Annotated in this window: 44 protein-coding genes (1 of these 44 running past the window's edge); 9 read left to right on the forward strand and 35 right to left on the reverse strand. The window is 40.0% G+C overall.

The window, feature by feature from the left end:
• The 18 genes from purD to F3G88_RS08610 all read right to left on the reverse strand — a co-directional run.
• A protein-coding gene (gene purD / locus F3G88_RS08525; RefSeq protein WP_149715894.1) for a phosphoribosylamine--glycine ligase crosses the window boundary here: on the reverse strand, positions 1-726 show its 5' portion. 522 nt of this gene lie to the left of the window's left edge; the window shows 726 of its 1248 coding nt (coding positions 1-726); its start codon is at positions 724-726; its stop codon lies beyond the left edge, outside the window.
• Between the two features lie 232 nt (positions 727-958).
• Entirely contained in the window at positions 959-1597 is a 639-nt protein-coding gene (locus tag F3G88_RS08530; protein WP_149715895.1) for a uroporphyrinogen-III synthase, read from the reverse strand.
• Positions 1590-2750, reverse strand: a complete 1161-nt coding sequence (locus F3G88_RS08535) for a multidrug effflux MFS transporter (RefSeq protein WP_149715896.1) — start codon at positions 2748-2750, stop codon at positions 1590-1592. The genes F3G88_RS08530 and F3G88_RS08535 overlap by 8 nt, the downstream gene beginning before the upstream one ends.
• Before the next feature lie 109 nt (positions 2751-2859).
• Entirely contained in the window at positions 2860-3504 is a 645-nt protein-coding gene (locus F3G88_RS08540) for a cupin domain-containing protein (RefSeq protein ID WP_012140225.1), read from the reverse strand.
• 73 nt (positions 3505-3577) lie between these two features.
• Positions 3578-5443, reverse strand: a complete 1866-nt coding sequence (gene mnmC, locus F3G88_RS08545; RefSeq protein ID WP_149715897.1) for a bifunctional tRNA (5-methylaminomethyl-2-thiouridine)(34)-methyltransferase MnmC2/FAD-dependent 5-carboxymethylaminomethyl-2-thiouridine(34) oxidoreductase MnmC1 — start codon at positions 5441-5443, stop codon at positions 3578-3580.
• Positions 5440-6885 carry an N-acetylmuramoyl-L-alanine amidase family protein gene (locus F3G88_RS08550; RefSeq protein ID WP_149715898.1) on the reverse strand — a complete coding sequence of 482 codons (1446 nt, stop codon included), beginning with the start codon at positions 6883-6885 and terminating at the stop codon, positions 5440-5442. Before F3G88_RS08550 ends, mnmC begins: the two co-directional genes overlap by 4 nt.
• Positions 6882-7973 carry a nitronate monooxygenase gene (locus F3G88_RS08555; RefSeq protein WP_149715899.1) on the reverse strand — a complete coding sequence of 364 codons (1092 nt, stop codon included), beginning with the start codon at positions 7971-7973 and terminating at the stop codon, positions 6882-6884. The genes F3G88_RS08550 and F3G88_RS08555 overlap by 4 nt, the downstream gene beginning before the upstream one ends.
• On the reverse strand, positions 7974-9182 hold the full coding sequence (gene tyrS, locus F3G88_RS08560; protein ID WP_149715900.1) for a tyrosine--tRNA ligase: 1209 nt from the start codon (positions 9180-9182) through the stop codon (positions 7974-7976). It abuts the gene before it with no gap.
• Positions 9183-9191: 9 nt separating this feature from the next.
• Positions 9192-11381, reverse strand: a complete 2190-nt coding sequence (locus tag F3G88_RS08565; protein WP_149715901.1) for a RelA/SpoT family protein — start codon at positions 11379-11381, stop codon at positions 9192-9194.
• Positions 11368-11583, reverse strand: a complete 216-nt coding sequence (locus F3G88_RS08570) for a DNA-directed RNA polymerase subunit omega (RefSeq protein WP_004317259.1) — start codon at positions 11581-11583, stop codon at positions 11368-11370. Before F3G88_RS08570 ends, F3G88_RS08565 begins: the two co-directional genes overlap by 14 nt.
• 18 nt (positions 11584-11601) lie before the next feature.
• The gene (pyrH, locus tag F3G88_RS08575) at positions 11602-12318 is read right to left on the reverse strand and encodes a UMP kinase (RefSeq protein WP_009294284.1); all 717 of its coding nucleotides are present in this window, start codon (positions 12316-12318) and stop codon (positions 11602-11604) included.
• A gap of 73 nt (positions 12319-12391) precedes the next feature.
• Entirely contained in the window at positions 12392-13609 is a 1218-nt protein-coding gene (locus F3G88_RS08580; RefSeq protein WP_107805175.1) for a murein hydrolase activator EnvC family protein, read from the reverse strand.
• Positions 13606-14421, reverse strand: coding sequence for a cell division protein FtsX (locus F3G88_RS08585; RefSeq protein ID WP_103570181.1), 816 nt, complete (start codon positions 14419-14421; stop codon positions 13606-13608). Before F3G88_RS08585 ends, F3G88_RS08580 begins: the two co-directional genes overlap by 4 nt.
• Entirely contained in the window at positions 14408-15079 is a 672-nt protein-coding gene (locus F3G88_RS08590; RefSeq protein WP_004317228.1) for a cell division ATP-binding protein FtsE, read from the reverse strand. The genes F3G88_RS08585 and F3G88_RS08590 overlap by 14 nt, the downstream gene beginning before the upstream one ends.
• Complete coding sequence (trmB, locus tag F3G88_RS08595; RefSeq protein WP_149715902.1) at positions 15063-16250, reverse strand: tRNA (guanosine(46)-N7)-methyltransferase TrmB; 1188 nt, start codon at positions 16248-16250, stop codon at positions 15063-15065. The genes F3G88_RS08590 and trmB overlap by 17 nt, the downstream gene beginning before the upstream one ends.
• The gene (locus F3G88_RS08600; RefSeq protein WP_223227429.1) at positions 16250-16579 is read right to left on the reverse strand and encodes a hypothetical protein; all 330 of its coding nucleotides are present in this window, start codon (positions 16577-16579) and stop codon (positions 16250-16252) included. The genes trmB and F3G88_RS08600 overlap by 1 nt, the downstream gene beginning before the upstream one ends.
• Before the next feature lie 202 nt (positions 16580-16781).
• Complete coding sequence (locus F3G88_RS08605; RefSeq protein ID WP_180995389.1) at positions 16782-17456, reverse strand: fibronectin type III domain-containing protein; 675 nt, start codon at positions 17454-17456, stop codon at positions 16782-16784.
• On the reverse strand, positions 17389-18360 hold the full coding sequence (locus F3G88_RS08610) for an RluA family pseudouridine synthase (protein ID WP_021088636.1): 972 nt from the start codon (positions 18358-18360) through the stop codon (positions 17389-17391). Before F3G88_RS08610 ends, F3G88_RS08605 begins: the two co-directional genes overlap by 68 nt.
• A gap of 52 nt (positions 18361-18412) precedes the next feature.
• Here F3G88_RS08610 and F3G88_RS08615 point away from each other — a divergent pair, with 52 nt between their 5' ends.
• Positions 18413-19519: an FtsW/RodA/SpoVE family cell cycle protein gene (locus F3G88_RS08615; RefSeq protein WP_021088649.1), complete on the forward strand. Its 1107-nt coding sequence runs from the start codon at positions 18413-18415 to the stop codon at positions 19517-19519.
• 1087 nt (positions 19520-20606) lie between these two features.
• On the opposite strand, the gene thiE is transcribed toward F3G88_RS08615, so the two are convergent.
• The 3 genes from thiE to F3G88_RS08630 are packed head-to-tail and all read right to left on the reverse strand — an operon-like array spanning position 20607 to position 23287.
• The gene (gene thiE, locus F3G88_RS08620) at positions 20607-21221 is read right to left on the reverse strand and encodes a thiamine phosphate synthase (protein WP_103572906.1); all 615 of its coding nucleotides are present in this window, start codon (positions 21219-21221) and stop codon (positions 20607-20609) included.
• Complete coding sequence (gene thiD, locus F3G88_RS08625) at positions 21214-21966, reverse strand: bifunctional hydroxymethylpyrimidine kinase/phosphomethylpyrimidine kinase (protein WP_411160868.1); 753 nt, start codon at positions 21964-21966, stop codon at positions 21214-21216. Before thiD ends, thiE begins: the two co-directional genes overlap by 8 nt.
• Complete coding sequence (locus F3G88_RS08630; protein ID WP_149715903.1) at positions 21959-23287, reverse strand: aminotransferase class V-fold PLP-dependent enzyme; 1329 nt, start codon at positions 23285-23287, stop codon at positions 21959-21961. The genes thiD and F3G88_RS08630 overlap by 8 nt, the downstream gene beginning before the upstream one ends.
• Before the next feature lie 110 nt (positions 23288-23397).
• On the opposite strand from F3G88_RS08630, the gene F3G88_RS08635 reads away from it, so the two are divergent.
• The 6 genes from F3G88_RS08635 (at position 23398) to F3G88_RS08660 (ending at position 27693) form a co-directional block, all read left to right on the forward strand.
• Entirely contained in the window at positions 23398-24231 is an 834-nt protein-coding gene (locus tag F3G88_RS08635; protein ID WP_149715904.1) for a DUF234 domain-containing protein, read from the forward strand.
• Positions 24228-25214 (forward strand): sensor histidine kinase, encoded by a 987-nt coding sequence (locus F3G88_RS08640; protein ID WP_149715905.1) that lies wholly within the window; start codon positions 24228-24230, stop codon positions 25212-25214. Before F3G88_RS08635 ends, F3G88_RS08640 begins: the two co-directional genes overlap by 4 nt.
• Complete coding sequence (locus F3G88_RS08645; RefSeq protein WP_149715906.1) at positions 25214-25870, forward strand: cysteine hydrolase family protein; 657 nt, start codon at positions 25214-25216, stop codon at positions 25868-25870. Before F3G88_RS08640 ends, F3G88_RS08645 begins: the two co-directional genes overlap by 1 nt.
• 219 nt (positions 25871-26089) lie before the next feature.
• Positions 26090-26518 (forward strand): TonB-system energizer ExbB, encoded by a 429-nt coding sequence (gene exbB, locus F3G88_RS08650; RefSeq protein ID WP_103573494.1) that lies wholly within the window; start codon positions 26090-26092, stop codon positions 26516-26518.
• The gene (gene exbD / locus F3G88_RS08655) at positions 26505-26888 is read left to right on the forward strand and encodes a TonB system transport protein ExbD (protein ID WP_103567691.1); all 384 of its coding nucleotides are present in this window, start codon (positions 26505-26507) and stop codon (positions 26886-26888) included. Before exbB ends, exbD begins: the two co-directional genes overlap by 14 nt.
• Positions 26889-26949: 61 nt before the next feature.
• A complete protein-coding gene (locus F3G88_RS08660; RefSeq protein WP_223228753.1) occupies positions 26950-27693 on the forward strand; it encodes an energy transducer TonB in 744 nt (247 codons plus the stop codon).
• A gap of 34 nt (positions 27694-27727) precedes the next feature.
• Here F3G88_RS08660 and F3G88_RS08665 read toward each other — a convergent pair whose 3' ends face one another.
• The 8 genes from F3G88_RS08665 to gap form a co-directional block, all read right to left on the reverse strand.
• Positions 27728-28405: a DUF4272 domain-containing protein gene (locus tag F3G88_RS08665; RefSeq protein WP_149715907.1), complete on the reverse strand. Its 678-nt coding sequence runs from the start codon at positions 28403-28405 to the stop codon at positions 27728-27730.
• 39 nt (positions 28406-28444) lie between these two features.
• Positions 28445-29791 (reverse strand): FAD-dependent oxidoreductase, encoded by a 1347-nt coding sequence (locus tag F3G88_RS08670; protein WP_149715908.1) that lies wholly within the window; start codon positions 29789-29791, stop codon positions 28445-28447.
• 130 nt (positions 29792-29921) lie between these two features.
• The gene (locus F3G88_RS08675) at positions 29922-30944 is read right to left on the reverse strand and encodes an NADH:flavin oxidoreductase/NADH oxidase (protein ID WP_149715909.1); all 1023 of its coding nucleotides are present in this window, start codon (positions 30942-30944) and stop codon (positions 29922-29924) included.
• Positions 30945-31538: 594 nt separating this feature from the next.
• Entirely contained in the window at positions 31539-32207 is a 669-nt protein-coding gene (locus tag F3G88_RS08680; RefSeq protein WP_149715910.1) for a DUF2625 family protein, read from the reverse strand.
• 78 nt (positions 32208-32285) lie between these two features.
• Complete coding sequence (gene fabI, locus F3G88_RS08685) at positions 32286-33104, reverse strand: enoyl-ACP reductase FabI (protein ID WP_149715950.1); 819 nt, start codon at positions 33102-33104, stop codon at positions 32286-32288.
• 218 nt (positions 33105-33322) lie between these two features.
• On the reverse strand, positions 33323-34006 hold the full coding sequence (locus F3G88_RS08690) for a triose-phosphate isomerase (RefSeq protein WP_149715911.1): 684 nt from the start codon (positions 34004-34006) through the stop codon (positions 33323-33325).
• 3 nt (positions 34007-34009) lie between these two features.
• Positions 34010-35209, reverse strand: coding sequence for a phosphoglycerate kinase (locus tag F3G88_RS08695; RefSeq protein WP_149715912.1), 1200 nt, complete (start codon positions 35207-35209; stop codon positions 34010-34012).
• A 16-nt stretch (positions 35210-35225) separates the two neighbouring features.
• On the reverse strand, positions 35226-36224 hold the full coding sequence (gene gap / locus F3G88_RS08700; RefSeq protein ID WP_149715913.1) for a type I glyceraldehyde-3-phosphate dehydrogenase: 999 nt from the start codon (positions 36222-36224) through the stop codon (positions 35226-35228).
• Between the two features lie 79 nt (positions 36225-36303).
• Between gap and nadD the strand changes: the two genes are divergently transcribed.
• Positions 36304-37185 carry a nicotinate (nicotinamide) nucleotide adenylyltransferase gene (gene nadD / locus F3G88_RS08705; protein ID WP_149715914.1) on the forward strand — a complete coding sequence of 294 codons (882 nt, stop codon included), beginning with the start codon at positions 36304-36306 and terminating at the stop codon, positions 37183-37185.
• Here the strand turns inward: nadD and F3G88_RS08710 are convergent.
• Positions 37169-38152: a YeiH family protein gene (locus F3G88_RS08710; RefSeq protein ID WP_103607869.1), complete on the reverse strand. Its 984-nt coding sequence runs from the start codon at positions 38150-38152 to the stop codon at positions 37169-37171. The genes nadD and F3G88_RS08710 overlap by 17 nt on opposite strands.
• 103 nt (positions 38153-38255) lie before the next feature.
• Between F3G88_RS08710 and F3G88_RS08715 the strand changes: the two genes are divergently transcribed.
• Complete coding sequence (locus F3G88_RS08715; RefSeq protein ID WP_149715915.1) at positions 38256-39191, forward strand: sugar transferase; 936 nt, start codon at positions 38256-38258, stop codon at positions 39189-39191.
• Here the strand turns inward: F3G88_RS08715 and F3G88_RS08720 are convergent, their stop codons facing one another.
• The 5 genes from F3G88_RS08720 to F3G88_RS08740 all read right to left on the reverse strand — a co-directional run.
• Positions 39192-40394 carry a glycosyltransferase family 4 protein gene (locus tag F3G88_RS08720; RefSeq protein WP_103573479.1) on the reverse strand — a complete coding sequence of 401 codons (1203 nt, stop codon included), beginning with the start codon at positions 40392-40394 and terminating at the stop codon, positions 39192-39194.
• Between the two features lie 8 nt (positions 40395-40402).
• Positions 40403-42229: a glucosamine 6-phosphate synthetase gene (locus F3G88_RS08725; RefSeq protein ID WP_103573478.1), complete on the reverse strand. Its 1827-nt coding sequence runs from the start codon at positions 42227-42229 to the stop codon at positions 40403-40405.
• A gap of 2 nt (positions 42230-42231) precedes the next feature.
• Positions 42232-43302 (reverse strand): non-hydrolyzing UDP-N-acetylglucosamine 2-epimerase, encoded by a 1071-nt coding sequence (gene wecB, locus F3G88_RS08730; protein ID WP_149715916.1) that lies wholly within the window; start codon positions 43300-43302, stop codon positions 42232-42234.
• Position 43303: 1 nt separating this feature from the next.
• Complete coding sequence (locus F3G88_RS08735) at positions 43304-44341, reverse strand: glycosyltransferase family 4 protein (RefSeq protein WP_149715917.1); 1038 nt, start codon at positions 44339-44341, stop codon at positions 43304-43306.
• Positions 44338-45145 (reverse strand): glycosyltransferase family protein (locus F3G88_RS08740; protein WP_223228754.1); only part of this gene is annotated, 808 nt, incomplete at its 5' end. The genes F3G88_RS08735 and F3G88_RS08740, both read right to left, overlap by 4 nt.

Genomic DNA, 45145 nt, shown 5'->3' on the forward strand with positions numbered 1-45145 from the left:
CCTTTTTATCAGCTCTTTTGAAGCAAGCGGGCTTGGAGCATACGCACCCATACCACCAGTATTTGGGCCCTCGTCATTATCAAGCAAGCGCTTGTGGTCTTGCGCCACTGGCAAGCTTACGAAATTTTCGCCGTCACAAATGGCAAAAAAACTAAGCTCAAAGCCGTCTAAGAACTCTTCAACCACCACAAATTTACCAGCATCACCAAAGCTAGCCCCACTTAGCATGTCGCTAACTGCCTCTTTGGCCTCCTCTTTAGAATTTGCGATGATCACGCCTTTTCCAGCGCAAAGTCCATCAGCCTTTACGACCATTGGCACGCTTAATGTATCAATAAATTTAAATGCTTTTTCTTTGTCGTTTGTATTTAAATATTTTGCAGTTTTTATATTATTTCTAGCCAAAAAGTCCTTCATATAGGCCTTGCTAGCCTCAAGTCTAGCAGCTGCTTTGCTTGGTCCAAAGATGAGCAAACCCTCTTTTTTAAAGATATCCACCACGCCTTCGCTAAGAGGCGCTTCAGGTCCCACGATAGTTAGTTCGATACTATTTTTTTTGGCAAAATTTGCTAGTTCATGAAAGTCTTTTATGTTTAAATTCTCGCCAAGGCGTGAGGTCGCACCATTTCCAGGCGCAAAGTATAAATTTATATCGTTTTTTTCACTTTTTAGCTTAAGAGCGATGGCGTATTCGCGGCCGCCACTTCCTATTATGAGAATGTTCATATTATCTCCGTAAATTTAAAAACCCAAGTGGGCGTCGCATAGAAGAGTGGCCCATAAACAAAGCCAATCTTGCAAATAGATGGATACCAAAAGGTTGCAACTTCTCGCTGTTTAAGGCTCAAACGAAGCCACATCGCAAGGCACCCATACCTTTTCGCTAACAAAAAAGTGTTGGACCCCGTAAAATGCTGACTCGCTTCACTCAGGCAATAAAATTATATAAATTCTTTGCTTAAAGTAACGTTTTGGCAAGTGCGATACAAGCGTTTATATCTTGGTTTTGGCTCACTATTGGCGTGGTAAATTTTAGCTCTTTTGCAGTGACCTTTCCGATGCTTATCGTCTGGTAGCTCTCGTCCCAGCCAAAATTACTAAGAAAATTTCTTACATTTATCGGAGATGCAAATATCAAAATGCTATTTTTTGATGGTTTTAGCTCCATTTTGCAAGGATTTAAGGCATTTTCATAGGCGATGACCGCCTTTATATTTACGCCGCCATCTTGCAAAATTTCTAAGAAATTTGAAGCGCTATCTTTGCCCTTTAGATAAAGAACCTTTTTGCCTTTTAAAAGTGGCAAAATTTCTCTTGCAAAGTCATCTCCGTGAGCGTTTTGTCCAGTGTAAATTTCACTAAAACCAAACTCTCTTGCCGCCGCTGCGCAACTATTTGCTATGGCAAAAACTGGTAAATTTATAGGCAAAATGCCATTAAATTTTAAAGCCTTAAAGGCATTTTTGGAGGTTGCCACAAGCGCGTCAAATTCGCTTAAATTTATCTCAAATTTCAAAAACTCGATCTTACTAACGCTTAAATTTACAACACTCTCATCAGCTGTTTTTGTGTTTGAGACAAGATAAATTTTACGCAACTCTTTTTAGTCCTAAAAATGAGATAAAAGCAAGCACGCTGCAAGCTAAAATGGCTATTGAAGTAGAGTAAAAAATGTCGCCAAGACCAACTAGTGGCGAGATGATGCCGCCTAAGAAAAATGGGCAAAAACCAAGCACCGCTGAGGCCGAGCCAGCGTACTCTCTGCCCTCATTCATCGCAAGTGATGAGGCCGTTGGTAAGATAAAGCCAGTAAAGAGCAAAAGCAAGAAAAATGCGATGATAACGCCGATCACTTCAAATTTAAAGCAAAGCACAAACGCTATAAAAATGCTAGCAAACAAGGTGCCAAAAAGCCCAGTTTTTAGCGCTTTTCGTTCATTTAGCAAGCTTGCAAGCCTAGCACCTATGACGATGGCTAGGCCATTTGCCGCAAAGCAAAAACTGTAGCTTACTGGGCTTAGCAGGTAAAACTCTTGTAAGATAAAAGAAGATGCCGCGATATAGGCAAACATCGCAGCCATCGTAAATGTCTGGATCGCAATAAATAGCATAAATTTCTTTTTTCTTAAAATTTTGCCAAAGACGCTGTAGGTCTGAAGCAAAGGCACTTTTAGGCGGCTAGCAGGGCTTAGGCTCTCTTTGAAGTAAAAATTTGCGATAAATAGCAAAATGCCGATGATCGTTAGCGCCATAAAGATGCCACGCCAGTCGGTAAATTTAAGTAGCAAGCTGCCGCCTATTGGTGAAAATATCGGAGCAAGACCATTTACAACCATCATAAGACTAAAAAATTTAGTCATCTCGTGACCCTTATAAAGGTCGCTCACAACGGCTCTTGAGATGACGAGACTGCCCGCACTTGCAAGGCCTTGGATGATGCGCATAAAGATAAAAAACTGGATATTTTGCGCAAAAAATATAAAAATCGTGCTTACCGTATAGACGATGAGCGAGATGGTAAGTGGCGTTTTTCGGCCAAATTTATCGCTGATTGGGCCAATTATTAGCTGACCGATCGCAAGGCCTGCCATTGAAGTAGTTATTGTTAGCTGCGTGGCAGAGATACTTGTACTAAACCACTCAGTTATGGCTGGAAGTGCTGGCAAGTAAAGGTCTGTGACAAATGGTCCAAAGGCTGAAAGCACGCCTAAAAATATCAGTAAAAATAGTTTGGAATTTTCTTTTCTCATCGCTCTTCTTTTTTTTAAAAACGATTATATTATGACTTTGCTTTTTGGGTTATTAAGGGTAAATTTAATGTGATTTATAAAAGAGAAAAGCCCTAAAATAGGGCTTATTTTACATTTTATCTTTTGTGACGATTAGAAGCATTTTGAATTTGTCTTTCACTTTTAGGCCGTGTGGGATCTTGCCTGGAAGCACGATGCTATCGCCCTTTACTAGATGAAAGCTCTCATCAGCTATCTTTAAATCAAGCTCGCCATCAAGCGCGATAAGTAGCGCATCGCCTGGTGCTGCATGGGTCGAGAGCTCTTGATCTTTGTCAAAACTAAGCAGCGACATCGAGCCATTTTCGTTTTTGACAAGCGTCTTGCTAACTATCTTACCACTCTCGTAGCTAACGGCATCTGCGAGGCTAAAAACACTCGCTTTGTCTAAATGATCTATCATAACATTCTCCTTAAAATCTATTAGTAAATATTTTGTTTTCTTTGTAAATTTGAGTTTTCGCCAAGTTTTTGCCTCGATAAGGCAGGCTTCGTCGCGCCCAAGCTTCATCTGCTTTTCGCCGTATTCAAGCTGTGCTTCGCCGTCAATGACGAAGGCAAGGCTGTCTATAAAAAGCATCTCATGATCAAGCTCTTCACCCTCGTCAAATGCGTATATATCAACGCTTGCGTTTTTGTTTTGAAAGAGCCTTTTGCTAACGACGCTTTTTTCAACTATCTTTGTGTCTTTGTCAAGATTATAAATTTGACTCATTTTTTATCCTTTTTTGTGAAGGATTATAATGCAAGTTTTGATAATAGTTCTTAACATATGTTAAGAAATTTGACTATTTTAGTCCTTTTTTTAGCTTTCTTATCAAAAATCTAGCAGGATGAAGCTCAAAAAATAGCGATCTTTCTATGCAAAGTGGGCGAGCAAACACAAGATCCATTATCAAATTTGCTCCAAGTATCGCCGTGCCAAGACCACGCGAGCCGTGAGCAAAATTTACAAAGAGATTTTTTTCGTAGCTTGCTTTTGGATTATTATCTTTATTTTTACTCCAAAATAGCCCCTTATAGTTTTGCTTGTAAAACTCCTCGTCATGCAAGGCGCCGATTATCGGAAACCTATCTCCGCTATAACTTCTATAACCCACACGTGAGCCGATGATGGTTGCTTCTCTAGTGTCAAAAAACTCGCTCACGTCGCTTAAATTTTTAGCATTATCCTCAGCTTTAGGCGTGTCGCAAATTTCATTTCTAGCGTAGGTTGCGCCGATGACTTGCACCCCTTTGACGGCTGGACAGATGTAGCCTTTTGCACTTAGCGGCATTGTATTTTTTAGAACTGGCTTTAGGTGCGTGACTTGACCTCTGACGCTACTTATTTGCATGTCGTAGCCTTTAAAAATTTCACTGCTCTTGCTGCCGGTGCAAAAGATCAAAATATCAGCCTCCAAGCTTTTTTTATTTTTAAATTTAACACTTATCTTGCCATTTTGCAGGTGCGTCCTGCTCTCGTACTCGTGGTTAAATAAAATTTCAAAGTTACTTGATAGAAATTTACAAATTTCTCTTGGTCTAGCATAAGCCGCATCTTTTATAAATATCCCAGGATACGGCTTTAAACTCTCATCAAATTTAAAAACATCCTCCGCGCTTTGATCCTGCCACGAGGCGTATCGCTTGACAAGCTCATCATCAAATGCATAGTCGATGCAGCCATTAAATTTGATGAGACTTTTTGGCAAATTTGCCTTATAAAATCTCACTGCTTGCAAAAACGCATTTATGTGCATGCGGCCTAAATTTACCCCAGGCTTCGTAACTAGCGGCATCAAGGCGCCGCAGTGGTTGCCTGAGCCATTTGTCGCAACTTCACTCTTTTCCTCAGCGATCACCACTTTAAAGCCATTTTTGGCTAGCTCTCCAGCGGTGGCAAGCCCAGCCACTCCTGCTCCTATCACAAGCGCAGTTTTGCCTTTTACACTGCCAACAGGCTCGCATCTAGCAAACCAAGCGTCCTTTAAATTTTCATCCTTTTTCTCTAGCACGGCGCTACTCATCTGGCGTTTTCTAGCGTAGCCCTCTTTTAGGCTCAGCAAAAAGCCAGCATTTTTTAGCCCCTCTTTTACCATTTTTGCGCACGAGTAGGTTCTAGCTATCGTGCCAACCCTACTTAGCCTTGCGATCTGCTTAAAAACATCCTCGCTCCAGATCGAGCCATTTTTACTTGGGGCAAAGCCGTCTAAAAACCAGATATCAGCGCTAAAATCGAGCTCAGGCAAAATTTGATCTGCCTCGCCGTAGCAAAGATCAAGGGTGATATTTGGGGCAAAATTTATGCGGTGTATGCCAGAAATTAGCGGCGGATAGAGTGAAACTAGCTTTTTGGCATAAGCTTTAAAAATGCCTAAATTTTCATAAATTTTTAAAAGATCTTCTTTTTTAATAGGACTTTTTTCGATACTAACGAAGTGAAGTTTTTTGGGGCTATTTTTAAATTTCTTACAAAGTGTGAAGAAATTTAGCCCAGCACCAAAGCCAGTCTCGGCGACTATAAAGCTATCTTTGCTCTGCCAAATTTCATCAAGTGCGCTCGCAAAGACAAATTCGCTCTCAAGCCAGGGTTTTTCGGTGTTAAAGTAGATGTCGCCAAACTCTTCGCTAAATGGAATTTGCCCTTTAAAGCTTAAATTTGCATTTTTCATCTATTTTTTGCGAAATATCCATCTATGCCGTTTGCGATGCCGTTTGCAAGGGCTTTTTGATAGGCCTCGTTAAATAGTTTTTCGCCCTCGACTGGATGTGTGATGTAGCCGATTTCTACAAGAACCGCTGGCATAAGAGCGCCCACGAGTACCCAAAATGGCGCCTCTCTCACGCTACCGTCGCTGGCTGCATAGACCTTTCTAGCGCTTGCTAAAATGTCCTTTTGGATGTCGATACCAAGCTTGTTTGAAGCGATGATCTTCTCGCGGTTTAGCACGTTTAGAAACGTTTGCTGTGAAAAGTAGTTCATCTCTTCGATGTCTGATTTATTTTCAAGCGCGGCTGCGTTTTTGCTGCGCTCGCTTCTTGCAGGCGATAAGAAAAATGTCTCGATGCCGTGCATGCTCTTTGCTTTGGCAGCATTTGGAGCGGCGTTTGCGTGGATTGAGACAAAGAGGTCAGCCATCTTGTCGTTTGCAAATTTTGTTCTCGACCTTAAATTTATAAAAACATCAGTTGATCTGGTGAAATATACCTTGTAACCACGAGATTTTAGTATCTCACCAAGCTTTTTGGCTACACCTAAAACGGCTGTTTTTTCTTGCAGTTTGCCATCTACCGCGCCTGGGTCTGTGCCACCATGACCTGGGTCGATGACGATCGTTTTGTTGCGTGAAAATTTACCCGCAGCAACTGGAGGCAAGGGCTCTTCTACTGGCTCGCTGTGCGCTGGCTCAGACTTTAAATTTGGCTCTACTTCGCTTTGTGCTGGCTTTTCATTTTTATTTTTAAGCTTATGAAGTGGCGCTCTTACATTTTCATTTGAGATGAAATTTTGAGCGCTTATTATTAGCAAGTCCCCAGTTGCATTTGCCTTTATCGTCTTTTGCACCTTGTCAGAAAAGATGATCCTGACGGTATTTTTATCATACTGAGAGATGTGGATGTAGTCTGAGATGAAATTTTTATAAGTTAGTGGGTTACCATTTAGCCTGCCATCAATATCCATGATGTTTTTGTAGGCATTTTGCTGTTTGGCAAATGATGTTTTTAGCCTTGCGGTATCTAGCTTTGTGTTAAATTTAAGCACCAAGGTGTCATTTACCTTTGTAGCACTTAGTAGCGTTAAAGCTGGCAAAACCGCTGGCGCACTGGCACTATTTACGCCATTTAGCGAATTTAGATCTCTTATATATGCGCTTGAGTCAAAGCCAAGCGCCTTTGAGCTTGTTATTAGCCTTGATAGCGCTTGTTTTTTCGTGTTTTTATCGTTTTTAATGATCGCATCGACATAGATATTTTTTATATCGTTGTGAAGCTTGATCTTCGCGCTTCTGTTTAGAGCCATAAAATTTCTATCAAATTTGGCAAAAGTCTCCGAATTTGTCGCCGCAAAAAGAAAACTAAATGCTAGAAAAAGAGATATTAAAACCCGTTTCATTCACCATGTACCAGCTTATGCATTAGCTCTTTTACGCTTATTAGCTCTTTTAGTTTGTAGCCGTTAGCTCCTGTGAAAAATAGCCCGCTCTCTTTTTTGCCGCTATATGCGTCAAATAGCCTATCTGCGATGCAATACCCCACCTGCTTTGCCTCTTTTCCTCTTTGGCAAGGGCTCACGCAGTTGCTTATGCACTGGATCTTTGGACCCATTCTTTTATCGACTAAATTTATCAAATTTGTTCTTATTCCGCGAGCTGGATAGCCAACTGGGCTCTTTATAAGCTCGATGTCTTTCTCTTCAGCCGCTAGCAAAACCTCTTTAAAGCCGATATTTGCGTCACACTCGTGAGTGCCGATAAAGCGTGTGCCCATCTGAACGCCGTCTGCGCCTAGCGATATCGCCTTTTCGATGTCGTTTTTATCCCAAATTCCACCAGCTGCGATGAGCGGAAAGTCGCCCCACTCTTTGATCTCGGCTTTTACTTGCGGAATGAGATTAAATAGTGAAAACTCAGGATCAAGGCACTGCTCGTATGTAAAGCCTTGATGTCCGCCACTTAGCGGTCCTTCAAGCACGACAGCATCTGGCAAGCGGTCATATCTTTGTAGCCAGCGCTTACAGATGATCTTTAGTGCTTTTGCGCTTGAGACGATCGGCACAAGCGCTATCTCTTTAAAATTTTGTGTAAATTCGGGTAAATTTGTAGGCAAACCTGCACCTGAGACGATGATATTTATACCAGCCTCGCAAGCATCCTTAACCACTCTTGCGTAGTCGTTTGCAGCATACATTATATTTACGCCAAGTGGCAAGTCACCACAAATTTTACGTGCATTTTCTATGACAGCTCGAAGGCCTCTTGTAGAGTAGAAATTTTCGCTTCCAAAAGGCTTTGCATTTAGCTCTTTATCTATAAATTTGCGATTTTCATAGTAGCCTGTGCCAACTGAGCTAATTATGCCAAGACCGCCTTCTAAGCTAACATTGCCAGCTAGTTTGTCCCAGCTGATGCCAAGCCCCATACCGCCTTGAAATATCGGGTATTTTATCTCGTATTTACCTATTTTTAATGGCTTTAACTCCATTTATTCAACCTTTATCTTCGCAAATTTACGCTTTCCAACCTGCAAGATATACTCGCCTGCTCCTAATTTTAACTGCTCATCACTAATTTTTTCTTGATTGACGCTAACTGCGTTTGCTTTTATATCTCGCCTTGCTTGAGAGTTTGACTCACTTAGCCCACACTGTGACAAGGCTTCAACTATCCAAATCGGTGCCTTTAAGCTAAATTCTTTCATATCTGTTGGGAGCTGATTTTGAGAGTGCACGCTGTTAAATTCAGCCATAGCAGCCTTTGCCGCCTCCTCGCCGTGATACCTCGCTGTTATCTCGTATGCAAGATCCTCTTTTGCCTTTTTTGGATGATATTTACAACTATTTACGTCATTCATCAGCTCTTCTATCTCGCCAAGTGTTTTTGTGCTTAGTAGCTCGTACCAGCGCCACATAAGCTCATCACTTATGCTAAGCGTTTTTGCAAACATATCATTTGCATTTTCAGTAACGCCTATGTAGTTGCCAAGGCTTTTGCTCATCTTATTTACGCCATCAAGCCCCTCAAGAAGTGGCATCATGATGACAGCTTGCTCTTTGCCGATATTATATGTTCGCTGCAAGGTTCTACCCATTAGAAGGTTAAATTTCTGATCCGTACCGCCCATTTCGATGTCACACTTCATAGCAACGCTATCATATCCTTGAAGAAGTGGATACATAAACTCAGAGATTGATATAGGATTGCCCGCTTTTATCCTCTTTTCAAAGTCATCTCGCTCTAGCATTCTAGCTACTGAAAATGTGCTAGTTAGCTCAATTATGCCAGCAGCTCCTAGCTCATTTGACCATTTTGAGTTAAACATTATCACAGTTTTTTTAGGATCTAAAATTTTAAAAACTTGCTCTTCATAGGTTTTGGCATTTTTTAAAACGGTCTCTTGATCTAGCTTTTTTCTAGTGGCTGACTTGCCTGTTGGATCGCCTATTTGAGCGGTAAAATCGCCTATTAAAAACTGCACGATAGCGCCATGTTTTTGAAGCAAAGCCATCTTGTTTAAAACGACTGTGTGACCTAGGTGAAGGTCTGGAGCTGTTGGGTCAAAGCCTGCTTTTACGTAGAAATTTTCGCCTTTTTCATAATAATTTTTAACCAAATTTTCAACTCTCTCAGCATCGATCATCTCGGCAACGCCGCGGTTTATCTCTTGTAAAATATCGTCTATATCTTGAACCATTTTTCTCTCCTAATTATGATATGGGTCGCTTTGCGAAACAAAATCAATAATCTTATATCTATCTTTGATCTTCTCTTTGATCTCGTTTGCATCGATGTTTTCTGCTATTTCGACGCTTATTTCAAACGTATCTCCGCTAAGATCGTTTGCTTCGTTAAGCGAGATTGTAGCTAAATTTATATCAAGTCTAGCAAGATATGTTAAAAATTCAGCCAACGCACCTTTTCTGTTTTCTAAATTTAATAAAATTTTATACCTATGCGGGGCATTTCTCGTCCATTTGACAAAGATGATCTCATCGCCTTTATCCATTAGCTTGCCAGCGCGCTCGCAAAGCTTGTGATGCACTGTCACGGTGTGACCATTTTTAAAGCCAACTATGCTATCGCCCCTTTTTGGATTGCAGCAATAATCAAACTCGACATTTGAAATTTTGTGATTTGAGTAGATCACTATGTTTTCAAATTTTTGCTTTTTGATCTGGTATTTGTCGCCCAAAGAGATCATAAAAGGACGCTCTTTTCGGATGTATTTTTTAAGCATATTTGCCACTTCTTGCAGATACTCGCTATCAGTTGCTGCACGAAAGACCTTTTTGCCTAAATTTTCACTCTCTACCCACTCTAAAATTCTATCTTTTGAGACGTTAAATACTGATTTTAAAATATCTATCGCCATTTTGTAGTTTATATCTCTTATCTTTTGCTTACAAAATGACCTTATCGTCGCCTTTGCCTTGCCTGTTCGCACGCTATTTATCCACGAACAGCGAAATTTAGCCTCTTCGCCAGTTACTATCCTAACGATATCGCCATTTTTTAGCTCCGTTAGAAGCGGCATCCTAACGCGATTTATATAAGCTTCTTTTGCGTAAAGTCCGATCTCTGAGTGTATCTCATAAGCGTAATCAAGCGCCGTAGCACCTCGCGGCAACGTAAAAACCTCGCCCTTTGGAGAATAAACTGCGATATCTTCGATATAAAGGCTATCTTTTGCGTATTCATATAGCTCTTCGACGTTGCTCTCGTTCTCGCTATTTTGCATGCTGATGTCATTTAGCCAGTCAAGCTTTGGATTTAAGAGGCTGCCCTCGCCGTTTTTATATTTCCAGTGAGCAGCAACGCCGTATTCGGCAGTTTTATGCATATCATAAGTGCGAACTTGCGCCTCAAATATGCTTTTGTTATCAAAAATGGTCGTATGTATCGTTTGATAGCCATTTTGCTTTGGAAGCGCGATATAGTCTTTAAATCTTGAGATGAGAGGGTTAAAATTTATATGCAAATTTCCAAGTGCAAGGTAGCAATCAAGCGGCTTTTGCACGATGATCCTAATGGCAAGCAAGTCAAGCACTTCTTCGATAGAAATGCCCTTTCTTTGCATCTTTAGATAGATCGAGTAGTAGTGTTTTATGCGTTTTTGTATCTCAAAAGTGCCCTCGATAAAGCCATTTTCAAGCAAAATTTGACTTACCTTTTCGTGAAAAGCATTTAGCTTTAAGCTAAGCTGCTGCTTGTTTTTGTTTAGGTAGCTATCGATCTTTGCGTATTCTTCTGGCATCGCATACTTAAAGCTTAGATCTTCAAGCATGTTTTTGATCGATGAAATTCCCAGCCTATGAGCGATCGGAGCATAGACCATAAGCGTCTCTTCGGCTATGCGTTTTTGCTTTTCAGGCCTTAGCGCTTCAAGAGTTAGCATGTTGTGAAGTCTGTCGCAAAGCTTTACGACAAGGACTCTGACGTCTTCTATGGAGATTAAGAGCATCTTTCTAAAAGTTAGCGCCGAGCTTGCCAGTTTTTCGTTGCTATCCGAGCTTACGAGCTTGTTTTCTCTAATGGCAACTATCTTTGTAAGCCCCTCAACTAGCTTTGCCACCTCATCGCCAAATTCGGCCTGAAGCTCACCTAACGTTACGTCAGTATCTTCGACCACGTCATGAAGAAGTGCAGCTATGACCATGCTCTCATCGCCGCCCATATTTGCTACGATAGAGGCTACTAAGATGGGGTGAATGGCGTATGGTTCACCACTTTTGCGGTATTGTCCAGCGTGAGATGTGACGCAGCTGTCGATAGCTTTGTCTAAAATTTCACTTCTCTCACAAAGAGAAAAGAGCAGTTTTATCGCTTCTGAAACGTTTTTGCAAGCTAAAATTTGCTCTATCAACTGCTCTAAAAAAAGACTATTTTCCTTCAACTATTGCCTCTAAGCCTATTTTGCCCTCAGCCACTTCAAGTAGTGCGATGTCGGCAAATTTCATCTTTGAAGTATCAGCATCAACTAAAGCTATGGCGCCATTTGCTAGCGCTTCTGCACGCTTTGCAACGATAAGTGAAAGCTTATATCTATCATCTCCTACTTGTTTTAGCGCTCTTGCTGTGATTTGTTCTGTTCTCATTTTTATCCTTTTTGAAATTTATTTTACAACTGAGTATAGGGCTGCTTCTTCTTCATTTATTATTTTTAATAAATTTCCAGCCTTAAACATATTACAAACTAAGATCGGCAGTGCGTTGTCCTTTGCTAAAGCTATGGCAGTATCGTCCATAACCTTAATGTCATCGCTCATCGCCTTTTCGTAGTTTAGTGATTTTAAAAGTTTTGCATCTTTGAATTTTTTAGGATCTTTGTCATAAACGCCATCAACTTTTGTCGCTTTTATGATCATATCTGAGCCGATCTCGATAGCTCTTAGCGTAGCTGCTGTATCTGTTGTGAAAAATGGATTGCCCGTGCCTGCAGCAAAGATAACAACTCTGCCCTTTTCTAAATGGCGCTGCGCACGTCCTACGATGAAAGTCTCACAGATCGCTTCCATCTTGATCGCACTTTGCACTCTTACTTCAAGTCCGCTTCTCTCCAAAGCTTCACGCATCGCGATCGAGTTGATGACAGTTGCTAGCATGCCCATGTGATCGCCACTTGTTCGCTTGATGATACCATCTTTTGCAGCGCTCACACCGCGCACTATGTTGCCACCGCCTATTACGATGCCAACTTCAATATCATTTTCTATAAGCTCTTTTATCTCGCTTGCTATAAATTTAAGCACAGCTGTGTCTATACCAAAACCATTTTCTCCAGCCAAGGCCTCGCCTGAAAATTTGACCAATACGCGTTTTCTCTTACTCATTGTCATGCTCCTTGAAATTCACGCATTTTAGCCAAAAAGCCTTTAAATTTAGCTAATAACGCTTACAAAGTGACTATTTTGAGATCATTTCAAGCGGGTCGATATGGTAGTTTCTTTGCGTTACTTCAAAGGTTAGATCGTTTCTAACTCGGCCTATGACGTAGCCTTTTTGCACGACTGAGCCTACTTTTACAGTTGGCGCGATCTGGCTTAGGTGAGCGTAGATCGTGTGGATGCCATTTTCGTTTTCGATGATGACGACATTTTCAAGCATCGGAGTTGCTTTTGCAAAGACCACCTTGCCATTTAGTACGCTTTTAACCTTCGCATCTGGCGTGCTTGAGCGAAGTATGACTGACTCGTTAAAAATTTTGATGTTGTATATCGGATCTACGTAATTGCCAAATTTTTGTTTTACAGAGTAGCTATCAAGCGGAGCGATCGTCCTCGCGCCTGAGTATCTTTTAACTGAGCTTGTCTGATAGCCCCCACCCATTGGCTGGCTCTTTTCGCCTTTTTTGCCACCTTTGCTAGCTGCTCTTTCTTGCTTTTCTCTAGCTGCACGTGCTGCTTCATCCTCTTGCTTTTGCATGATAGCAAGCTGCTCAAGTGTCTTTCTTAGCTCGTCTTGTTGGGCTTGAAGTTTGGCTAGCTTTTTGCTGTAAATTTCTTTATCACGTTTTAGCCCGTTTATTGTATTTTTCTGCGTGCTCTCTAGGCTTTGTAGATCATTTTGCTTGCGCCTATAGTTTTTTATGCTTGAGTTTATCTCATTTATCTTACTTGATTTATTTTTTATCTTTTCTATCGTATCTTCGTAGTTCTCACTAAGCCTTTTAAAGTCCTCTTTAGCTATGGCGTTTAGCTTGGTTAAAATTTGCGATGAGATGATGCTCTCTTCGCTTTGTTTGCCCTCGCTTGCTGACATCATAAGATCAAATGAAAGATCTTCTGCGATGATCCTTATCATGTTTTGCTCTAGCTCTTTTTGGGTGCGCTCTAGCTCTTTGTTTTGCTTTGTTAGATCATCAAGCTCAAGAAGCGCTTTTGAAGCATTTGTCTCAAGAACTGAAATTTGACCCTTTAAATTTGTGATATCACCGCTTATGCCACGCAGTTTTTTCTCGCCAGTTACGATATCACCAGCCAAGTCATCAAGCTTTTTACTAAGCTGCTCACTCATCACCTGGCTCGATCTTAACGAGTTTTTGGAGTCTTTTATCTTCTCTTTAGTATTTGATGCAAAAGCTAGACTAAATGCTAGCAAAAGTGTAAAAATTCCTTTTTTCATATCGTGCTTTTTCTAGCCTTACTCATCACTAAACTAACAGCAAAAATGCTTAAAACCACAGCCACGCCAAATAAGATAAAAATATCTCTTGAAAGATCAAGGCTAGGCAAGACTACATCGATGCTTGCGGCATTTTCTCTAAATATTTCAAAATTTGGCAAGAAAAAGAAAAAAGCACCAACAACAATGGTCGCAACTATACTATCAACCATGGCTGATTTATATAGCATAGCTGATTTTAACCAAAATGGCGCTCCAAAAAGTGTCATTATTTCAATGCGCTCTCTATGCTCAAATAGCCAAATTTTAGTCTGCTTAAGCATAAGCATAAGCCCTACAACACAAAGTATCGCCATAAATGCATAAGATATGCTTTTAGCTAAATTTAGCATCTTAAAGACCTTATCATGGGTCTTTGAAAATGTCTCAACCTTGCTTATACCATCAAATTTCAAAAGCTTTTGCTTTATCTCCTCCATATACTCTGGCGATGGAAATTCACTTAGTCTTAGCGAGTAAAATTTAGGCAAGGCATTTTGTAGGATGGATAAATTTTTAGCCGAGATATCGTTTGATAGGCGGTCTATGATCTTTTGTGGGCTTAGTGGCTCTACACTTGCTAGCGTGCTAATCACTGGCTTTAAGACGGGCTCACTTAGCTCTTTGTTTGAAACCACCACGATGTTGTAGTCATTTCCCATAAGTCTCTCATACTCTCTTACGATCTTGTCCGCTGTAAGGCTAAACTGCACTGAAAATAAAAGCGCAATTAACGGCAATATAAATCCAAGGTGGTTTTTAAGCGATCTCATGCACGCCTCCATTTTCTATGACGAAGTGGCGGTATGGGATACGAAGCGTTGATGGGATGTGATGCGTCACCACAACCACGCTTGTTCCTAGAAATTCTCTAGCTGATTTTAAAAGCGACCAGATGACGTCGCTTGAGTATTCGTCTAAATTTCCTGTTGGCTCGTCACATAAGAGCAAATTTGGATTGTGCGCGAGAGCTCTTGCCATGGCGACCCTTTGCTGCTCGCCGCCGCTTAGCTCACGAGGGTATTTATCAGCTTTGTGAAGCATATTTACATGCTTTAAAAGCTTAGCCACCTGCTTTTTGCTCACATTTTGATTGACGCCTTTGATGATGAGTGGCAGCATGACGTTTTTTTCGACATTCCACTCATTTATCAAGCGGTAGTTTTGAAATATAATGCCAACTCGCTGTCTAAGCTCGCAAAGTCTTTTGTCATCGATATCGTCCATTTGCGTCATGCAGACATTTAGCTCGCCAGCTAGAGGCGAAATTTCTCCGTAAAATGACTTTAAAAGCGTGCTTTTTCCGCTTCCGCTCTTGCCTGTGATAAAGACAAAGTCATTTGCGTAGATGTCTAAATTTACGCTATTGATCACAACCTCGTTGCGCTCATAAGCTAGGCTTAAATTTCTTGCGCTAATTATCTCTTGCATCAGCCAAATACTCCTTCAAAAGCTCGTGTGCTGCTAAATTTTCACGTATTAAGATCGGTTTTTTTATAAAATATTCGCTTTTCTCATCGCTTATTTTGATGAAACACTGCTCTGGTTTGTTAAACGCTCCAAAGGCGACTTTTAACAAAATTTCATCACCGCTTATGGTGTAAATTTCCTCAAAATGTAAAAAATGATCATCTTTTTTGATGATGAAATTTTTAAAATTTTTAATGATATTTTTTACGCTTGTCTTTTCTTTAAAGCTAAAATCCCCAGCCAAAACGCTCTCATCGCTTTTTGCCTCACAAGTATAAATAACGTCGTAGATATCCTTATCTTGGCGTCTCCAGCGGTCTTCATACTTGCTAGTTACTTCTAAATTTCTATTTTTAAAAGCTTCGATTTTTGAGTTTGTGGGCTCTAAAAATTTACTCAAACTAAAGTCGCAATACTCCTTGCTATCAGTCCGTAGCTCAAATTTGCCGCCAACTTTTAGTATCCTCTCACACTCAAGCGCAAACGCCGATGAGACCACGCGTCTATGCTCGGCCTTATCCCACGGCACCGGAAAGTGCAAAAAGACTCTATCAACCAAATTTGATCCAACTAGCGAGAGTAAAAGCCTTGCGTCAGTATTTATGAGACGCACATTTTCTAGGCCATTTGCCCTAGCTAGCTTTGCTACTTGCTCGATGCTTGGTTTATATACCTCTATGCCGATAACTAGGGCATTTGGGTTGTTTTTGGCCTGATAGAGCAAGTGTCTGCCAGAGCCAAAGCCTATCTCGATAAATATCTCTTTAAATTTATCCTTTAGCTCGCTAAATGCTGGCACAAACTCCTCAAGGCTTAAAATTTCACTCACTTTTTTGGTCAAATTTGTCTTTTTGACGGCAAATGCTTGGCTAATGATACCGTTACAACTTTGCTCTTTAAAAAGCTCAAGTGCTTCTTGTAAAAGGCCCACTTTAGCTGGCTTTGTAAGCTTTTCTCCCTTTACGACGACGCCGTTTTTGCCGCCTTTTACTACTAGAAAAAAGCCTTCATCTTCATTTTTTGTGTAGATGAGCCTCTCGTTTCGGCCACTTGCTTGCCAAAGAAATTTGATCTTGTCGTTACCAAATGGAAACGAGAGCTCTTTTAAGGACGAAGCGATGAAATTTGGCATTATTTTATGCTAACTTCTGCTTTTGATGACTTATCAGAGGCGATGCCGTACTCATCAACTGCTACGACGCTGTAAGAGTAGCTAGCTCCTTTTTGGACGCTGTCATCTCTAAGCCCAGTATCACTTATACCGCTAAAGACTTTCTCGCTAGCACCACTTCGATAAACTGTGTATGAACTAGCTCTATCAACTGCGTTCCAGCTTACATTTACACCGCTACCATCGTAGCTAGCGCTTATGCTTGGAGTTTTTGGCGCGCCAAGTGTGCTACCAACGATCGGCTCTTCTTGCTTCAAGCTCTCAAGACCGTCTTTATCGACAGCTGTCACTCTATAATACCTTGTCGCAGCGTTTGTATTTATGAGGTCTTCGTAGGTGTTGCTAGTCGTTTTTGCTAGATATGTGTAAGGTAAAATTTTACTTGTCGTTCTATAAACCTTAAAATAAGCAAAATCCTCAGCTGGCGCGTAATCCCACGTTAAGATGATCTTTTTTGGCGCATTTTTGGTCGCCTGGACGTTTGTTACTGATTTAGGGTAACTCCTTTGTTGTGGCGCTTATGTTTTGGCTTGGTTTTGAGATGACGCCAGAAGAAGTTTTAACTAATATCCTATACTCATAAGACCTGCCAGGTTTTACCTCAGTATCGATATACTCGGCGTTTAGTCTGCCATTTACCTCTGCTACTTGGCTAAATTTATTAGCTCCTGCATCGCTTCTTTGGATGATGTAGCTAGCTACTGTACTATCAGGATGTGGTCTCCAGATCACTTTTACACGGCCTGGAAGCCCTGTGATAGCTTGCGCAAATGGCACAGAGTCAAGTAGTGGCTTAGTAGTCGCAGTTGCGATCGCACCTGGTTGAGAGATGGCGTTGCTTGAGTAGGTTCTCATCTGATATGAGTAAGTTGTCTCTGGAGCTAGGTCGCGATCCACATAGTGCGTAGCAAAGCGGTCTTTTATGTTTGCAACTAATTGCATTTTTGAGTTTGCATCGTTTGGATTTGAACGGTAAAGGTAGTAGCCAACGACGCTCTCGTCGCTCACTGGGTTCCACTCGAAGCCAACTTCTGTCATATCTGAAATAGTTTTTAAGCTTGTAATCGTTGGTAGTGACGTGCTTTGCTGAGTCGGTACGCTAGAGCCGCATCCCGCTAAGAAAGCTACTAAAAATGGTGTCAATATGCGTAGGGCAAATTTTTTCATCAAAAATCTCCTTGGGAATTTTTTTGTAAATTATTTGGTTAAAGTCATCATACGTTTTTGCAGTAAATTCTACCCTTTTGCCAGTTCGCGGATGGATAAAATAGAGCATATAAGCGTGAAGCATAACCCTGCTTATTTTATCGCCTTGGCTCTTAAATCCGTATAAATCATCGCCTAAAATGTGGCGATTTATGCTAGCAAGATGCACTCTTATCTGGTGCGTCCTACCTGTAAAAAGCTTTGCTGCTATCAAATTTACTCCGTCTTCACTTAGCAAATTTACAAAGGCACTTTTTGCAAATTTAGCGTCCGCGACGATCGCTTTTTTTAGGCGGTTGTTTGGATTTCTGCCGATTGGCTTGTCGATGATGACGTCCTCTTTTAGCGGTAGATCAGTGAGTGCTAGATAAATTCGTCCCATGCTTTTATCGCTTAGCTGCTCGCTTAGTTTTGCGTGGGCGAAGTTGTTTTTAGCAACGACGATAGCGCCACTCGTGCCCTTATCTAGGCGGTGGACGATGCCAGCTCTAACGTCTCCGTTTAAATTTGAAAGCATAAAGCCCTTTTTGTTTAGCCACTCAACAAGTGTCGCCTCTTTGACGCTTGGGGCTTGATGAACGACGATTTGAGGTGGTTTATTAAGCACTATAAGATCGTCGTCTTCATAGATGATAGGGATATCGAAATTTACTTCGTATTCGTTTTGCACCTCTTTTTTTGGGGCAAAATTTACGCAAATTTCATCGTTTTCGCTCAGTAAAAAGCTTGGTTTTGAAACTGGTTTTAAATTTACGCTTACAAGGGAGTCTTTTATCAAATTTAAAGCTTGATTACGTGAAATTTGAAGCTCTTTGGCCACTGCAACGTCGAGTCTTGAGCTATTTAAAACATTAAATTTAACCAAAATCAAAGCCTTGTTTGTGATATAATCTAGCCCAAAAATTAAGGTTTGCTTCTTGATAAAACTAGATCGGCGTATTTTAACACATTTTGATTTTATTCAGCCGTTTTTAATCATCCCAATCATAGCCATCTCATACATCTTAGTCTCCGAAGCAAACGACATTTTGGCAAACAAACAACTTGTATATTTTGGCATCGGATTTGTCTCATTTTGCATCGCATTTTTACTGCCTATTAGACGCATAGACTGGATCATCCCGATGTTTTACTGGGTCTGCATCGTGCTGCTTTTAAGCGTTGATATCTTTGGCGTTAGCAAGCTAGGAGCTAGGCGCTGGCTTGAAATTCCCTTCGTTCACTTCACGCTTCAACCCTCAGAGCTCATGAAGCCAGCCTTTTTGCTGATGCTAGCCTATCTAGTTAAGCAGCGCCCGCCAGAGGTCGATGGGTATGGGCTAAAAGACTTTTTAAGGCTTAGTTTTTACATACTTTTGCCATTTGCACTTATTATGAAAGAGCCTGATCTTGGCACCGCGCTCATACTTTTGATAGTTGGCTACACCATCCTTTTTGTCATCGGCGTAAATAAGAAAATTTGGATCTGCATCATCCTGGCCATAGGATTTTCGGCGCCAGTTTTGTATGAAAATTTACATGATTACCAAAAAAAGAGGATCCACGACTTCATCGCCGAAGAGCCAAGCTACCACGTCAAACAAAGTATCATCGCCATAGGTAGTGGCGGACTAAAAGGCAAACCAAAAGACGAGGCTACGCAAACGCACTTTAAATTTTTGCCAATCGCCACAAGTGACTTCATTTTTGCCTACAACATCGAGCGTTTTGGCTTTTATGGGGCGTTGCTTTTGCTGGGGCTTTATGGAGCACTTATAACGCACTTACTTAGCCTAAACTACGGGCTTAAGAATGATTATTTCACGCAGGTGACCGCCACTGGTATAGCCGCGCTCATCTTTGTTTATGTGGGGGTAAATGTCTCGATGACGATCGGTTTTGCGCCGGTTGTGGGCGTGCCGCTGCCGTTTTTTAGCTACGGCGGAAGCAGCTTCGTCACCTTCATGGTACTTTTTGGGATACTGCAAAATCTACTAACATTTAGGTTTGATCAGACCTACCGCTCGGTGAAATTTAAATTTTAAAATTTGCAAATTTGTTTTGTCAAATCAGGTGGGTATCAGGTAAATTTTAAAATTTCATGAGCGAGTAATTTCGGCTCTAAAATTTGAGCTAAGCTACAAGCGAAGCCAAATTTTAGTAGTCAATTCTTAGGGGTGAATGAAAGTTTTAAAATTTGTAAAATAGTAAATTTCTATTTTTGAAATCCAGATTTTAAATTCATAAACTCTTTATCCAAAAGGGAGACAAGGGAACTCAAGTTACGAGGCCGTCCCCTTATCTCCCTTTATATCCCACAATCCCCTCGCACGTTAGAGGTGCATGCGATATCGCTTCGCACTGCATGCGTTCTATTCTAAAAAGTCTCCCTCAAATTTTAAAATTTATGAGCGAGCATACCACGGCTCTAAATTTTGTAGTCTGCTAAGGCGAGTGAGTAAGATTTTAAAATTTGTAAATTTGTTTTGTCAAATCAAATGAGTGTCAAGCAAATTTTAAAATTTCATGAGTAAGTAATTTCGGCTCTAAAATTTGAGCTAAGCCAAATTTTAGTAGTCAATTCTTGCGAGTGAATGGAATTTTGAAATTTGCAAAATAGATTTTTATAAATTTAAAGTTTTCTTTCTTTGTTAAAGGGGAAGAGGCTTAAATTACGGTCTGCTTGCAGTTGCAAGCTTGCGAAGCAAAGAAGCTCCCTTGCCCCTTAATAATATCCCCTGATCCCAAACGTTAGAAGTGGCATACCTCAGCGCTAAAGCACTGCATGCGTTTGAATATCTAGCGAGTGTCAAGTAAATTTTGAAATTAGAGCTGGCATATCACGGCTCTAAATTTAGTGGCGAATGACTATGAGCCATAAATTTAGTAGTCTACTAAGGCGAGTGAGTAAGATTTTGAAATTTGTAAATTTGTTTTGTCAAATCAAATGAGTGTCAAGCAAATTTTAAAATTTCATGAACGAGTAATTTCGGCTCTAAAATTTGAGCTAAGCTGTAAGCGAAGCCAAATTTTAGTAGTCAATTCTTGCGAGTGAATGAAAGTTTTAAAATTTGCTGAGAATATATACTTTTTTACTAAAATTTAAAAACAAATTTTGCAAAAAGCTTAGATTTAAAAATTTATCTCAATTATCTTTTGCAAATTTTTTATATTTTCTTTGATGTTGTCATCTTTATAGATCGCTGAGATGATGGCGATTAGATCAGGCTTTGCATAGGAAAGTGAGCCGATATTTGTCTCATTTATACCGCCTATGACGCAAACTGGTAGGTTTAAAATTTGCTTTGCCTCTCTAGCCGCTTCAAGGTCGCATTTTGGGGCATTTGGCTTTGTAGGGCTTGCGAAAACTGAGCCAAAAGCAACGTAGCTGGCTCCGTTTTTAGCGGCATTTATAGCTAAGCTTATATCGCCATAGCAACTAACGCCAATATATGCGTCTTTGCCCAAAATCTCAAACGCCTCTTTTATGCCCTCGTCCTCTTTGCCTAGATGAACGGCCTTAGCGCCTATCTTTTTAGCAAATTTGACATCGTCATTTACGATAAATTTCGCTCCAAATTTCTCACATAAATTTAAAATTTCACTTGCAAGCCTTTCGTTTTTGACCGCTTTTTTTGACCTAAACTGAAAAAATTTAACCCCGCACTCCAAAATTTCTCTAGTGTAACGCAAAGCCAAATTTTCAGGCATTAAAATATCGTCGCTAATAGCGTAAATTTCAGCCATTAAGCCTAGCTTTATGATCTATAAGCCGTGCGCCAAATTTACTTTTATGAGCATTTTTTATCCCATTTGCCACAAATTTTTTAGCCATTTTTATGGTGCTTATTAGATCGTTTTGTTGCGCTAAAATGGCCGCTAGCGAGCTTGAGAAGCTACAACCAGCGCCATGCATCACCTTTGGCTCAAAAAGCTCCTCGCTAAATTTCATCACTTCGCCACCTTTTAGATAGAGCGTATCCTCGCAAATTTCATCAACCTTTGTTCGCTTTAGCACCATATCGCAAGGCAAATTTGCAAAGTCAATACCCAAAATCCTAGCCTCATCTACATTTGGTGTGGCAACGCTTGCGAGCTTTAGTAACTCTTTTAGCGCTTCGATCGCCCCGTCTTCAAGCAGTTTTGCACCTGACTTCGCCACGCAAACTGGGTCTATGACAACTGGTACATTTTTAGCTCTTAACTCCTTTAAAAACGCGCTTACAACGGCTATTATCTCCTCATTAAAGAGCATGCCAACCTTCACAGCGTCTATGTCAAGCTCGGCTAGCACCATCTCAAACTGAGCTTTCACCATCTTTGCTGGCATCGCAAGCACGCTGCTAACGCCATTTGTATTTTGCGCTGTCACGGCTGTGATGACACTTGCGCTAAAGCAGCCAAATGCTTCGCAGCTTTTTATATCCGCCTGCACTCCTGCACCGCCGACGCTGTCGCTTCCCGCAACTATCAAAACATTTTTCTTACTCACCCACACACCCACTTATCTCTTTTACGTCAAAAGGGTCTTTGACCTGCCACGAAAGTGCGTATTTCTCGATACTTTTCTTGATCGCACTCACCAAATAATCAATATCCTCAAAGGTATGCGTATAGTGCAGACTGACCCTCACCCAGCCTGGCTTGTGGGTGAAGCTTGGATCCTCTTTTAGCCCCAAAAGGTCGTGTCCGTATGAGCCTGCGCATGAGCAGCCAGCACGTGTTTGTATGCCATACTCTTTGCTTAAAATTTTTGAAAGCTCGTATGGAGCTACGTTTTTTACATTAAATGAAAAAATGGCAAGGCGCTTTAAATTTGCCGGGCAGTAGCTAACTAGCTCTGGAATTTCTCTTAGCCTTTGGCAAAAGTATTCGCTAAGCTCGCTCTCATTTTCATAGATAGTAGCAAGCCCTATCTCTTCTCTTAGTCTGTAGGCTAAATTTGCACGTATGAGCCCCAAAATAGGCGGTGTGCCAGCCTCTTCAAGTGCCTCTTGATCCTTTAAAAATATATGGTAGTTTTTGCTCACATAGCTTACCGTGCCTCCACCTGCAAAGCTTGGCACATCGTCATTTGCTAGCACTTTTTTGATGGCCAGTAGCCCACAACTGCCAACTCCGCCAAGAAGCTTGTGCGGCGAGATAAAGAGCGCGTCAAAGTAGTCGCAGTCTAAATTTGCATAGGCACTAAGGCTCGCCACGTCAAATGCCACGATGCCGCCAAATTTCTTAACCATCGTGTAAATTTGCTTGTAGTCGCTTATGACGCCTGTGACGTTTGAGGCTGCACTAAAACTAGCGATGATCTCACGTCCTTGGTTTATCTTTAAAATTTGCTCCAAATGCCCAAAATTTATACCGCCATCTTTTGCCAGCCTTATGCGCTCAACCTCGCAAAGCGCCTCTTTAAAGCTGATCTCATTTGAGTGGTGCTCGTAAGGGCCAAGTATAACTAGCGGCGAGTCGTTGTTTGGCTTTAGATCAAACCTTCTTTTAGCAGCTGGAGGCACGTAAAGCCCCATAAGCTCTTGAAATTTCTTGATCGCACCAGTCGCGCCATATCCAGTGGCTATGAGATAAAACCTATCATCAAGCCCAAGCGCGCGCTTTAGCTCGCTTCTAGCATTATCATATAAAAGCTGCGTTTTATAGGCGTTTGATGATGTTAGCGAGTGGGTGTTGGCGTAGGTTTTTAAGATATCAGCAACCTCGTCCTCGATAGGCTTATACGCAAGTCCTGAGGCGGTGTAGTCGAAATAATGTATCCCTTTTTTTAAAATAATATCTCTTCTAATGTGCTCTAAATTTACCAACTTTAGCCTTTTAGTTTTTGCGTGATTATAATTAAAATTTTCTAAAAATATGCTACAATCCGCCACACAAAGGATACGAAATTTTAGCCATAAAATCGACATTTGAACGGATGAAGCACCTTGGTATTGCTGAAGTTATAAAATTTCATCTTGTTTTTGATGACTTTTTATTAAAGGGCTCATACTACGATGTTTTTGAGGCGATCAGGGCTGAAATTTTGGATAATTATAAAAATTTGATGGCTAGGTTTTACTTTGACGAGGATAGCGACGAGGCCATCAAAATGGCTCTCATTAAGCTTGCTAGAAGCGACAGAAAGAAATTTAGCGTAAATAAAATTTTGCCCCAAAGCATGACAAATAGGGTCTATGCAAAGCTTTTTAGTAAGGATTTTTTAGTGCTTGAAAAGAGCCAAGAAAAGCCACGAGTAAAAAACAAGCGTCAAATTTTAAAAAAGAGTGAGCGAGCTTATAAGATAGAGGATAAAATTCATTTTAATAGCCATTTTTCAAGGTTTTGGTTTAGATTTATCGAGCCAAATTTAAGCCTTTTAAAAGCAGGCAAAAGTGAAGAAATTTTAGAGCTTATAAGAAGAGAATTTGACGAGTATGCAAGCCTTGGATTTGAGCTTTTAAGCGGCGAACTAATGGCTAAAAAGCTTGGGCTTGATGGCATTTTACTAAGCTCATTTTGGAGCAAAAATATAGAGTTAGACATGCTTTTTAGCATAAATGGCAAGATAATAGTCGGCGAAGCAAAGTATAAAGAGCGAAAAATTTGCAAAAATGTCTTAAATTTAGTCCTTCACAAGTGCGAAAGACTAGGCATAAAGCCTGATATCGTGGCGCTTTTTTCAAAAAGTGGCTTTAGCAACGAGCTTTTGGGCTTAAAAGATGAGCGGCTTAGGCTTTATGAGATAAAAGATTATGAGGAGTTGCTGTGAGTGATATCGATATACAAAATGGCCTAAAAAGCCTAATAGAGCAGACCTATCTGATAGAGCGTGAGTATAAAAATTTGACTGCTTCTTATATGGGCCTGCAAGGTTTTATAAAAGATATCGTAGAAATTTTGCCAAATGCCATTTGGGTGCTTGATGAAAATGATGAAATTTTCTTGCAAAACTCAGAGGCACAAAAGCTTGGCAAAGCGCTAAATTTTATCCCTAAAGATGAGGGCGAGCTAAACTTTGGCTCACAAATTTATCTAGTAAAAAAGGTAGTAAAGGATGATAAAAAGATCATCTCTGCTACCGACATAACGCAGGAAAAACGCACCGAGCGCCTAGCTTCGATGGGTCAAGTAGCAGCGCACCTAGCTCACGAAATAAGAAACCCCATAGGCTCTATCTCGCTTCTAAATTCCACGCTTTTAAAAAGGGCTGAGCCAAAAATTTTGCCTATCGTCGAGCAGATACAAAAGGGGATCTGGCGGGTTGAGCGCATCATCAAAGCCACACTTCTTTTTACAAAAGGGCTTAGCATCACGCCAAAGGAATTTAACTTTTTAGATATCAAAAGTGAGTGCGAAGAGGCGCTTAAATTTTATGAGTATTCAAAAGATATAACTTTTGAGCTAAATTTCCCTGACGCCCTTTATAGTGGCGACTTTGACCTCATCGCGATGGTCTTTCAAAACATTTTATTTAACGCGATCGATGCTATAGAAGAGGACGAAAACGACGAAGGCGTGGTGAGACTAAGCTACGAAAAGACGCCAAATGAACATAAATTTATAGTCTATGACAGCGGAGTTTCTATAAAAAATGAAAATATCGTCTTTGAGCCGTTTAAGACGAGCAAGCTAAAGGGCAATGGCCTAGGGCTGCACCTTTGCTTGCAGATCATCGAGGCGCACAAGGGTAGCATAGAGATAACCCTTGAGCCAAAGACATTTTGTATAAATTTACCTATAAAGGAGAAGTGATGAGTGAAATTTTAGATGAGCTAAATGCGTGGCAAAATGGCCTAAAGGCGCTTAAATTTAGTGAAATTTTTAAAAATGGCAGCGAAAAAGTGGCCTTTATAAGCGTTGATATGATAAATGGCTTTTGTTGCGAAGGCGCACTAGCTAGTAAACGTGTGGGTGAGCTCTCAAAGGACATAGCAGATACTTTTAGGCTGGCAAGGGATAAATTTGACCTTAAAAATTTCATCCTCATCCAAGATGCTCATGAGCCAAATTCAGCTGAGTTTGCGAGCTTCCCAGCTCATGCTTTAAAAGGGCAAAATGAGGCAGAGGCAGTTGATGAGCTAAGAAATTTAGACTTTTTTAATGAGATGAAGACTTTTTATAAAAACTCACTTAGCATCGCTTATTCGCAGGAGTTTAATAAATTTATAAGTAAATTTGACAGCTTTGTCATTATGGGCGACTGCACCGATATGTGCATCTATCAGCTTGTTTCTCACCTAAGACTTAGCGCAAATGAGCAAAATTTAAAAAGGGAGATCATCGTGCCTGCAAATTTAGTCCAAACCTACGACGCACCAGGGCATAGTGGGGATTTTTATCAAAATGTATTTTTACACCACATGCAAATGGCACTAAATGCACGTGTGGTAAAAGAGCTAGAAATTTAGCCATATATTTATATTAAAAACAATTATCAAGTTATAAAATTTAGCGCTTATCTATCGTATTAATATAATTAATAACGTAGCTTTGCGCTAATTTTCAGATCTATTCTCTTTAAATTTCTCTTCTTATAAAATATTTTTAGGTTACATTTTTACAATATATTTGACATTAACTATCAATATAGTTATAATCACGCTCAAATTTTAAAAATAAGAGGCATTATGGAACTTTTAAAACACAACATTGACTATATAATCATCGGTATTTTGGGCGTTATGAGCTTTTTTGTGCTTTGGTATACGATAGAACGTATCATTTTTTACTCACGCGTCGATATAAATAGCTACAAAAACATCGAAGAGCTCGATGAGGCGCTGACAAAAAATTTAACCACACTTTACATCATCTACTCAAATGCCCCATATATCGGACTTCTTGGCACGGTTGCTGGCATAATGATCACATTTTATGACATGGGTATGGCTGGCGGCATCGATACAAAAAGTATCATGATTGGCCTATCTTTAGCGCTAAAAGCGACTGCATTTGGCCTACTTGTGGCGATCCCGACGCTTATGATCTACAACGGCTTTGTTAGAAAAGTCGATGTCATGATAAATAGATACAAGGCCAAAAATGCGTCTAAATAAAAAAGATGGGCTAAATATCGTCCCATTTATCGATATCATGCTCGTTTTGCTAGCCATCGTACTAAGCATCTCGACCTTTATCGCCCAGGGCAAGATCGCAGTTGATCTACCAAGTGCGAGTAGCACCGAGCAGATCAAAGAGGACGAGAAAAAAGTGAGTGTCGTTATCGATAAAGATAATAAATTTTTTATAGATGACGCGGAAATTTCGGAAGATGAGCTGAAAGATAAGCTAAATGCCATTGATACTAAGACTTTAGTGCAGCTAAAAAGCGACAAAAACGCTAAATTTGAGAGCTTTGTGAAGGTCATAGATATATTAAAAGAAAAGGGACACGAAAACTTTGCAATCCAAACAGTCTCTGAGTAAAATTTCAAACTATAGTGGCTTAGCAGTATCGGCTATAGTGCACGTGGCGGCAGCTTATTTTTTGCTTTCACATAACTTTAGTGAGATAAAAATAGGCGAGCAAAAACCTATAAAAATAGCTCTAAATTCATTCACTCCAGTGCCACAAACTTCGGCTCCGCAGATAAGCGAACAAGTGATGATACCAGAGCCAACACCTCCAGCTCCACCACCACCGCCAGAGCCACCAAAACCAGAACCTAAGCCTGAACCAAAAGTTGAACCAAAGCCACTACCAAAACCAGAGCCTAAAAAGGTAGAAAAGCCTAAAGCTGAACCTAAAAAAGTGGAGAAAAAGCCACTGCCAAAGCCTGAGCCTCGCCCTGAGCCAAAAATCGAGCCAAAGGTTGAGCCAACACCTGCTACCACTGCGCCATCTCCTGCCGCGACCCCAGCACCTGTTGTAAATTCAAATTTACCAGCAAATAACAAGTCTATCGCCGCAGCTCCAGCTCAAAAAGTAGCACAAGAGTTAAATTTATCAAACGCGCAAAGTGATGAGGACTTTAGCAAGGTTATAGCGGCTGTGAAAAAGCATAAAAACTACCCAAATAACGCTAGAAGGATGAAGCATCAAGGCGTTGTTGAAGTTAGATTTTTGCTTAAAACAGACGGCAGCATAGACGAGCTAAAGGTTACTAAAAGTTCAGGCTTTGAGTCGCTTGACAATGGTGCTTTAGAAAATGTTAAAAAAGCAAGCTCTGAGTTTCCAAAGCCAAAAGAAGCTCGATATCTTCGCTTTCCTATAGCATTTACATTAAGATAAATTTTAAGCTCATTTGAGCTTAAAATTTCTTAGATCAAGTATTTAGATCAGGATAGTCCCAGCAGTTAAACTCAGCGCTCAAGTCGTCATTTTCTTGCCCTTTGCAGCATAGCCACTCAAGCCCTACTCGCCTCTCCATAACGACCTCTTCGTCAAGTCCAGCCACCTTTTTGCCATTTACCCTTGCATCTACGCAGGCCCAGTGGTAGCGATAAACTAGATCAAGCTTGCTTAAAATTTCATCCATGCTGCGAAGCTTTGAGCGGCTTTTTAGCCCGCCCTCTCTAAAGACATTCATCACAAACTCGCAGTCACAAATTTTATCCATCTGGCCGATATCTTCAGCGATGCCAAGCGCCCAAAGAAGTACCCAAAGCGACTCATATTTCCAGCCCATATTCACAGCCGTGTCCATATCAGCTCTGTCCTCAATGACCTCTTGTTCTTTTACGCTAAGTCCATCGTAGGCATCACCTAAAAAGCTCTTTGTCCACGCCATATTTTCTTCGCCCAAAGAGCCTTCATCACGTATCGTACAAGCGCACATGATCGCTGTAAATGAACAAACTGCGCGCCTTACTATCTCGTCCACGTCTCTTGGCGTAACCTCATTATTTTCGTAGCGAAGCGGCAAGCTCTCAAGCACCGCTACACCCTCTTGCTTTAAAATTTTTATATTCTCATCTTTTCTTTGTTGCGCTGTTTTTGACATATCTACACCTCTTTTAAAAATATCAAATACTCCCATTTCCTACCCAAAAAACTCGGCGTTAAATTTCTCTTCGTCGAAATTTTTGCCCAAAAATTTACAAATTTCCTCCATATCAGCCCTCGCCGTTTCAAAACAGCTAGTAGCCCCTGGGCTTGGTGTCATGTTAAAACTTATGCCCTCGCCTGTGCTGATCTTGCCCTCGCCAAGCTCAAGCCTTTTTTTGTTGCGGTCGATCACCTGTGGCCTTACACCACCAAAATTTACAGCGTAGCTTAGGTCATTTTCGCTTAGGCTTGGCACGATCTTTCTGGCGTCTTTAACAAATTCTTTTTTGTTGATAAATGGCACTTCAAATAAGAAATTTCGCAAAATATATGACCTTATATCCTCGTCTTTTAGTAAATTTGTAAAGACTTCAAGGACGTTTTTGTCAAATTTTAGGCACTTTAAAAAGTCAAAAAAGCTAGAACAGCCGTGAAATCTCTCAAGCTTTGGTATGACAAGGGCTGTTGGGCCAAAGCGAGTGTTGCCATTAGCTAGGATGTCTGGGTCGCCGTGAAGTGCAGCAAATGGTAGCTTGTCGTTTTGCACCATATAGACTTTGCCGTTTAGCAGGCGCTTGTTAGCAAAGTAAAAGCTTCCAGCAACTGGTAGCGTGCTAAGATGTAGCCCATAACCCATCTTGTGAGCTAAAAATAGCGAGTGCGCTCCAGCATCGACTACGACGTAGTTTGCTGTGATCACTTCGCCGTCATTTATCTTGATATGAAAGGTATCACCCACCTTTTTCATATCAGTCACTTCTGAGCTTAGGCTGATCTCATAGCCATCTCCGCCTAAATTTAGCGCATTTTGAACGAGCGAATTTGCCACGCCACCAAAGTCCATCGTAGTATACTGCCCATTTTGCGTGCCAATAGCGATGATATTTTCTGGGCGATCATTGCCATTTGCATCAAAAACGACGTTTGGCTCGATCTGTTTTAACTTCTCTTTGTCATAAATTTCAAGATAAGCAAACAGCTCTTTAAAGCTCTCATATCGCTCCTTGATGCGCTCTACTTCGGCATCTCCGATGGCTAGCGTCATCTTTTGATGAGCGAACATATATTTGCCCTCTAGGTTGTATTTTAGAGCGTATTTTACTGGCATATTTGCCACTTGTGAGACCTTTTTTGCCTTTTCTAGCGTGTAGTTTGTCTCGATATCGCCGCAGTGGATGGTCTGCGAGTTGCCCTTGCCGCTTGAATTTAGCGTCGCTACGCCGTCATATTTTTCTAAAAGCGCGACCTTTTTTATATCGCTAAATGCAGCCAACTCGTAAAAGAGTGCCGTCCCACTAATGCCCGCTCCAACAATTGCCACTTCAAAGTGCTTTTGCCTCATTTTCTCCCCTGAAAGTTTAGTCGCACAAATGATACTATATTAAATTTAAATCAAACAGCAAAAAGCAGCGTGTGAAAAATAGGCTGTGTAAAAGTGAAATTTGGCAAGGCTCTCACCTTGCCATAAAATCTTAGTATGCCCTTTTATAAGCGTTTTCTATCTTTTCGCTTTCGCCAAATTCTTTCATGGCGCCAAAAGCAAAATATGGGTTGCGTAGTAGCTCCCTGCCAAGCGCTACGCCATCGCAAACATCGCCAAGCAGCAACGCTTCGCACTCGCTTGCTTTTGTGATAAGTCCCACTGCAAAGACTGGAATTTTAACTGCATTTTTCACCGCTTTTGCGTAGCCAGCCTGATAAAGAGGCGTAAATTTAGGCGCGCTATCAACCTTTGCATAGACACCGCCAGCTGAGACGTGGATGAAGTCAGCTCCATTTTTATCTAGCTCACGTGCTAGCTTTACGCTCTCCTCTATGTCCCAGTCGCCCTTAAGCCAGCTACTTGCACTTATCCTCACGCCAACAGTGATATTAGCGCCAGCCTTAATCTCTCTTAAAATTTCAAGCAGCAGCCTTATGCGGTTTTCAAAAGTGCCGCCGTATTCGTCATCTCGCTCGTTGGTGCCAGCGCATAAAAATTGATTTATCAAATATCCATGCGCCGCGTGTATCTCCACAGCCTCGTATCCTGCGCTCTTTGCCCTAATAGCCGCCTCCACAAAGCTTTGCTTGACGATTGCGATATCCTGCGCGTTCATCTCTTTTGGCGTGGCGTAGTCATCGCTAAATTTGATCATGCTTGGCGCAATGATGTCTTCACACGTGCCCTTTCTGCCAGCGTGAGCTAGCTGGACGGCCATTTTGGCGCCATATTTAGCACATCCTTTTACCAGCTCCGCGTGAGCCTCGATCTGCTCGTCACTCCAAAGGCCAAGGTCTTTTTTAGTGATCCTGCCACGCGCCTCAACAGCCGTCGCCTCAACGATGATCATACCAACGCCGCCTATCGCCCTTGTAGCGTAGTGTAGCTTGTGAAAGCACCTTGGACGACCATCCTCTTTTTTGACCTCATACATGCACATCGGAGCCATGATAATGCGGTTTTTTATCTCGATGCCGCCTATCTTAAGCGGCGTAAAAAGCTTATTTTGCATGAAATTTCCTTTAAATTTTTTGGTTATTTTAGGATATTTGTTTAAATTCTTGGATTTATAGAGATTTTCGTTTTATGATCTTAAAAGTGTTTAGTAAATTTTAAAAATTGCAAATTTGTTTTGTCAAATCAAATGAGTGTCAAGTAAATTTTAAAATTTCATGAACGAGTAATTTCGGCTCTAAAATTTGAGCTAAGCTATAAGCGAAGCCAAATTTTAGTAGTCAATTCTTGCGAGTGAATGGAATTTTAAAATTTGCAAAATAGATTTTTAAAATTTAAAGTTTTATTTCTTTGTTAAGGGGGAAGAGGCTTGAATTACGAAGTCGCTCCCTTCCCCCTTAACAATCCCCTGTCTGCTTTGCAGTTACGAGACGAAGTCGAAGTAAAGCCCTACGACGTTAGAGGTGGCATGCGATAACGCTTTGCGCCGCATGCGTTTTATCATCATGCAAGTGTCAATCAAATTTTAAAATTTATAAACGAGCATATCACGGCTCTAAACTTAGTGGCAAGTGATAACGAGACCTGAATTTAGTAAGTTACTAAGGTGAGTGAATAAGATTTTAAAATTTGTAAAGCTACTAAAATTTATCTATTTCTCCTCCTTAAACAAAGAAACAAAATACTCATCAATATTAATGCCATCCTTTTTCATATCTTTTAGCCTTGCCCTTACGTCGGCGTCTTGCCAAAGAAGTGGTGGTAGCGCAAACATAACCTTATCAAGGCTAAAATTTCTCACATCATCGCGCCAGCCACTCCAGCGGTAAAGCTCGTAAAATTTAGATATATCGCCGCATAACGCCCAGTATAAAAACTGCGAGTAGCCAAGCTGCGTATCTTCCCATTTGCCGCTGTCTGGTGCGTAGTAAAAGACGTTGCCAGCTTTGCCACCAAAGACACCGCCATTTACCGCGAAAAATCCACCCAAAACATCGTCCGCCACGAGCAAATAGCTAGGCATCTGCCCTGCTTCGCTAAAGCTTTTGCCAAGATTAAAGCTGTAAATTCCGCGCTTTATCTGCTCACATCCTGAGCCAAGCACACGCAGCCAGCCGCCATCTATCACTATGCCGCCGCACCCATAAACAAGCGCTCCCATCGGTGAGCGAGTGGTAACTTGAAGCCCTAAAAGCTCACTTTGCGCCCTGCTCTCATCGCAAGGCAAAATTTCATAGTCGTTTTTGGCCTCTTTTAGCCACTCTTCGATCAGCACCCAACCTGGCTCATTTACGTCTATAAGCTCGTCTAAAGCTCTCATTTTCTGTCCTTTCGATAAATTCGGTGAAATTTAAAAGAAGAATTTGGCGAGCCGCCCCGCCAAATTTATATAGATAGGTTATTTTGCGTCCCAAGCTAGGATAGTGTTGCCCTCGGCATCGGTAGCCACGTCGCCCATGCCCATGATGTTGTAGCCACAATCTACGTAGTGAACTTCGCCTGTTACGCCGCTAGCTAAGTCGCTAAGTAGGTACATAGCACTGTTGCCGACGTCTTCAGTCGTGACGTTGCGTTTTAGTGGGCTATTTACTTCGTTGTAGCGTAAAATCATCCTAAAGTCGCCTATACCGCTTGCAGCAAGCGTTTTGATAGGACCTGCGCTGATCGCATTTACGCGGATATTTTTAGCGCCAAGGTCGTGCGCTAGGTAACGAACAGAGCTTTCAAGTGCGGCTTTAGCAACGCCCATGACGTTGTAGTGTGGCACAAATTTTGGTCCGCCAAGATATGTAAGAGTTAGCACCGAGCCACCCTCTTTTAGCACCGGTAGGACCGCGCGAGTAAGGCTTAACAGCGAATAAACACTAGTGCCCATCGCTATGTCAAATGCCTCTTTTGTGGTATTTACAAACTCGCCCTCAAGCGCTTCTTTTGGTGCATACGCCACAGCGTGCACGACAAAATCAATCTCGCCAAGGTCTTTTTTGATTTGGCTAGCAAGCCCATCTAAATGTTCTTGGTTATTTACGTCAAGCTCGTAGACAAATTTACTTCCAAACTCCTCAGCGATCGGCTCAACGCGCTTTTTAAGAGCGTCATTTAGGTATGTAAATGCCATCTGCGCACCTTGATCGTGACAAGCTTTTGCGATGCCGTAAGCGATTGATTTCGCATTAGCGACGCCTACGATAAGACCTTTTTTACCCTTTAAAATCATCATTTCTCCTTTAAAATTTTGCAATTCAAATTTTAAACCAAATTTAATAGCGGCAGTATCACGCAACTCCAGATGTTTAAATTTGCGTTTCGAAATTTAAATAAACCAACAAGCGGATATATCGCTAGGTAAATTTAAATGTTTCGCAGTAAATTTCATCCCAAGACTAGGCAAAATAGCCTGTCGCAGGGTGAAATTTGCAAGATCGTTTAAATTTATCAGCGAGATGCCGCGCTAATAAGCCCTAGAAAATTATTCGCATCCCAGCTGGCTGTGCCTACTAGCACCCCATCGCAGCTCTTTATACCTGCGATATCAGCTATGTTTGCTGCATTGACGCTTCCACCGTAAAGTAGCGGCACATTTGCCTTTGTCTTTAAGAAACTTAGCACCTCATCTATCTGCTCTATGCCAGCACTCTTGCCAGTTCCTATCGCCCAGATCGGCTCGTAGGCGATGACTAAATTTTTATAGCCAAGGTCTATATTTTCAAGCTGGCGGCTTAGAAATTCTTTGGTCGCTCCGCTTTCGTTTGTGCTTAAATTTTCGCCGATGCAGTAGATGATATTCCAGCCATTTTTTGCAGCAAAGTCAAATTTCGCTCGCAAAAACTCCTCGCTCTCTTTTAAAATTTCACGCCTCTCAGAGTGGCCGATCAGCACATCTTTGATATCAAATTCATCAAGCATAGCCTTGCCGATCTCGCCGGTAAATGCCCCACTCTCGCAAGGGTAGAAATTCTGCGCCCCTAGCCTAAAAATATGCCTTTTTTCATCAAAGGCACTAGCTGGAGCAAATACGCTCACATCGTCGTTTGCGCTTAAATTTGCGTCTAAAATTTTCGCGTACTCTCTAAAGCTCTCTCTTGTGTGGTTGCACTTTAAATTCGCTAGAAATTTCAAGACCTACTCCTCTTTTCTAAGCGGTTTTATGCCAGGCAGCTCTTTGCCTTCAATGAGCTCCAAGCTCGCACCGCCGCCAGTTGAGATAAATGTCATCTCGTCGGCATCTCCAGCGCGCTCGACCACGTCAGCCGTATCACCGCCGCCAACGACGGTTGTCGCGTGAGTGTCGATGATAGCGTGGCTCATTTTGATACTGCCTTTGCTAAATTTATCCATCTCAAAAACGCCCATAGGTCCGTTCCACCAGATGGTTTGCGCATCGGCGATGACCTCTTTAAATAGCCTAATCGACGCTGGTCCGATGTCAAGCCCCATCCAGCCATTTGGGATCTCTTGAGCTGGGACGTATTTCACGGCACTTTCAGCCGAAAATGTCTGAGCAGCGACGACATCTACTGGCAGGTAAATTTTCACTCCTAGCTCTTTGCCTTTTTGTAAAATTTGCCTTGCATCTTCGATGAGCTCTTCTTCAAGGAGCGAATTTCCGATGTTTTCGCCAAGTGATTTTAAAAATGTAAATGCCATGCCACCGCCAATTATGAGCTTATCAACACGTGGCAAAAGGTTATGTAATGCTTGAAGCTTACCGCTCACCTTGCTGCCACCGACAACTGCGACAAATGGACGTGATGGATGTTTTATCAAATTTTGAGCGAAATTTATCTCTTTTTGTAGTAAAAATCCTGCCGCCTTGTGCTTTTCATCGTAAAATTTAGTGATCGCTTCAACCGATGCGTGAGCTCTGTGGCAAACGCCAAATGCGTCGTTTATGTAAAATTCGCCAAATTCTGAAAGCTCTTTTGCCAAAGCCTCGTCATTTTTGGTTTCGCCCTTTTCAAAGCGTAAATTTTCTATCATCAAAATTTCGCCAGTTTTTAGCGCTTCAGCCTTTGTCTTAGCGTCATTTCCGATCACATCTTCAGCAAATATCACCTCTCTATCAAGCAGTCTTGATAGTCTTTTTGCTACGCCGCGAAGTGAAAATTTCTCCTCAAAGCCGTTTTTTGGACGTCCAAGGTGACTAGCCAAAACCACGCTGCAGCCGTTATCTAGGCAGTAGCGGATAGTTGGTATCGCTGAGCGGATCCTGCGGTCATCAGTGATGTTTAAAAACTCATCCATAGGCACGTTAAAATCACACCTTATAAAGACTTTTGCACCGTTAAGCTCAAGGTCGTTGATCGATAAAATATCACTCATTTTTCACCCTTTAAATTTACTTTGTAGCCACGATCTTAGCAAGATCTACAAGCCTTGTTGAGTAGCCCCACTCGTTGTCGTACCACGCAAAAACCTTCACCATATCATCAGCGATGACCTGCGTAGTGTCGCTCGCTACGATGCTGCTAAAGGTGCTTGTGCAAAAGTCGCTGCTAACTCTGTAGTCGTCATCAACAAATAAAATTCCCTTTAAATTTGACTCTGCAGCCGCTCTAAATGCCTCGTTTATCTCCTCTTTGCTAGCTGGTCTTTTTAAAACCGCCGTTAGATCGACCATTGATACGTTTGCCACTGGCACGCGCACTGCTTGGCCGTGCAGCTTGCCGCTTAGCTCGGGGAGCACTTTAGCGATCGCTTTTGCAGCTCCGGTGGTTGTAGGTCCGATATTTAGCGCTGCTGCGCGTGAGCGGCGGAAATCTTTAGCCTTTACATCAACTAGGCTTTGGCCATTTGTATATGCGTGGATCGTAGTCATGAGCCCCTTTACGATGCCAAATTTATCGTTTAGCACCTTTGCCACTGGAGCTAGGCCGTTTGTGGTGCAGCTTGCGTTTGAGACGATCGCTTCGCCTGCGTATTTATCGTCATTTACGCCAACTACAAATGTGGCAGTGTCGTCTTTTGCTGGAGCGCTCATGACGACTTTTTTGACGCCGCGAGCAAGATATGGCTCACATTTTTCGGTGGTTAAAAACTTGCCAGTGCACTCTAAAACCACGTCTACGCCGTAGTCTGCGTAGCTAAGCTCGTTTAGATCTCTAGTAGAAAAAACTCTTATCTTTTTGCCATTTACTTCTATAAATTCGTCGCTTATCACCTTAACGTCTTGCTTAAATTCGCCATGCACGCTGTCGTATTTGAGCAAATACCTCGTCATATCCCTTGTTGCGGTGTCGTTAATAGCGACAAGCTCAACATCATCTCGCTCTAAAATAATACGAGCAGCACACCTACCGATACGCCCAAAGCCGTTTATTGCTACTTTAACTGACATCTTAGCTCCTTTTGATATAATTACGCCTAATTCTACAAAAAAGAATTTTAAAACAAATATAAACAAGGCACTTTAATAGATGAAGTTAGCACTTTTTGGCGGGAGCTTTGATCCGGTTCATTTAGGACACGATAGCATTGTAAAAATGGCACTAAGCGGCCTTGATATCGACAAGCTCATCATCATGCCAACTTTTATAAGTCCCTTTAAGAGCGAATTTTCAGCTCCGCCAGAGCTTCGCCTAAAGTGGATAAGAGAAATTTGGGGCGGCCTAGAGAAGGTCGAGATCTCAGACTATGAGATAAATTTAGCTCGCCCAGTGCCTACCATAGAGACGGTTAAGTATTTGTATGAGAAATTCAAGATAGAGAAATTTTATCTCATAATAGGCGCGGACCACCTAGCCACGCTTGATAAGTGGCACGGCTACGAGGAGCTAAAAAATTTAGTGCAGTTTGTGATCGCCAAGCGCAATCACATAGAAATTCCACAAAATTTACAAAAAATGGACGTGCATGTGAATGTTAGCTCGTCGCAGATCAGGCATCAAAAGGGGCTTGATGAGCTGCCTAGCGAGATAAAAGATGAGATTATAAATTTTTACCAAGGATTAAAGATGCAGGAAAGATCGATGCAAGAGCGCACCGAAAGTATAGTTAAGGTTTTAGACGCAAAAAAGGCTGAAGAGATACAAGTGTTTGATATGAGCGGGGATGATTATTTCGTAAAGGCCGTAGTTATCGCTACTACGCTCGGTGAGAGGCACGCTTATTCGCTGAGTGAAGATCTAAAAGAGGAGCTAAAGCCTCTTGGAGAGAAATTTATAGGCACAGAGAGCTCGCCTGATTGGATCGTGATGGACCTTGGCGACATTTTGATACATCTTTTGAGCCCAGCCTACAGAGCAAAATACAACATCGAAGAGTTTTTGCAAAAGCTAAAAACTAGCAAAGAGTCTTAACAAAGACAAGCGATGAGCAAATAAGCCATAAAAATATAAAAAATGCTAGCAAAAATGGCTTTTTGCCCGTCGCTTTAAATATACTCCTATCTATCCCAAACCCCAACGCACACATCGCCACGCAAAGGCATATGCTAGCTAAGAGCTTTAAAATTTGCACCAAATTTTCAGGGAAAAATGGCAAAGACCTAACACAGATCGCCACTAGGAAAAATAGCGCAAACCACGGAATGCTCTTTAGCTTTGAGCCGTCACTATTTTGGCTTAAATTTAAGAAATTTAGCAAAAACAAAAATGGCACTAGCATGATGACGCGAAGCATTTTTATGATGACAGCGGTGCTGCTTGTCGTGCTATCAAATGCTGCTGAGGCTGCCACTACATGAGCTACCTCGTGAAGCGAGCCGCCGATAAAAAAGCCAGTTTGCTGTGGCGTGAGAGCTAGAAATTTAGCGATAAATGGGTAGATAAACATGCCAATCGTCCCAAATAGCACCACCGTGCAAATGGCGATAGCAAGCTTGTTTGCGTCCGCTTTTATCTCATTTTGAGTAGCCATGACAGCAGCTGCGCCACATATGCTTGCCCCTGAGCCAATGAGCACGGCACTATCCTTGCTAAGCCCCAAAGCCTTAGCGGCAAAAAGTGCAAAGACAAAGGTCGCAAAGACCATAAAAGCTGCGTATATCACGCCTAGAGTGCCGACACTTGCGATCTGGCTAAGGCTTATGTTAAAGCCAAAAAGTATGATACCAAGTCTTAAAATTTGCTTCCCAGCGATCGCCACGACGCCACTACTTTTTAAAATTTGAGTCTGTTTGGTGAAAAGATTTGCAAAAATGGCGCCAAGAATGATCGAGATGATGAGCGGACTAGTGTGAAATTTAGCCAAAACCGTGTTTGAGAGCGCAAAAGAAATGGCACAGATCAGCGCCAGAACGAGCACAGCAAGAAATTTATGAGACATATTTTAACCTTAACTATTTTTTTAAAAATGCAATTAGCACGTTTGGGTATAATTAGACGAATTTTATAATGCAAATTTAAAATAAAGATAAAGGGATAGGCCTATGATCATCCTTGGCGAAAAATATACTTTCACCAAACTCGAGCTAGAGAAGCTTAGGAAGAAATTTGGCCAGGTAAATTTTTTATCCCATGAAAATAGCGACGCTAAGGCTTTGCGAAGCGCACTGGAAAATCTCATAAAATCAGGCGATCAAAGGCTCATAGTGCTAAATACTGAAAAGCCAGTTGATGGCAAGCTGGTGAGATTTCTCACGCTTTTGCAGTTTAAGACGAAGTATAAAAAGATCAAATTTCTAAATGTGGAGAGCTTTTTAGAAATTTATCTGCAAAAGTGCTACATCCCAGAAAATGGCGAAAATTTAAACTTTTTAAACGATATCAAGCCCTATAATGCCCTTGAATACGCCTTAAAACGTGTGATCGACTATGTAAGCTGCTCACTGCTTCTTGTGATGCTTTTTGTACTTAAATTTTACGTAAAGAAAAAGATAGACGAGCAGTCGCCTGGTAGCCTTTACTTTTTGCAAAATAGGGTTGGGCTTGGAAACAAAGAATTTGAATGTATTAAATTTCGCTCGATGGTAGTTGACGCTGAAAAAGACGGGGCTAAATTTGCTAGCAAAAACGATGAGAGAGTCTTTGAATTTGGCGAATTTATGCGCAAAACTCGCATCGATGAGATACCGCAGTGCATAAATGTGCTTCGCGGGCAGATGCACCTAATAGGACCAAGACCAGAGCGAAGATACTGGATAAATTTCTTTGAAAAAGAGATACCTTACTACAACGAACGCCACATCGTCCGACCTGGTATCACCGGCTGGGCACAGGTAAACTACCCTTACGGCGCAAATGCACTTGATGCCAAACAAAAGCTGATGTATGATCTTTACTACATAAAGCACTGGTCACTTTGGCTGGAGATAAAGATCATAGCAAAAACTATTGCAATCATATTTGAAAAAAAGGGAGTTTAGTCACAAAACTTCTATCATTTTTTTAACTAATACTTTATACGATAAATTATTTTTCACATACTCTTTACCGTTTTGCCCCATTTTTTCTCTTTCTTCTTTTGGCATATTGTAAATTTTTAAGATAGCATTTATAAGTTCTTCTTTACTACCAAATTTTATACTCATACCGCATTTAGCTATTTTTACCATATCTTGTTCTTCCAAATCAAAAACATGAACTATTGGGGTTTTCGAATACATATATTCATTAATTTTCAACGGAGATATGCCATATTTATCCAAATTTAAACCAGGAGACGCCCTATATAGGACATTGCACCGTTGCATAACTCTAAAAGCGTCATCTTTGGATAATGCACCAGTGAAAATTATATTTTCATTCTTATAAATATTTGTTAGTTTTTCTCTTTGAGCACCATCTCCAACTATTAAAATAACAATATCCTTATAATTATCATCAAAGAAAGATGCCGTTTCTAAAAGAAAATCGATAGCATTTGACTCAGTTAATCCACCAATATAACCTATAATAAATTTATTTTCTGGTAATTTTATACTTAACTCGTCGCTGTTTATATTGTCATAAAAGCTTAAGTTTAGACCAGTAGGAACAAACGCTGAATTTGCTTTTATATTATAATCTTTAAAATATTCATTTAAATTATCCAGAGGAGAAATTGTTAAATCAGAGTATCTATGCATTAAGCGCTCCGTAATTGATAGCAATACTACAAATGGATGGAATTTGCTAGTATTCATTATCTCTATAATGGATAAAGGCCAAATATCTTTTATCTCAATAATTAATTTTGCTTTCAGTTTTCTGGATAATATCTTGGCTGCAAAAAACTGAAATGGATGAGGAGACGCCATCACTATCACATCTACTTTTCCAAGTTCTGCCAATATACTATTTGTGTATCTAATAATATTAATAACAAAAGTAAACATGTTTATTATACGCCCAAAACCATTACCAATATATTTTGGTGTCTTAATACTTATAAATTTAACACCATCTTCGATATGACTATTATAAGGTTCAGATATAACCATTGCACCTCTAATTCTATGTGAAAATGCAGCATTAATTATTGTTGCTTTATAGCCAAGCTCTACTAGTTCTTTAGCAAAGAAAAAATGTCTAGCATCAAAATCTTTTTTGCCGCCATTATAATGGCCTAAAAATAGCACACTCTTCATTTTTTAGCCTATTTGAAATAAAGCTTAGGTATAGAATTAACAACTTTTATCACATCCTCAAAATTTAGACCTAGTGTATCCAAATACCATTTTATATTTTGATATCTTGGTCTATTTTCATCATTAACCAACTTCAATGCTTCATCTCTACTTATTTGTCCTTCCCTAATTTGATTGCTTCTAAAAGTATCATGCTCTGTAAAACCAGCTACTGTATAGTACACATAATTATAAAAAGCTGCCGTTCCATCACCTATACGCCATGTAGTACTTGTATCTACAGCTTTTTCCCAAGAGTATTGGTTTACCAAGGTATCATTTATAATGTTCTCGTCCCAACGCCAATAATCAAATATATGATAATAATCTTTTTTCTCAGTAAAACTTCTATAGTACTCCCCAGAAAGCGTATCCCATAAAGATGAGTTAAAATATCCAGGGCTTTGAAGCATAGCCATAAATCTCTTTGCATGATACTTGAGCTGTTTCATAATACCGTGGCTATATACGCGTTTTTCCTCAAAATCAGGCGCTATACCCAGAAAACCTGTTTTAAAATGCGTCACTTCAAGTGGGTTTACACCCCAAAGATTCAAATTTATACCTGTTTGTTTTTTAATAACCTCAACATATCTAAAAAAATGTTTGTCACCAGCTGTAAGCATAGCCATCATGCCAAGATGTGGTGATTTCAACCATGCATTTAAATTCTTTTTTATATTGTCTCTTTTTTTTGAAATATCAGCCGCAACAATAATATTTTCAACACCAAGTTCAGAACACATTCTACTAATATTTCTTCTACCAAGATCAGTAACCATGCCCCAGTCATAAGTATATGTTACAGGCTTCATCTTTAATTCGTTTACTATTAAATGAAGAGCATAACAGCTATCTCTACCACCAGAAAACGGCACTATGCAATCCAGATCATTGCCACTTCTTCTATAAGGCTCAACAAGCTTTAGCAATTCTTCCTTAGGTTTTGGATTATTTCTTAACTTATAGTTCTTACAATAATTACACACACCATCGTCATCAAATTTTATAAATGGCATTGTCTCTGGCAGAATACATTTTTTGCACCTTTTTAAAGCTGGACGACCAAATTCCAACAGAGCATCTTCTGCTTTAATAAATTTAAATTCTGGTATTAAATTTTCTCTTTTTTGATTATTGTCGCTTATGATGAAATCTTTATCACAAAACGGTATATCTAAAATTTTATAATTATGCTTTACTTGCTCTATGTCTTCGCATGCTATTTCATCCAAGGCATATCGCTCCGACGCGAAATAAATATCCTCCTCACAATGCCCAATATATAAACTACCATTATTTGAGAAAAGCAATAACTTACCATATTCTGGCAACAATAAAGCACATGCAACCACACCTTGACACATGCTTAATACTTTCTCTGGTATCTCATCTACACTAAGTCCACCTTTTAAGCAATACTGAGCAATAGCCACTATACACTCTGAATCTATTTTGTATAATCTATCAAGACCTATATTATCCCAAATCTTTTGTTCATTAACAATAATTCCATTATGGATAACACACATCTTATCTCTAACAACTGGTTGATTATCATTAAAACCATTTGTTATTAGCCTACTATGACCAAATGCTACCTTTGATTTATACGGATTAACATTATTTAAAAGTTTTTCAATATTATAATCAGCTCTTAGAATTTTATATACATCAGTATCATAATAGGCTATACCACTTGAATCAACACCTCTTTGCTCAGCATGTTTTACTAATTTTTTAAATTTTTCTTTATTTATCCTTGTTTTAGATATTTGTCCAAAAATTCCACACATACTTATACTCCAATTTCTTTTAACATATTAACTATTATCTCGCTTGCCTTACCATTACCATATAAATTTAATTCCAAATTATTTTCATTAAAAGTTTTTATAGTTGAAAAGGCAGCTAAAATTTTATCTTTATTTGCGCCCACTAAAATATTTGCCTTGCATTTTACAAGCTCCACCCACTCCGTTTCATCACGTAATGTAATACACTGTTTTTTAAAGAAAAATGCCTCTTTCTGAAGTCCTCCGCTATCAGTCATTACAAAAAAGCAATTATCAATAAGCCATGTCATTTCCAAATAACCAACTGGCTCTATAATGGTAAGATTTATAGTATTTATGTTTAAATTTTGCAATATCTTTTTGGTTCTTGGATGAAGTGGTAAGATAACTTGGATATTTTTAGCTATATCATTTAAAGCTTCAAAAATAGTCTTAAGTCTAACCTCATTATCTGTATTTTCAGCCCTATGTATAGTACAAAGTATAAATTTTTTATCAACATTCAAATTTGGCTTTTTTGCAAACTTTTTATAAAATATTGCCCCATCTTGCATTACATCGCCACTTTTTATTACTTTGCAGTCAAATTTTTCAAAACCTTCGTTTTTCAAATTCTGCACTGCGGTATCAGTAGGACAAAATAAAATTTGACTCACACGATCTGCCAAAATTCTATTGATCTCCTCGGGCATTTTTGTATTAAAACTTCTTAGCCCAGCTTCAACATGGGCTAGCTTTATGTGCAGCTTTGAAGCAACTAATGCACCAGCTAATGTAGAATTTGTATCGCCATATACCATTATAATATCTGGCTTTACATTGAAAGCTATCTCTTCTATTTTCTCCATCATCTGTCCGGTCATAGCACCATGAGTTTTACCTCCAATGCCCAAAAAATAGTTTGGTTTTGGTATTTGCATCTCATCAAAAAATATATCACTCATGTTTGCATCATAGTGCTGTCCAGTGTGAACTATAATCTCTTTGATGCTATCAAATTTGGATATCTCTCGACTCACCGATCCTGCTTTTATAAACTGTGGTCTTGCACCTAAAATTGTTAGAAGCTTCATTTTATATCAACCATTTATTAATAAATTTTTCTATCTTTTTCATCTGCTCCATATATAGTCCTCTCTGTTTTATAATATTTTGGTTTATAAGCATCATGTCTTTAGTATTGTTGTCTAGAATTTTCTCTATAGCGTTTATAAATTGATCACTATCATTAAATAAAAAACCATTAACTCCATCGAGCACCCAGCTTCTATTCGACATAATATTAGATACAACTGGAACGGCACCGCATGCCATAGCCTCCAACAATGACAAAGAAGTACCGTCTGACATTGTATTGCTTATATATATTTTCGTCCTATCCATTTTTTTTAATAAATCACTATGATCCATGCTCTTGTAAAAATCAATAAAACTATAACTTTGTTTTAACTTTAATAGATCGTTTTCGCTTATGTGAGGCAAAACAAAAACTATTTTTAAATTTCTATTTTTGAAGTATTTTAAATATTCAAGCACTTCTTCTATTCTAGAATTTGGCACAAACGCTCTATTTGACAATATATCTATATTTTTTTCGCTATATTTTAAAGATATTTTTTCAATACCATATTGACCAACAAATACCCTACTAGCATCTATGCCATAAGATAAAATTTTATCTCTTATTTGGTCTGATACAGCAAAAATAGCATCTGTTCTCTTCAAAATAGTTTTATTAATCATTTTTAAAAAAATATTTTTATTCAAAATATCACTACCATGGCAAACAACACAAAATAATGCTTTTATGCTTGAAATTTTTTTAGCCAAGAAAGAAATAAGACCCATACTATAGCTAAAGTGAGCATTTATAACATTTGGTTTAACATCATTAAAAATTTTAGCCAATTTAAAAATATAGAATAAATAATAATAGTTACCTCCTCTATTATCAACAGTTTTATTGCTAAGAAAAAAAATACTTTTACAGTTTGTTATATTTGTTTTGGAAAAAGTTGCTAAAAAAACATCATATCCAGAATCAATAAAATAATCTACCCATTTTTTGGTATGTATTGAGCCAGCATCCGCTATGAATATTATTTTTTTCATTGTTGCAACAACACTCTATTAAAAAAAGAAAGCCTTAATCTCTCTTTTACAGATACATCTAGATTTTTTTCAGCAAAATTTCTAGCAGCAACATTAACTTGATGATTTCTAAAAACCCTACTTACAAATTCATAAATTTTATAGTAGTTGTCTTTTAGGTTACTGCCCTCTTCCAACTTAAGAGCAAATGCCTCATTGCCAGTCAGATCCGTATCGTTGTATGCATATACAACCGGCAAACCACACGAAAAATAATCTCTTGTCTTTAGAGGTGAAGCTTCTTTCATTTTTTGATATTCATACATACACAAAGTTCCTATACCAACATCAGCCTTGCTTATTTCTTTTAATACCTCTGTAGATGCTAACTTGCCTTTAAACTCTAGATTGGACGTATTTTCTCCACATATGCCTATAATGACAAAATCATATTCTAAAAAAAGCTTAGACATCTCTACAACAACATCAAATCCCTGCCACGGTTGTCCTGGCGATCCAACGAATACTAGTTTTGGCCTACTGTTAACATTATTTTTTAATGGATGGCTTAAAACATCAGCCCCGTTTGATATAACAACATTATTTCTATAATCTCCATAATACATATCTTTAAGCTCATGGCTAACATATATATAGTGCTTAATTTTATTCAAAATCAATTTTCTAAAAAAATAGTTATAATAGTATTTGATTATATTACTCAATTTGTATTCAAACATATCATTTCCATTTATCTCCATAACCACGCATTTAGTAGATATAAATTCTGATAAAAATGGAGTATATAACATATATCTCATATAT

This window comes from Campylobacter concisus, assembly GCF_902460675.1.
Taxonomy (GTDB): Bacteria; Campylobacterota; Campylobacteria; order Campylobacterales; family Campylobacteraceae; genus Campylobacter_A; species Campylobacter_A concisus_AJ.

Bases quoted from the DNA above. Each gene is read 5' to 3' on its own strand.
- F3G88_RS08535 (WP_149715896.1), bottom strand. From the start codon at position 2,750: ATGAGAAAAGAAAATTCCAAACTATTTTTACTGATATTTTTAGGCGTG.
- F3G88_RS08540 (WP_012140225.1), bottom strand. From the start codon at position 3,504: ATGAGTCAAATTTATAATCTTGACAAAGACACAAAGATAGTTGAAAAA.
- mnmC (WP_149715897.1), bottom strand. From the start codon at position 5,443: ATGAAAAATGCAAATTTAAGCTTTAAAGGGCAAATTCCATTTAGCGAA.
- F3G88_RS08550 (WP_149715898.1), bottom strand. From the start codon at position 6,885: ATGAAACGGGTTTTAATATCTCTTTTTCTAGCATTTAGTTTTCTTTTT.
- F3G88_RS08555 (WP_149715899.1), bottom strand. From the start codon at position 7,973: ATGGAGTTAAAGCCATTAAAAATAGGTAAATACGAGATAAAATACCCG.
- tyrS (WP_149715900.1), bottom strand. From the start codon at position 9,182: ATGGTTCAAGATATAGACGATATTTTACAAGAGATAAACCGCGGCGTT.
- F3G88_RS08570 (WP_004317259.1), bottom strand. From the start codon at position 11,583: ATGAGAACAGAACAAATCACAGCAAGAGCGCTAAAACAAGTAGGAGAT.
- pyrH (WP_009294284.1), bottom strand. From the start codon at position 12,318: ATGAGTAAGAGAAAACGCGTATTGGTCAAATTTTCAGGCGAGGCCTTG.
- F3G88_RS08580 (WP_107805175.1), bottom strand. From the start codon at position 13,609: ATGAAAAAAGGAATTTTTACACTTTTGCTAGCATTTAGTCTAGCTTTT.
- F3G88_RS08585 (WP_103570181.1), bottom strand. From the start codon at position 14,421: ATGAGATCGCTTAAAAACCACCTTGGATTTATATTGCCGTTAATTGCG.
- F3G88_RS08590 (WP_004317228.1), bottom strand. From the start codon at position 15,079: ATGCAAGAGATAATTAGCGCAAGAAATTTAAGCCTAGCTTATGAGCGC.
- trmB (WP_149715902.1), bottom strand. From the start codon at position 16,250: ATGCCAAATTTCATCGCTTCGTCCTTAAAAGAGCTCTCGTTTCCATTT.
- F3G88_RS08605 (WP_180995389.1), bottom strand. From the start codon at position 17,456: ATGAAAAAATTTGCCCTACGCATATTGACACCATTTTTAGTAGCTTTC.
- thiE (WP_103572906.1), bottom strand. From the start codon at position 21,221: ATGGCTGAAATTTACGCTATTAGCGACGATATTTTAATGCCTGAAAAT.
- F3G88_RS08635 (WP_149715904.1), top strand. From the start codon at position 23,398: ATGAAGCACCTTGGTATTGCTGAAGTTATAAAATTTCATCTTGTTTTT.
- F3G88_RS08645 (WP_149715906.1), top strand. From the start codon at position 25,214: ATGAGTGAAATTTTAGATGAGCTAAATGCGTGGCAAAATGGCCTAAAG.
- exbB (WP_103573494.1), top strand. From the start codon at position 26,090: ATGGAACTTTTAAAACACAACATTGACTATATAATCATCGGTATTTTG.
- exbD (WP_103567691.1), top strand. From the start codon at position 26,505: ATGCGTCTAAATAAAAAAGATGGGCTAAATATCGTCCCATTTATCGAT.
- F3G88_RS08665 (WP_149715907.1), bottom strand. From the start codon at position 28,405: ATGTCAAAAACAGCGCAACAAAGAAAAGATGAGAATATAAAAATTTTA.
- F3G88_RS08670 (WP_149715908.1), bottom strand. From the start codon at position 29,791: ATGAGGCAAAAGCACTTTGAAGTGGCAATTGTTGGAGCGGGCATTAGT.
- F3G88_RS08675 (WP_149715909.1), bottom strand. From the start codon at position 30,944: ATGCAAAATAAGCTTTTTACGCCGCTTAAGATAGGCGGCATCGAGATA.
- F3G88_RS08680 (WP_149715910.1), bottom strand. From the start codon at position 32,207: ATGAGAGCTTTAGACGAGCTTATAGACGTAAATGAGCCAGGTTGGGTG.
- fabI (WP_149715950.1), bottom strand. From the start codon at position 33,104: ATGATTTTAAAGGGTAAAAAAGGTCTTATCGTAGGCGTCGCTAATGCG.
- F3G88_RS08695 (WP_149715912.1), bottom strand. From the start codon at position 35,209: ATGAGTGATATTTTATCGATCAACGACCTTGAGCTTAACGGTGCAAAA.
- gap (WP_149715913.1), bottom strand. From the start codon at position 36,224: ATGTCAGTTAAAGTAGCAATAAACGGCTTTGGGCGTATCGGTAGGTGT.
- nadD (WP_149715914.1), top strand. From the start codon at position 36,304: ATGAAGTTAGCACTTTTTGGCGGGAGCTTTGATCCGGTTCATTTAGGA.
- F3G88_RS08710 (WP_103607869.1), bottom strand. From the start codon at position 38,152: ATGTCTCATAAATTTCTTGCTGTGCTCGTTCTGGCGCTGATCTGTGCC.
- F3G88_RS08715 (WP_149715915.1), top strand. From the start codon at position 38,256: ATGATCATCCTTGGCGAAAAATATACTTTCACCAAACTCGAGCTAGAG.
- F3G88_RS08720 (WP_103573479.1), bottom strand. From the start codon at position 40,394: ATGAAGAGTGTGCTATTTTTAGGCCATTATAATGGCGGCAAAAAAGAT.
- F3G88_RS08725 (WP_103573478.1), bottom strand. From the start codon at position 42,229: ATGTGTGGAATTTTTGGACAAATATCTAAAACAAGGATAAATAAAGAA.
- wecB (WP_149715916.1), bottom strand. From the start codon at position 43,302: ATGAAGCTTCTAACAATTTTAGGTGCAAGACCACAGTTTATAAAAGCA.
- F3G88_RS08735 (WP_149715917.1), bottom strand. From the start codon at position 44,341: ATGAAAAAAATAATATTCATAGCGGATGCTGGCTCAATACATACCAAA.